This window comes from Peribacillus phoenicis (genome assembly GCF_047238085.1).
In the GTDB taxonomy this organism is placed as follows: domain Bacteria; phylum Bacillota; class Bacilli; order Bacillales; family DSM-1321; genus Peribacillus.
In genome coordinates, this window is the sequence record NZ_JBDFMF010000001.1 from 5,062,231 (window position 1) to 5,119,901 (window position 57,671).

At 42.3% G+C, this 57,671-nt stretch carries 51 protein-coding genes and 1 pseudogene (2 of these 52 only partly in view); 19 read left to right on the forward strand and 33 right to left on the reverse strand.

What is annotated here, in order from left to right:
* Window positions 1–881: the 5' portion of a ParM/StbA family protein gene (locus ABC374_RS25105; RefSeq protein WP_048680510.1), read on the reverse strand. It extends 313 nt beyond the left edge of the window; the window shows 881 of its 1,194 coding nt (coding positions 1–881); the start codon lies at window positions 879–881; its stop codon lies off the left edge, out of view.
* A gap of 343 nt (window positions 882–1,224) precedes the next feature.
* On the opposite strand from ABC374_RS25105, the gene ABC374_RS25110 reads away from it, so the two are divergent.
* Entirely contained in the window at window positions 1,225–1,539 is a 315-nt protein-coding gene (locus tag ABC374_RS25110; RefSeq protein WP_413020075.1) for an FAD-dependent oxidoreductase, read from the forward strand.
* 94 nt (window positions 1,540–1,633) lie between these two features.
* Here the strand turns inward: ABC374_RS25110 and ABC374_RS25115 are convergent.
* Window positions 1,634–1,943 (reverse strand): annotated as a pseudogene (locus ABC374_RS25115) (ParM/StbA family protein); the annotation flags it as partial.
* A 365-nt stretch (window positions 1,944–2,308) separates the two neighbouring features.
* Here ABC374_RS25115 and ABC374_RS25120 point away from each other — a divergent pair.
* The 3 genes from ABC374_RS25120 to ABC374_RS25130 all read left to right on the forward strand — a co-directional run bounded on the left by ABC374_RS25120 (window position 2,309) and on the right by ABC374_RS25130 (window position 4,933).
* On the forward strand, window positions 2,309–3,829 hold the full coding sequence (locus ABC374_RS25120) for an FAD-dependent oxidoreductase (protein ID WP_413020076.1): 1,521 nt from the start codon (window positions 2,309–2,311) through the stop codon (window positions 3,827–3,829).
* 112 nt (window positions 3,830–3,941) lie between these two features.
* The gene (locus ABC374_RS25125; RefSeq protein WP_034316239.1) at window positions 3,942–4,136 is read left to right on the forward strand and encodes a YwbE family protein; all 195 of its coding nucleotides are present in this window, start codon (window positions 3,942–3,944) and stop codon (window positions 4,134–4,136) included.
* Window positions 4,137–4,273: 137 nt separating this feature from the next.
* Window positions 4,274–4,933, forward strand: coding sequence for an SIMPL domain-containing protein (locus ABC374_RS25130; RefSeq protein WP_350300766.1), 660 nt, complete (start codon window positions 4,274–4,276; stop codon window positions 4,931–4,933).
* A 383-nt stretch (window positions 4,934–5,316) separates the two neighbouring features.
* Here the strand turns inward: ABC374_RS25130 and purU are convergent, their stop codons facing one another.
* The 3 genes from purU to ABC374_RS25145 form a co-directional block, all read right to left on the reverse strand.
* Window positions 5,317–6,216: a formyltetrahydrofolate deformylase gene (purU, locus tag ABC374_RS25135; RefSeq protein ID WP_053537426.1), complete on the reverse strand. Its 900-nt coding sequence runs from the start codon at window positions 6,214–6,216 to the stop codon at window positions 5,317–5,319.
* A 185-nt stretch (window positions 6,217–6,401) separates the two neighbouring features.
* Window positions 6,402–6,731, reverse strand: coding sequence for a hypothetical protein (locus ABC374_RS25140; RefSeq protein WP_350300767.1), 330 nt, complete (start codon window positions 6,729–6,731; stop codon window positions 6,402–6,404).
* A gap of 46 nt (window positions 6,732–6,777) precedes the next feature.
* Window positions 6,778–6,969: a DUF2599 domain-containing protein gene (locus ABC374_RS25145; protein ID WP_413020077.1), complete on the reverse strand. Its 192-nt coding sequence runs from the start codon at window positions 6,967–6,969 to the stop codon at window positions 6,778–6,780.
* Window positions 6,970–7,543: 574 nt separating this feature from the next.
* Here ABC374_RS25145 and ABC374_RS25150 point away from each other — a divergent pair.
* The 4 genes from ABC374_RS25150 to ABC374_RS25165 all read left to right on the forward strand — a co-directional run bounded on the left by ABC374_RS25150 (window position 7,544) and on the right by ABC374_RS25165 (window position 11,719).
* The gene (locus tag ABC374_RS25150; RefSeq protein WP_127777595.1) at window positions 7,544–8,323 is read left to right on the forward strand and encodes a transporter substrate-binding domain-containing protein; all 780 of its coding nucleotides are present in this window, start codon (window positions 7,544–7,546) and stop codon (window positions 8,321–8,323) included.
* Window positions 8,324–8,349: 26 nt separating this feature from the next.
* Entirely contained in the window at window positions 8,350–9,015 is a 666-nt protein-coding gene (locus ABC374_RS25155; RefSeq protein WP_264639941.1) for an amino acid ABC transporter permease, read from the forward strand.
* Between the two features lie 11 nt (window positions 9,016–9,026).
* Entirely contained in the window at window positions 9,027–9,767 is a 741-nt protein-coding gene (locus tag ABC374_RS25160; RefSeq protein ID WP_054398510.1) for an amino acid ABC transporter ATP-binding protein, read from the forward strand.
* Between the two features lie 299 nt (window positions 9,768–10,066).
* Window positions 10,067–11,719: a glutamine--tRNA ligase/YqeY domain fusion protein gene (locus ABC374_RS25165; RefSeq protein WP_350300769.1), complete on the forward strand. Its 1,653-nt coding sequence runs from the start codon at window positions 10,067–10,069 to the stop codon at window positions 11,717–11,719.
* Between the two features lie 64 nt (window positions 11,720–11,783).
* Here ABC374_RS25165 and ABC374_RS25170 read toward each other — a convergent pair whose 3' ends face one another.
* The 9 genes from ABC374_RS25170 to ABC374_RS25210 all read right to left on the reverse strand — a co-directional run bounded on the left by ABC374_RS25170 (window position 11,784) and on the right by ABC374_RS25210 (window position 20,640).
* Window positions 11,784–12,638 carry an STAS domain-containing protein gene (locus tag ABC374_RS25170; protein ID WP_413020078.1) on the reverse strand — a complete coding sequence of 285 codons (855 nt, stop codon included), beginning with the start codon at window positions 12,636–12,638 and terminating at the stop codon, window positions 11,784–11,786.
* Between the two features lie 22 nt (window positions 12,639–12,660).
* Complete coding sequence (gene msrB, locus ABC374_RS25175; RefSeq protein WP_413020079.1) at window positions 12,661–13,620, reverse strand: peptide-methionine (R)-S-oxide reductase MsrB; 960 nt, start codon at window positions 13,618–13,620, stop codon at window positions 12,661–12,663.
* Window positions 13,621–13,770: 150 nt separating this feature from the next.
* The gene (locus tag ABC374_RS25180) at window positions 13,771–14,955 is read right to left on the reverse strand and encodes a NupC/NupG family nucleoside CNT transporter (RefSeq protein ID WP_413020080.1); all 1,185 of its coding nucleotides are present in this window, start codon (window positions 14,953–14,955) and stop codon (window positions 13,771–13,773) included.
* Window positions 14,956–15,216: 261 nt separating this feature from the next.
* Window positions 15,217–15,666 carry a hypothetical protein gene (locus ABC374_RS25185; RefSeq protein WP_413020081.1) on the reverse strand — a complete coding sequence of 150 codons (450 nt, stop codon included), beginning with the start codon at window positions 15,664–15,666 and terminating at the stop codon, window positions 15,217–15,219.
* Window positions 15,667–15,781: 115 nt separating this feature from the next.
* A complete protein-coding gene (locus ABC374_RS25190) occupies window positions 15,782–17,020 on the reverse strand; it encodes a sensor histidine kinase (protein ID WP_413020082.1) in 1,239 nt (412 codons plus the stop codon).
* A 10-nt stretch (window positions 17,021–17,030) separates the two neighbouring features.
* Window positions 17,031–17,702, reverse strand: coding sequence for a response regulator transcription factor (locus ABC374_RS25195; RefSeq protein WP_034316054.1), 672 nt, complete (start codon window positions 17,700–17,702; stop codon window positions 17,031–17,033).
* A 110-nt stretch (window positions 17,703–17,812) separates the two neighbouring features.
* Entirely contained in the window at window positions 17,813–19,003 is a 1,191-nt protein-coding gene (locus ABC374_RS25200; protein WP_413020083.1) for an ABC transporter permease, read from the reverse strand.
* Window positions 18,930–19,670: an ABC transporter ATP-binding protein gene (locus tag ABC374_RS25205; protein ID WP_350300776.1), complete on the reverse strand. Its 741-nt coding sequence runs from the start codon at window positions 19,668–19,670 to the stop codon at window positions 18,930–18,932. Before ABC374_RS25205 ends, ABC374_RS25200 begins: the two co-directional genes overlap by 74 nt.
* 1 nt (window position 19,671) lies before the next feature.
* On the reverse strand, window positions 19,672–20,640 hold the full coding sequence (locus ABC374_RS25210) for an efflux RND transporter periplasmic adaptor subunit (protein WP_413020084.1): 969 nt from the start codon (window positions 20,638–20,640) through the stop codon (window positions 19,672–19,674).
* Between the two features lie 370 nt (window positions 20,641–21,010).
* Between ABC374_RS25210 and ABC374_RS25215 the strand changes: the two genes are divergently transcribed.
* Both ABC374_RS25215 and ABC374_RS25220 read left to right on the forward strand, forming a co-directional pair.
* Window positions 21,011–21,349, forward strand: a complete 339-nt coding sequence (locus ABC374_RS25215; RefSeq protein ID WP_350300778.1) for a DUF485 domain-containing protein — start codon at window positions 21,011–21,013, stop codon at window positions 21,347–21,349.
* Between the two features lie 14 nt (window positions 21,350–21,363).
* Window positions 21,364–22,902, forward strand: a complete 1,539-nt coding sequence (locus ABC374_RS25220) for a solute symporter family protein (protein ID WP_350300779.1) — start codon at window positions 21,364–21,366, stop codon at window positions 22,900–22,902.
* A 106-nt stretch (window positions 22,903–23,008) separates the two neighbouring features.
* Here ABC374_RS25220 and ABC374_RS25225 read toward each other — a convergent pair whose 3' ends face one another.
* The 3 genes from ABC374_RS25225 to ABC374_RS25235 all read right to left on the reverse strand — a co-directional run bounded on the left by ABC374_RS25225 (window position 23,009) and on the right by ABC374_RS25235 (window position 25,319).
* A complete protein-coding gene (locus ABC374_RS25225) occupies window positions 23,009–23,458 on the reverse strand; it encodes a threonine/serine exporter family protein (protein ID WP_350300780.1) in 450 nt (149 codons plus the stop codon).
* Between the two features lie 16 nt (window positions 23,459–23,474).
* Complete coding sequence (locus tag ABC374_RS25230; protein ID WP_350300781.1) at window positions 23,475–24,230, reverse strand: threonine/serine exporter family protein; 756 nt, start codon at window positions 24,228–24,230, stop codon at window positions 23,475–23,477.
* A gap of 282 nt (window positions 24,231–24,512) precedes the next feature.
* A complete protein-coding gene (locus ABC374_RS25235) occupies window positions 24,513–25,319 on the reverse strand; it encodes an alpha/beta fold hydrolase (protein WP_413020085.1) in 807 nt (268 codons plus the stop codon).
* A gap of 166 nt (window positions 25,320–25,485) precedes the next feature.
* Between ABC374_RS25235 and ABC374_RS25240 the strand changes: the two genes are divergently transcribed.
* Both ABC374_RS25240 and ABC374_RS25245 read left to right on the forward strand, forming a co-directional pair.
* Complete coding sequence (locus tag ABC374_RS25240) at window positions 25,486–26,754, forward strand: dicarboxylate/amino acid:cation symporter (RefSeq protein WP_137017762.1); 1,269 nt, start codon at window positions 25,486–25,488, stop codon at window positions 26,752–26,754.
* Between the two features lie 135 nt (window positions 26,755–26,889).
* Window positions 26,890–27,561, forward strand: coding sequence for a lysoplasmalogenase (locus tag ABC374_RS25245; RefSeq protein WP_413020086.1), 672 nt, complete (start codon window positions 26,890–26,892; stop codon window positions 27,559–27,561).
* A gap of 84 nt (window positions 27,562–27,645) precedes the next feature.
* Here the strand turns inward: ABC374_RS25245 and ABC374_RS25250 are convergent, their stop codons facing one another.
* The 3 genes from ABC374_RS25250 to gltC form a co-directional block, all read right to left on the reverse strand.
* Complete coding sequence (locus ABC374_RS25250) at window positions 27,646–28,845, reverse strand: class I SAM-dependent rRNA methyltransferase (RefSeq protein ID WP_413020087.1); 1,200 nt, start codon at window positions 28,843–28,845, stop codon at window positions 27,646–27,648.
* A 110-nt stretch (window positions 28,846–28,955) separates the two neighbouring features.
* The gene (locus ABC374_RS25255; RefSeq protein WP_413020436.1) at window positions 28,956–29,948 is read right to left on the reverse strand and encodes a PTS sugar transporter subunit IIC; all 993 of its coding nucleotides are present in this window, start codon (window positions 29,946–29,948) and stop codon (window positions 28,956–28,958) included.
* 408 nt (window positions 29,949–30,356) lie between these two features.
* Window positions 30,357–31,262 carry a glutamate biosynthesis transcriptional regulator GltC gene (gene gltC, locus ABC374_RS25260; protein WP_413020089.1) on the reverse strand — a complete coding sequence of 302 codons (906 nt, stop codon included), beginning with the start codon at window positions 31,260–31,262 and terminating at the stop codon, window positions 30,357–30,359.
* Between the two features lie 155 nt (window positions 31,263–31,417).
* Here gltC and gdhA point away from each other — a divergent pair, with 155 nt between their 5' ends.
* On the forward strand, window positions 31,418–32,800 hold the full coding sequence (gene gdhA, locus ABC374_RS25265) for an NADP-specific glutamate dehydrogenase (RefSeq protein WP_413020090.1): 1,383 nt from the start codon (window positions 31,418–31,420) through the stop codon (window positions 32,798–32,800).
* A gap of 182 nt (window positions 32,801–32,982) precedes the next feature.
* Here gdhA and rbsB read toward each other — a convergent pair whose 3' ends face one another.
* The 12 genes from rbsB to ABC374_RS25325 all read right to left on the reverse strand — a co-directional run bounded on the left by rbsB (window position 32,983) and on the right by ABC374_RS25325 (window position 47,429).
* The gene (gene rbsB, locus ABC374_RS25270) at window positions 32,983–33,903 is read right to left on the reverse strand and encodes a ribose ABC transporter substrate-binding protein RbsB (RefSeq protein ID WP_350300788.1); all 921 of its coding nucleotides are present in this window, start codon (window positions 33,901–33,903) and stop codon (window positions 32,983–32,985) included.
* A gap of 15 nt (window positions 33,904–33,918) precedes the next feature.
* Window positions 33,919–34,863, reverse strand: coding sequence for an ABC transporter permease (locus tag ABC374_RS25275; RefSeq protein WP_101223945.1), 945 nt, complete (start codon window positions 34,861–34,863; stop codon window positions 33,919–33,921).
* Between the two features lies 1 nt (window position 34,864).
* Window positions 34,865–36,346: a sugar ABC transporter ATP-binding protein gene (locus ABC374_RS25280; RefSeq protein WP_350300789.1), complete on the reverse strand. Its 1,482-nt coding sequence runs from the start codon at window positions 36,344–36,346 to the stop codon at window positions 34,865–34,867.
* A gap of 18 nt (window positions 36,347–36,364) precedes the next feature.
* A complete protein-coding gene (rbsD, locus tag ABC374_RS25285; RefSeq protein WP_034316088.1) occupies window positions 36,365–36,757 on the reverse strand; it encodes a D-ribose pyranase in 393 nt (130 codons plus the stop codon).
* The gene (rbsK, locus tag ABC374_RS25290) at window positions 36,754–37,638 is read right to left on the reverse strand and encodes a ribokinase (protein ID WP_350300790.1); all 885 of its coding nucleotides are present in this window, start codon (window positions 37,636–37,638) and stop codon (window positions 36,754–36,756) included. The genes rbsD and rbsK overlap by 4 nt, the downstream gene beginning before the upstream one ends.
* Entirely contained in the window at window positions 37,635–38,621 is a 987-nt protein-coding gene (locus ABC374_RS25295) for a LacI family DNA-binding transcriptional regulator (protein WP_413020092.1), read from the reverse strand. Before ABC374_RS25295 ends, rbsK begins: the two co-directional genes overlap by 4 nt.
* Window positions 38,622–39,045: 424 nt before the next feature.
* Window positions 39,046–40,857: an IucA/IucC family protein gene (locus ABC374_RS25300; RefSeq protein WP_413020093.1), complete on the reverse strand. Its 1,812-nt coding sequence runs from the start codon at window positions 40,855–40,857 to the stop codon at window positions 39,046–39,048.
* Between the two features lie 21 nt (window positions 40,858–40,878).
* The gene (locus tag ABC374_RS25305; RefSeq protein ID WP_413020094.1) at window positions 40,879–42,207 is read right to left on the reverse strand and encodes a lysine N(6)-hydroxylase/L-ornithine N(5)-oxygenase family protein; all 1,329 of its coding nucleotides are present in this window, start codon (window positions 42,205–42,207) and stop codon (window positions 40,879–40,881) included.
* Window positions 42,182–42,766, reverse strand: coding sequence for a GNAT family N-acetyltransferase (locus ABC374_RS25310; protein WP_413020095.1), 585 nt, complete (start codon window positions 42,764–42,766; stop codon window positions 42,182–42,184). Before ABC374_RS25310 ends, ABC374_RS25305 begins: the two co-directional genes overlap by 26 nt.
* On the reverse strand, window positions 42,756–44,558 hold the full coding sequence (locus ABC374_RS25315; protein ID WP_413020097.1) for an IucA/IucC family protein: 1,803 nt from the start codon (window positions 44,556–44,558) through the stop codon (window positions 42,756–42,758). The genes ABC374_RS25310 and ABC374_RS25315 overlap by 11 nt, the downstream gene beginning before the upstream one ends.
* Before the next feature lie 2 nt (window positions 44,559–44,560).
* Window positions 44,561–46,069 carry a pyridoxal phosphate-dependent decarboxylase family protein gene (locus tag ABC374_RS25320; protein WP_413020098.1) on the reverse strand — a complete coding sequence of 503 codons (1,509 nt, stop codon included), beginning with the start codon at window positions 46,067–46,069 and terminating at the stop codon, window positions 44,561–44,563.
* 7 nt (window positions 46,070–46,076) lie between these two features.
* Window positions 46,077–47,429, reverse strand: coding sequence for an aspartate aminotransferase family protein (locus ABC374_RS25325; protein ID WP_413020099.1), 1,353 nt, complete (start codon window positions 47,427–47,429; stop codon window positions 46,077–46,079).
* Window positions 47,430–47,687: 258 nt separating this feature from the next.
* Here ABC374_RS25325 and ABC374_RS25330 point away from each other — a divergent pair, with 258 nt between their 5' ends.
* The 5 genes from ABC374_RS25330 (at window position 47,688) to pepT (ending at window position 54,292) form a co-directional block, all read left to right on the forward strand.
* Entirely contained in the window at window positions 47,688–48,371 is a 684-nt protein-coding gene (locus ABC374_RS25330; protein WP_413020100.1) for a polyphosphate polymerase domain-containing protein, read from the forward strand.
* A gap of 35 nt (window positions 48,372–48,406) precedes the next feature.
* Window positions 48,407–49,102: a DUF4956 domain-containing protein gene (locus tag ABC374_RS25335; protein ID WP_133350739.1), complete on the forward strand. Its 696-nt coding sequence runs from the start codon at window positions 48,407–48,409 to the stop codon at window positions 49,100–49,102.
* 69 nt (window positions 49,103–49,171) lie between these two features.
* Window positions 49,172–50,893 (forward strand): CotH kinase family protein, encoded by a 1,722-nt coding sequence (locus tag ABC374_RS25340; protein WP_413020101.1) that lies wholly within the window; start codon window positions 49,172–49,174, stop codon window positions 50,891–50,893.
* A 558-nt stretch (window positions 50,894–51,451) separates the two neighbouring features.
* Window positions 51,452–52,915 carry an alpha-amylase gene (locus tag ABC374_RS25345; protein WP_057278262.1) on the forward strand — a complete coding sequence of 488 codons (1,464 nt, stop codon included), beginning with the start codon at window positions 51,452–51,454 and terminating at the stop codon, window positions 52,913–52,915.
* Between the two features lie 141 nt (window positions 52,916–53,056).
* Window positions 53,057–54,292, forward strand: a complete 1,236-nt coding sequence (gene pepT, locus ABC374_RS25350) for a peptidase T (protein ID WP_413020437.1) — start codon at window positions 53,057–53,059, stop codon at window positions 54,290–54,292.
* 59 nt (window positions 54,293–54,351) lie between these two features.
* Here pepT and ABC374_RS25355 read toward each other — a convergent pair whose 3' ends face one another.
* On the reverse strand, window positions 54,352–56,421 hold the full coding sequence (locus ABC374_RS25355) for a catalase (RefSeq protein WP_413020102.1): 2,070 nt from the start codon (window positions 56,419–56,421) through the stop codon (window positions 54,352–54,354).
* 575 nt (window positions 56,422–56,996) lie between these two features.
* On the opposite strand from ABC374_RS25355, the gene ABC374_RS25360 reads away from it, so the two are divergent.
* Window positions 56,997–57,671, forward strand: the 5' portion of a protein-coding gene (locus ABC374_RS25360; RefSeq protein ID WP_413020103.1) for a hypothetical protein. Its footprint extends 219 nt past the window's final position; the window shows 675 of its 894 coding nt (coding positions 1–675); it begins with the start codon at window positions 56,997–56,999; the stop codon falls past the right edge of the window.

The window sequence follows — 57,671 nt, forward strand, 5'->3', positions numbered from 1 at the left end:
ATATCATGGACGCTTGTCCGGCTTCCGCGAACCATAATATGGTTACGATCGTTTTTCTTCGTGATGATTTCAACGACATCTCGTCTGCTATCCAGCTCGACACCGTGTTTTTTTCTGATTTCTTCACGAATAGATTCAAGAGCCTCAGCTACTCCTAGATTGAATCCTTGCGCCTTATCATCGTCAACTTTACGGTTTTTAATGACCGCGATATCTGTCGATAGTCCGCCAATATCTTGAATGAGAATTCTTCTATCTATCAATTCACGGTTAATGATATTCAGATCATTGTCCATGACTAAATTAATGTATGCGGCGAAGCCCTCTGGATAGACTTTCACTTCATCAAATTTGATATTAACCTTAATACCTTGGTATTTAGGTGTAATTAAAAATTCTACTTGGTGAACGGATCCCAGTAGCTTCGAACGGTACCCAACATCTTTCCCTTCCTTAACTTCCCGAAGAGGTAGACCTGTGCCCAGCGTATAATTCGCTTCGACAACGTTATTTACTTTTTTGAACTTATCATTATTCCCTTGCTTGGCAGCATCCAATGCAATAGCCGCAAAAAGCATTACTAATGTTTGGTCTTCCTCTGATTTACTGCTCCCCAAATCTAGTTCTGTTGGGTTATCACTTTTTGTCGCTAAATTTCCGACACGATAAATGGCATTATTGTCTTGCAATGCTGGTGAATGGACTCTAATATGTAACCCTTCCAATGGGTTTTTTTCATCGAGTTCTTCGATTCCTATGACCGGACGATCTTCAATGTCTTTTGCAATGACATTTGGTATATATAGTTCAGACTCTAGCTTTCCAAAAATAGCTTTAATTGCATCATTTCCTACGTCTATTGCTGCGATTCTAGAACTCATCTAAAAACATCCCCTTTTTCATAAAAAAAATTTAGGTGGAGCACTCTATTAAGCATAGAAAAGGTTTCTATATTAGTCAATGCTTCATAAGTTGTAGCTTTATTTGTCGAATTGTATTCATTTGTGTACACATTAGGAACAAATATGTACACACGTTATATATAGCCATGTGTATTTGTTTGTAAACTTGTTTACTTTTTTTGTGTACAAACCAACTATTTTCGTTTACATGTATACAATATTGCAAACAATCAAAAAAACTAACTTTTAATAATCTTATTCATATAAAAGAAAGCGTAAAAAAGGAGAATTTGGTCATGGTAATAAATTGGACAAACCACTAATGAAACGTATGAAGATATTAAAATCACTGAAAAAATACAGAACTTCCTCAATACCCGTAGCCATATTGGAGCAGCACTTTATCCTTCCTTCGTTTTCTAAGCTAGAAACAGATATAACAACTGATGTCTTAATCGTTGGTGGCGGAATTACGGGTATCACTTTAGCTTATCTATTAGCCAAGCAAGGTGTGAAAGCCACATTCATTGAGGCAGATGAGACCCTTAATGGAACAACAGGCCACACAACCGTAAAAATCACGGTCCAGCACGGCTTGATTTACGACCAATTTATTACTGATCACAGTGAGGAATAGGCCAGACTATACTATATGAGGACAACACTGAAGGAACGGAGCTATCAAAGGATTGATAGAAGAACATTCTATTGAATGTACAAGATGCTTATGTATACGCAAATACTAATGTTTGTTCCTCCTCTGATTTACTGCTCCCCAAATCTAGTTCTGTTGGGTTTTCACTTTTTGTCGCTAAATTTCCGACACGATAAATGGCATTATTGTCTTGCAAGGCTGGTGAATGGACTCTAATATGTATCCCTTCCAAGGTTTTTTACATCGAGTTCTTCGATTCCTATGACTGGCCGATCTTCATGTCTTTTGCAATGACATTTGGTATATATAGTTTTAGGCTCTAGCTTTCCAAAAATAGTTTTAATTGCATCATTTCCTACGTCTACTGCTGCGATTCTAGAACTCATCTAAAAACATCCCCTTTTTCATAGAAAAAATTAGGTGGAGCACTCTCGATAGAAGAGATTTCTATATTAGTCGATACTTCATAAGCTGTAGCTTTATTTTCATTTGTCGAATTGTATTCATTTGTGTATACATTAGGAACAAACATGTATACACCTTATATACAGACATGTGTACGGGTTTGTAAACATATATACATATTTGTGTACAAAACATCTATTTTTGTTTACATGTATACATATTTGTAAACAAACCAAATAATGTATTTTTTTATTCTTTCTTCTTACAAAAATAAGCGTATAAATAACGGATTTGGGTATGGTAATAAATGGACAATTCAACTAATGAACTGTATGGAGGTATTAAAATGATTGAAAAAAATACAGACCTTCCCCGATTTCCGGAACCCTATTGGCGCAGTGAGTTAACTTTCCCTTCTTTTTCTAAACTAGATACAGACATAACCACTGATGTCTTAATAGTGGGCGGCGGAATTACCGGAATCACATCTGCGTATCTACTAGCTAAACAAGGTGTTAAAGTCACTCTGATTGAAGCAGGCGAAATCCTTACTGGAACGACAGGACACACTACAGCAAAAATCACGGCCCAGCATGGCCTGATTTACGACCAGCTGATCACTGACCATGGTGAAGAGAATGCCAAACTTTATTATGAAGCCAATACAGATGGAATGAAGCTTATCAAAGACTTGGTAGAAGAACATTCCATAGAATGTAATTTGACTGCACAGGATGCCTATGTGTACGCAAATACTGAGGAATATAAAAGCAAAATTCAAAATGAATTGAAAGCCTATCAAAAACTCGGCATTCGGGGGGATTATGCGGAGAATATCCCTTTCTCCATTCCTTGTAAAGCTGCTGTGATAATGAAAGACCAAGCACAGTTTCACCCGTTAAAATACTTAACTGCCCTCATTTCGACAATTCTCGAAAGCGGAGGCACCATTTATGAACGGACCACGGCAATGAAGATTGAAGACGGCGATCCACCGACCGTTCTGACGGATACGGGACAAACAATCAAAAGCAATCAGGTCATTGTTGCTTCCCACTTCCCCTTTAATGATGAAATGGGCTTATACTTTGCCCGTGTTCATGTAAAAAGATCCTATGTACTTGGAATCAGGACTGAACAGGAATATCCCGGTGGGATGTATTACAGTGCCGACAGCCCTACCCGCTCCCTTCGCTATACGGAGTTGGACAATGGGGAAAAACTTATACTTGTTGGCGGAGATGGCCATAAAACAGGACAGGGAATCTCGACGATCGAGCATTATGAAGCACTGAAGGAATTCAGTTCCCAGTATTTCGATGTGAAAGACATTCCCTACCGCTGGTCGGCACAGGATATTGTGACACCGGATAATATCCCCTTCGTCGGGCCGGTGACACCCAATCATCAAAACGTCCTGATAGCTACCGGCTATGCGAAATGGGGAATGACGAACGGATCGATTGCCGCCAGGATTTTAACTGACCGGATTTTGCAAAGAGATAACCGGTATGCGGAATTGTATGATCCTGCCCGTTTAAAAGGTGTGAAGAATATTCTCCAAGATAATGCTGATGTGGCGAAGCATCTCATCAAAGGCAAATTGGCCTTCAATCATAAAACGCCGGAAGACATAGGAATTGATGAAGGAGCAATCGTGAAGGTGAATGGGGACAAAGCTGGGTGTTATCGTGATCATGATGGCCAGCTCCATATTGTTGATTCCACCTGTACACATATGGGGTGTGAAGTTGCCTGGAATAGCGGCGACCGTACTTGGGATTGCCCATGTCATGGCTCCCGCTACTCTATCGCTGGTGAAGTGTTAAATGGCCCTGCTGTCGAACCATTGAAGAAAATTCGCTAAGTGCCAATTTGTGATTTTATCTAATAGTCGACTGGGCCCGCCGTTTTCCTTATACTGAAGTTACTGCATGATTGAATGGTTGCAAATAACTGTGAAAAGGATTGAATTGAACATGAACGGTAAAAACCGGAAAGATATTACCCCAGGTGCCTCTGTGGACATTGTACTTAAAGCAGATCAACGCACCGGAAAACTGACAAGCGGCACTGTAAAGGATATTTTAACCAACTCCAGCACTCACCCTCATGGAATTAAAGTAAGATTGACTGATGGCCAGGTGGGCAGGGTTCAAGTCATTCATAAGTAATGTGCACTCGGTCAAGGCCGAGTGTTTTTTTGTGATTGTTCGATGAATTAATGACAAAGGGAATATTTCAATCATGTTTTCCATTCATAATTCGTACAATAGGGGTGAGATTACCTCTTAAAAAGGCTGGTGTCAAAATGAATCAAGAATACAATGCCCCCGATAGGGATTATTACCGCAACGATGAACATATATTGAAAGTTTCCGGCTCAGAGACGCTATCTGCTGCTCCGGATCAAGCTACGATCACCCTTGGAGTCATAACAGAGGATGAGGACCCGCAAAAGGCCCAGCAAGCCAATTCCCAAGCAATCGCAAATGTCATCGCATCACTTAAATCCGCAGGCATTCCCGAAGAGCAATTGAAAACGAGTGATTACAGAATCGATCCACAATATGATTATATTGACGGAAAGGAATTGTTCAAGAACTACAAAGTCCAGCACATCATACAAGCCCAAACGTCCGACATCGAGAAAATAGGCAGCATAATCGACACGGCCGTCAAAAGCGGCGCCAATTCAATCACCAGCATCCGCTTCTCTTTATCCAATCCAGAAGCATACTATAACCAGGCACTTTCTCTCGCTTTAAAAAATGCATATGAAAAAGCACTCTCCATGGCTCGAACGCTAGGAATCTCATTGAACCCAGTCCCTAATCAGGTTGAAGAGCTATCCGAAACGGCAACCCCCATGCTTTACCAAACAAGTACCTTTTCAAAAATGGCGACTACTCCGATTCAGCCTGGTGAATTGAACATCACTGCCTCAGTAAGGGTGGAGTACACGTACTAGCAACTCACTAAATTCCATCCTAAAAACCCCCCTTGGCAACCCAAAGGGGGGTTCAGACTGTAGACAAATTAGAGAAGAACTAGTTTAATTTCAATTCGTTTAAAAAAGTTCCAGCTGATTTCAGAAATCCGCTCCCTTTCCGCCGACTGTCTGCCAAGCCTCCTCGCCGGCAAGCGTCTCCGGGGTCTCGGCTAGCCAGTTATTCAGCAGGAGTGTCGCAAATTTCTTCAATCTAGTAAGGGTATCATTCCTATAATCAAGTAAAAAAACATGACTGATAATTCAGTATTGTACTAAAATCATGGTTCTAGGATGGGAGCAATCCGAACCTCCTTTTGTCGCAAACGGAACCCCCCTCGGCATTCAAAGGGGGGTTTTTCATTTTAAAAGACTACCGTTTTATTTTCATGAACAATGACGCGGTCCTCCAAATGCCATTTAACGGCACGTGCCAGCACCCTGCGTTCAGCTGAACGACCGATTTTCTTCATATCCCCGGCAGAATCACGATGGTCCACCCGTTCGATATCCTGCTCGATGATTGGACCTTCATCCAAATCATTCGTCACATAATGGGAAGTCGCCCCAATCAGCTTAACACCTCTGTCATAAGCTCGTTCATAAGGCCGGGCTCCAATGAAGGCAGGTAAAAATGAATGATGGATATTGATGATCCTGTTCGGATGGGCCGCTACGAAATCCGGCGTCAATATCTGCATATACCTGGCTAAAACAATAAGGTCCACTTTGAATTCTTCCAGAAGTCCAAGCTGTTTAGTCTCCACTTCCTTACGTATATCCTTATTGGCAGGAATGTAATAAAACGGGATGCCCATCGATTCGACAATTTCCCTCGTATCTTCATGATTGCTGATGACTAGCGCAATGTCAGCCAATAAATCTCCGCTTTGCCACTCCCATAGCAATTCCAGAAGGCAATGGGGTTCCTTCGAAACGAAGATTGCCGTCCTCTTCAGATCACTCACATGATTAAATGTCCATTGCATCGAGAATGCTGTCGAAACTTCCTGGAATGCCAGTTGCATATCCGCTGCCTTGTCATTCAATCCTGGACAATCGAACTCGATCCTGGTGAAAAAGGTACCGCCCTCAGGATTCATCGAATACTGACTCAATTCAACAATATTTGCATCATATTCTTTAAGAAAAGCCGTAACTGTCGAAACAATTCCCGGCTGGTCAGGACATTTTATAATTAAACGGCCTCTATCTTGATTTCTTTCGCGAAATTCCTGTAACTGCTCTTGCACAAAGTTGCTCACCATTTTCCCAACTGCCCTTCTTCTATTTTGCTATATTATACTTCAACTCATGGCCAAAATTAAAGTCAGTCAATCAATTCAGGATTGAATGCAAAGACCCCCCTTCTTTAACAGGGGGGCAGTAATCGCAAAAATGACTAATATTGAAACGAGGTGTCTCTGTTTAGAGAAGCTTTTTTATTTTATTATTTATTTTGTTTTTTTTCACCTAGACTTGCCGCTAGAGATAAAAAGATATAAGGGAACGCCAATAAAATTAAATCCGGGAATCCGTATTTCTCAAATACTAGGTTGTTCGGGGTTTCCTCATCAATATAAAAGCCAAAGCCTGCCATATAAAATCCCACTAGTAAATAAGTAAGAAGGGAAATAGCAAGGGTACTTATAGCTAATGTATCTAATTTGATTTTAACGATAGTTAATCCGAAGTAGATCACATAAACAATTCCTAAAAGCAGTAACAGTAGAGAAATATAATCTGGCTCATATATTGCTTGATTGGTACTATCAAACATGTGAATTCATCCTCTTACTTAAAATTTATACTTGTTGTAAAAATCATTACGGATTGCATCTATTGTAATAAGTTGATGATAGCGATAAATCTGGACGCCAAGGTTCTAAGTTCCAAGGTGACTTGTAAATTGTTAATGGATTTACAGCATGACAAATGAATTGATCTTTAATTCTTCCTTCTTTTGAACTTGATACATGGGATTTAAATGAAGCATCAGCTTTTAATTCAGCCCACATATCTTTGATTAATGAAGATTGAATTGTAATAATTTAATCGTATATAAAAGTAAATTATTTAACGTTCCTACTTTGGAACAATGGGTTTCATTTTTGAGTAAATAAAGAGAAAGTGATGATATGAAATAAGGGTATTTTATTCCAAGAGTCACTAGTTCTACTCTTGTAACACTTGCAAAATCAAATGGAGTTTCCTTTTTATAAAGCTATCCTCTATTCATATTTCATAGGTTTTAATCCCGGAAAAGTCGGCCTGATCACGGTCGACTTTTTTATATTGAAATAGAAGTGACCTAGATATGAGGATGAAAAGATACCATTAGTTCGCATCCTCTATTAATAGGCACTATCATTCTTCCAATAAATAACTGGTGTATTTAAAGGAAATGAAGGCAAAGGCCGAGAACCTTTATGAAATGCATAGTGAAGGGGGATTCTTGAATGAAATGTCGGCATGATCTGGACAACCTTTTTTATTTGAGTTTTATTTTCCCTAGTTAATAAGGTTATCCACTGCTTCATAAGGGTATAGACCAATCTATTAGTTTTTTTCAAAGGGGGAAATGAAATTATCATGAAATCATCAGTTACATTCATTGTATCCATTCTGGCTGTTCTTGGTCTTCTGTCCGGCTGTGCTGAAAAGGACCAGCTGGAGGACGGGAGTAAGCTGATCAATGAGGACCAGTTTGTTTTCGCTGCCTCAGGTGAATTCAAGCCATTCAGTTATGTCAATGATGACATGACCGTAACCGGGTTCGATATTGAAGTTGGCGATGCAATTGCAAAGGAACTCGACCTAGAACCAGTGCCTAAACGGATAAAGTTCAAAGGTATCGTGGAAGGTGTTAAAACCGGTCGGGCAGATGCCGCGGTTGCCAGTCATACAATCAATGAACAACGAAGTAAACATGTTGCCTTCTCGACCCCTTATTACTACTCAGGTCCTCAAATTTTCGTCCGTTCGGATAGTGATATTAAAACGGTTGAAGATTTAAAGGGTAAGGAAGTTGCGGCTTCTAAAGGCTCTACGTACGCAACCACAGCAGAAAAATATACAACCAATGTAAAAACCTATGACAGTGATATCACCGCCCTGAAAGCATTGAGCGGAGGACGTCATGATGCCGTCATCACCGACTTCGTAACCGGCAAGGAAGCGACCAAGGAAGGTTTCGACATCGAAGGAAGGCAATTGATTGAACGAAGCGAGCAGGCCATCGTACTGCCTAACGACAACCCTCAGCTGCTTGCACGCATCAACGAAGCACTTGAAAACCTCCGGGAAGATGGAACTCTTGCGGAAATCAGCAAAAAATACTTTGGTGAGGACATCACAACTAAGCCTGAATAAAGATTGATAGAAAGGGAGTCATTACATTGCCTAGTTTTTCACATTTTTTTGATACATTATTTAGCTCCTCGGACGTATTCATCCGAGCCATGCTCCTCACATTGGAACTGACGGTAGTCTCCATATTGGTAGGTATCCTCATCGGTTTGCTATTTGCACTTTTAAAAATATCCAATATAAAAATTCTTGCATGGATTTCAGATACATATGTATTCCTGGTACGTGGAACACCTTTAATCGTACAGATATTCATACTCTATTTCGGTATCAGCAATCTCTTCTTACTGCCGGACTTCTGGGCGGCGTCACTTGCCCTGGCCTTCCATAATGGAGCTTATATCTCAGAGATTTTACGTGGTACGATCCAATCCATCGACAAAGGTCAAATGGAGGCCGGACGCTCCCTTGGCATGAGCAATTCGCTCACCTTAAGGAGAATCATCTTGCCTCAAGCCTTCCGCCGCGCATTGCCGCCGCTTGGCAACCAATTCATCATCGGGCTCAAGGATTCATCACTGGCAGCCTTCATATCCATGAATGAGCTGTTTAATGTGGCGACTACGTTAGGCTCGAATAATTTTGATGAAATGACTTATTTATTGATTGTAGCGGTCTACTACTTGATTCTAGTGGCTTTCCTGACCATTATCGTCAATTTATTCGAAAAGAAACTGTCCATCAGTGATCGATAGGGGGAATTGAAATGGAACAAAAAGAAATGATTCGGATAAGGAATTTAAATAAATCGTATGGAAACCTGCATGTACTTAAAGATATTGATATGAAGGTGCTCGATAGCGATGTTGTCTGTTTGATCGGACCGAGTGGTTCGGGAAAAAGCACCCTGCTCCGCTGTTTGAATTATTTAGAGAAGAAAGACAGCGGCCAAATCCTCATTGAAGGAACGGAAATCAATCCAGGTACCCATGATATTAATAAAATTCGAGAGAAAGTCGGAATGGTATTTCAGCATTTCTACCTCTTTCCTCATATGACAGTGCTGGAAAATGTCATCGAAGCACCGACACACGTCAAAAAGATCCCTAAGGCCCAAGCGATTGAAGAAGCAAAGGCATTGCTTGCCAAAGTCGGTTTATCAGATAAAGCGGATGTCTATCCAAGCAAGCTCTCAGGCGGGCAGAAACAGCGTGTTGCCATAGCCCGCGCCCTTGCCATGAAACCTGATATCCTGCTCTTTGATGAGCCCACCTCGGCTCTGGATCCCGAACTTGTCGGGGAAGTTCTTGCCACGATGAAGGAACTTGCCTTGGAAGGGATGACAATGGTAGTCGTTACACATGAAATGAGCTTTGCACGTGAAGTCGGGGATTGGATTGTCTTCATGCATAATGGGAGGGTTGTCGAAAGCGGACCGCCAAAAGAATTCTTTACCAATCCAAAAGAAGAGCGTACAAAAGAATTTTTGCAAACGACAGTCTTTTGATTTTAATTCTAAAATCTGTCTGCTAGCGAGATTAAAAGCAATACAGGCGTGAATTCCTGTATTGCTTTTTTTGAATGAAAAAGGATTTATTGGTTTCTTTAATATCCAGTTAGGTAGTCCCCTAAATTCCATGATTAAAGTTTCAGGGATATTTCCGCCCTGATTGTACAAACTAAATACTTGATGAATTGTTTCAGATAAACCCTGATTCCGGCTCGAACATGGAAAAATATCTGTATTTATGGTATATATACAAGTAAAATTAAAAGAAGTATATAAATGAAAGAGGTCGAATTCAGTTGGAAAATAACTCTTCGAATTTTATTAAAAATATTATAAAAGATGATCTAGAGTCCGGAAAACATGATCATGTCATCACCCGCTTCCCTCCTGAACCAAATGGATATTTACATATCGGGCATGCCAAATCAATCATTTTGAATTTTGGGGTGGCTGATGATTTCAATGGGAAAACTAACCTTCGTTTCGATGATACGAATCCATTGAAAGAGGATATTGAGTTTGTCAACTCCATAAAGGAAGATGTAAAGTGGCTCGGTTACGACTGGGATAACCTTTTCTTCGCTTCCGACTATTTTGATGAAATGTATAAAAGAGCTGTGCTGCTCATCAATAAAGGACTGGCATATGTGGACGACCTTAATGCCGACCAAATCCGTGAATATCGCGGAACGCTGACTGAGCCAGGGAAGGATAGCCCCTACCGAAATAGAACCGTCGAGGAAAATCTTGAACTATTTGAAAAGATGCGCAGCGGCGAATTCGAAAACGGCGCAAAAGTCTTACGTGCAAAAATCGATATGAGCTCACCTAACATTAATTTGCGTGATCCCGTCATATACCGTATCTCCCATACTGAACACCATAATACCGGCAACAAATGGTGCATCTACCCAATGTATGCCTTTGCCCACCCAATTGAAGATGCCATCGAGGGAGTCACACACTCCATTTGTACGCTTGAGTTCGAAGATCAACGCCCTCTTTATGACTGGATCGTTGAGAATTGTGAAATGGAAAGCAAACCAAAACAATATGAATTTGGCCGTCTTAACCTGACCAATACAGTAATGAGCAAGCGAAAACTGAAGCAGCTTGTCGATGAGGGCTTCGTGGACGGCTGGGACGACCCGCGGATGCCTACTGTTTCAGGCTTGCGGAGACGCGGGTATACACCCGAAGCGATTCGTGCATTCTGCCAAGAGATAGGTGTCGCAAAAACAAGCGGTGTCGTGGACTCTCAAATGCTTGATCATTTCGTGCGGGAAGACTTAAAGCTCAAGGCTCCACGGACTATGGCAATCCTGAACCCGCTTAAAGTGGTCATCACCAACTATCCGGAAGGCGAGATAGAATGGCTGGATGCCGAGGTCAATCCGGAAGTTCCGGAAATGGGCACACGCCAAATCCCGTTTTCACGTGAAATATATATCGAACAGGACGATTTCATGGAGAACCCGCCGAAAAAGTATTTCCGACTTTTCCCGGGCAATGAAGTTCGTTTGAAACATGCTTATTTCATTAAATGTGAAGAAGTGATAAAAGATGATGCCGGTAACGTCATTGAACTTCGCTGCACATACGACATTGAAACGAAAAGCGGATCTGGCTTCACTGGCCGTAAAGTAAAAGGTACATTGCACTGGGTCGAAGCTTCACAAGCCGTTTCAGCGGAATTCCGCAACTATCAGCCTTTAATCCTGGATAAGGAAAATGATGAAGAGGAAGAAAAATCATTCCTGGACCGGGTAAACCCTGATTCTATAGAAATTTTACAAGGATTTGTCGAGCCTAACATGAAAGATGTTAAGCCTCAGGATAAATTCCAATTCTTCAGGCATGGCTATTATAATGTTGATTCAAAACTCACTGCGGCCGATCACTTGGTCTTCAACCAAATTGTCGGGTTGAAAAGTTCATTCAAGTTATAGAATCACGAAAAAGAACCAGATTCCTAGTGGGATCTGGTTCTTTTTCATTTTTTGCACCTTTATATCATTTTTTCTCGTAAAGTTTGATCCCTTGCTTGGAAAGGGCCTGTTTAAGAGTACTATGTGTCGAAACCTGACTAAAATCAAAACCTAACTGAATCGATGTCTGGGCCACTTCAGGACGAATCCCGGAAATGGTCGATTGAATGCCTAACAGGTTCAGGGTACTTATCAATTGATAGATCTGTTGGGCAACCATCGTATCCAAAAGGGATACTCCCGATAAATCGATGAATAAGTGTGTGATATTTTTGCTAATGCATTTGCTTGGAGTCCCATTCAAAATTTCCTTTGCCCGATAGGTATCGATTTCACCGATTAACGGCAAAACCGCAATGGCATCAACAATAGGAATGACAGGTGCGCCCAGTTCATTAATCAGCTCCTGTTGAGCAAGGAGTCGTTCTTTTGTCAAAAGGTAATACTGCTCAGTGAACTCACGGTTCAATTGATCGAAGGCACGATTAATAATCCGGCTCCACCGGATGATTGTATCCTTCGTTATCCCAGTATCCTTTAGCATATAATCAGTGATGAAGGCCCAATATGTTTCGCGAACCTTATTAAGCGCTTCCAACACTTCGTAAATGGGGGTGTCCGATTCAACCCTGCTCTTCGCGACAAGTGTGGCCCACTGCTCCATCGTTTCAATAAAAGCAGTTTTATCTTCAAGTAAAGCACTGGTCACTGTCTTGATCGTCAATGTATTCTGTTCCCTAAGCAGCTTTTCGATTTCCTCATTAGAATCTATTGAATAGATGGATCCAGACTGCTTTTCCCTTAAAGCCAGCCAGTTTTCCGTAATCTTGGATGAGTTATCAAGGATATATCGATATAATCTTTCATCTATTTTATCCATTTGTGTTCCCCTATCTCACTAGTTATTTCATTTTAAATAGTATTAATAAATCTCCATATCCCGCTTTCTCCATTTCATTTCTAGGAATGAATCGAAGGGCCGCAGAGTTTATGCAATATCTCATGCCTTTAGGACTTGGGCCATCAGGAAAAACATGTCCAAGGTGTGAATCGGCATCCCTGCTGCGCACCTCGGTCCGGGTCATTCGGTGGCTGAGATCCATTTTTTCATTGACACTTGCCGACATGATGGGCTTCGTGAAGCTTGGCCACCCACAGCCGCTATCATATTTATCCCGCGAACTGAATAGGGGCTCCCCAGAAACAACATCCACATAAATGCCTTCTTCAAAGTGATCCCAATAGGCATTATCGAAAGGCGGCTCCGTGCCATTTTCCTGGGTGACATGAAACTGATTCTCCGTTAAGGTCTTTCTAAGGTGTGCATTATCCTTAGGCCAATTTTCTTTAATGAAAGCATCCCGTCCTGAGCCTTTACGATACAATGCATAGCGAAATTGATTTTTCCGATAGAATTCTTGATGATATTCCTCAGCGGCGTAAAATTCCCCCGAGGGTAGAATACCCGTAACAATAGGTTTCTTAAACCGCCCGCTCATCATTAAATCTTCCTTCGATTGTTCTGCCTCCTGTTTCTGACGTTCATTAAGATAGAAAATGGCAGCCTTGTATTGCTTTCCCCTATCCGAGAACTGTCCATCGTCATCCGTAGGATCGATTTGCTGCCAGAATATCTCTAATAAAGTTTTATAGGAAATGATTGATGGATCGAATACCACTTGAACCGCTTCAACATGATCAGTCGCACCGGTAATCACTTGTTTATAACTAGGAGCGGCAAATTTACCGCCTGTATAACCTGATGTCACTGAAATGATACCATCACTTTCATCAAAGGGAGCAACCATGCACCAAAAGCAGCCTCCTGCAAAGATAGCCGTTTCTTTTCCATCCATCGTCATCCTAAAACTCCCCTTTCACACCTGTCATTTTATGTATTATATACCAGCAAGCCAAACACCTTCAAATTCAAAATTCTACCTTTGCGTAACAAATATAAAAGAGGCACTTAGGAGTAAACCCAAGTGCCTTTTTTGTGTTAGAACCGTTATTTAAAGTATCACACTTACAATGATCGCTGATAGGATGCTGACAAGAGTCGCACCGTAAAGCAGCTTCAAGCCGAAACGTGCTACAACATTACCCTGTTTTTCATGAAGTCCTTTGACTGCACCGGCAATGATTCCAATTGATGAGAAATTGGCGAATGAAACCAAGAAAACCGAAACGATCCCTATCGTCCTTTCGCTCAAGGCAGCTGATGCGTCCCCTAAGCTCAGCATGGCAACGAATTCATTGGTTACCAGTTTCGTTGCCATGATTCCTCCAGCAGTCACGGTTTCTGAAATCGGTATACCCATGATAAAGGCAAACGGTGCAAAGATATATCCCATGATGTCTTGGAAGCTGATGCCGAAGATCATGTCGAATACGCTGTTGATCCCTGCGATTAAAGCAACGAAACCAATTAACATCGCTGCTACAGTGATAGCAACCTTAAACCCATCCATGATATATTCCCCAAGCATTTCGAAGAAAGACTGCTTCTCTGCCCCTTCTTCAACAGGGAGAATATCCTCTTCATCCGTTACGGTATAAGGATTGATAATGGATGCGATGATAAATCCACCAAACATGTTAATAACAATTGCAGTCACAACGTACTTTGGTTCAATCATCGTCATATAAGCGCCAACGATCGACATCGATACAGTTGACATGGCTGATGCACAAAGCGTATACATGCGAGATGGCGGAATGGCACCGAGTTGTTTTTTCAAGGTTATGAAAACTTCGGATTGGCCCACTATTGCTGATGCGACAGCATTGTAAGATTCCAATTTACCCATCCCATTCACCTTACTTAGAAGGAATCCAATCCACTTCATGATGAACGGGAGGATCTTGAAGTGCTGTAATATCCCGATTAATGCTGAGATGAATACGATTGGAAGAAGGACATTTAAAAAGAAGGGCGACGCTCCTTCGTTTACAATCCCGCCAAATACAAAAGTGATCCCTTCATTTGCCCATTCTAAAAGTTTTCCGAAACCATCGGCAATCGAATTGATAATCACTAAACCAAACTTCGTATTTAATAATAAATAAGTTAAAATAAGCTGAATGATCAGCATGAGGATGATCGGTTTAATTTTAACTTTCTTCCGGTCACTGCTGGCTAATAAAGCTAGTCCAAAAACAATAACCAGTCCTAAAATTGCAATCAGAAATTTCATATATTCTGCCTCCACTAAGGGTGAATTTAATGTTCGTGCATTAATAGTAGGTTACCCTCAAAAAATTTATGCAAACGTTTTCTCTTTCATCCAAAATACATGTACGTACCTCTCCAGAAGTCTATATTAAACTAATATTTTTTTAAGTGCAATTATTATTTTCCTTTTTAAAATAACAATTAGTGACAATAATGGGTTTCGTGAATTAAAAAAGAAGGCTCCCCTTCGAAAGAAACCTTCTCTTGCCTCAAATAATATCGACTATTCAGCAGCTGTTTTTCTGGATATCACCGTTGTCGCTAATCCAGCGCCTCCAATTACAAAGATGATGATGGAAACGGTCAAGCCACCTGCCCCTTGATAAAAGTCGATGAATTTCCCAGCAAAAGAGTCTCTGCCTTGGAAACCGCCACCACTTGGCATCTCCCCTGGAGTCCCGGAACCATTAGGCCCCCCTTGTGGAGTGCCCTGCGTATCATTAGTTGCCGTTTCCGTAGATGATTCATCTGTCACCGTACTGCTATTAGCCGATTCTTCCGTATCCGATTCTGTTGTGGTGCGTTCGGCAGGCTGGCCCATCACCGCCTGTCGATTCATGGGTTCATTGCCGCTGCCATCCACATACATCATGATCCCGGTGACTGCTTGGACCATTAAAAGGACCGAAGCCAATATTCCAACCAAAAAGTGTAACCTACCAAGTCTTTTCATCAATGATTCCCCTCCGAAAATAAATGTATTTATAAGATGATTATCTAAAAAGACCCTTAATATTTCCTTAAGCAGCAAGGAAGAAAGTAAGGGTCTTTTTCGTATTGGATGGCATCTAATTTTTCCTTTGATTTCTCGGAAAAGTGATTTCAAAACGGGTCCGTTCATTCTGTTCACTTGTAACCTTGATGTTCCCTTGATGTGTGTTTACAATCCATTTGGCAATGGATAGACCTAAGCCAGAGCCTTCATTAGCCGAGCGGGATTGCTCCACTTGATAAAAACGGTTAAAAATCAAGGGGAGTTCTTCCTGTGGAATGCCTATTCCATTATCTTCTACAGTAAGAATGATGGATGAAGCATTCTTGATGCAGGATAGGGAAATTTCCCCGCCTTCCTCGGTGAATTTCATGGCATTATCCACCAAGATCACCAATAGCTGATGAATTCTCTCTTTATCACCATGAAACACTACCTGTTCGGGAGCATGGCTAATGATTGATTTTCCTTGAAAAGAAGCTATATCCGCATACTGTTCCACGATATCCATAAGTAAGTCATCAAGGAAAAAGTTCGATTTCTTAACCTCCATTTGATTCGAATCCGTTCTGGTCAAGGTCAAAAGTCCGTTAACAAGCTTATTCAATCTCCGGACTTCTTTCGAAATGATGGATATATCAACGGCTTTTTCCTCGATTGTCGCGTTCGGTGATTGAAATAGCAAATCAGCCCGCGATTGAATGACAGCAAGCGGCGTTCGAATTTCATGTGAAGCATCCGAGACAAACTGCTGCTGCTGATCCCAGGATTTCTTGACCGGGATCAGGGCCCGTCCTGCCAGAAGATAGCCTGCGCCTACCGCCACTAGACTTCCAATTCCTCCGCCAACAAACAATATGAGCAGCAAACGATCGAGCATTTCTTTTTCTGTATCGACATTCTTGATGAATTGTACGGCCATCTCACCATACCCCGTATCGACCTTGGTCGAAAGGGCCCGATACGTGTATCCATTCACCGATATTTCTTCAATCTCATCAAAATTTTTAGGGAAAAATTGTTGTTCATTGACCTTAAAAAAATGGTCTACACTCAGTCTTGGCTCAATGATCGTATCATCCGGTCCCCAAACGATGACGCTCGGTCCCGGTCCTAAGAGAAATTCACCTTGCGGACGTCCGCCTGGCATGCCGCCATTATTGAAATCCCTGTAATCCTTTATAAGTGAATCATTGACATCCTTATAGATCTGATTTTCCGTATAGAAATAAATCGTTCTGCTTAATATGGCTATTAAGACAATAAAGACGATAGAATTCAATAATGTTAGTTGAAGTCGTGTTTTTTGGAACATGATGATCCCCTTATGGTTGTTTTAGCATATAACCAATACCCCGAACGGTTTGAATATCTTTATGATAATTGAAAGGTTCCAATTTTTTTCTAAGGTGATGGATGAACACTTCCACAATGGCAATTGTCGTATCTGAATCAAACCCCCAAATGCGGTCGAAAATCTGCTCACGGGTCAATATTTTCCCATTATTTTGAATTAGGTATTCCAGTAATTCAAACTGTTTCAAGGTCATTTTAATGACCTTTCCATCAACCAAAATATCCTTTTCTTTTTCCAACAGTTCAATATTACGGTATTTCACATGCTGCTCAAGCGATATTATGCCGCTCCTTCGAAGGAGGGCACGAATCCTTGCCTTAAGTTCCGGTGCCTGGAACGGCTTGACTAAATAATCATCGCCACCCATTTCCAATCCTCTGACACGATCCTCAAGTGCATCTTTTGCTGTCAAAAACAAGACACTTGTATCGATTTTTGCTTCCCTGATTTTCCGTACGATTTCAAACCCATCGATTCCCGGAAGCATTACATCCAAAATGATGATATCGTATATACTTTGCTGAGCCATGAATAGCCCATCTTCCCCATTATCCGCTGTATCGACTTCATATTCATCCGTCAGAATCTGTCGGATCGATTCTAATAATGAAACATTATCTTCTACCACCAAAACCTTCATTCAGGGTACCTCCCAACCGCTTCAATTGTGATATATATGTTGATTTTATCCTTTTTCATATGCAAAAGAAAGCGGGCTTTTATTCGCCTGCTTTCTCTCAAATTGTATGTTCATTCGTGACGCAATGCTTGAATTGGATTTAATTTGGATGCCTTATTGGCTGGAAATACGCCAAACATTATCCCGATTAAAATGGAGAATAAGAAGGCAAACAATGTCACCGACCATGAATAACTGATCGTTAAACTTGAAAAAGCTGAAATCAATTTTGCGATTCCCAAGCCAATTCCAACCCCCAACAATCCCCCGAAGCAGCTCAGGACCATCGCTTCAATTAAAAACTGAAGAAGAATCGATTTCCGATTTGCCCCAATTGCTTTTCTGATCCCGATTTCCTTCGTCCTCTCTGAGACGGAAACCAACATGATATTCATGATCCCGATTCCGCCTACCAGTAACGAAATACTGGCAATACCGCCAAGCATGAGTGTGAACGTATCCGATACAGAGCTCATTGTATCCATCAGATCTTCTTGATTGGACACCGAATAGTTATCACTCTGTTCTGGGAATGATGTGGTCATTGCACCTTGTACCTGGTACATCGTCCTATCCATGATATTCTCGTTCTCCGCTTTTAAATAAACGGTTCCGATTGTCGTGCTGCCTGTAGCCCTTTCGGCAGTGGTGATCGGTGCAATGATTACATCATCCCCGCTCGATCCCATTGAGGTGCCCACCGATTTCAGGACACCGATCACGCGATAGGAAACACCGCCGATAAGCACGTTCTGGTCCAGGGGTTTTTGATTTTCAAAAAGCGTGGTGGCTGTATCTGACCCCAGGACAACGACCTTGGAGCGTAATTCCGTTTCCATATCCGTCAAAAACCGGCCTTGACTGAGCTCCAAATCCCTGACTGATAAGTAGGATGAAGTTGCACCGGTCATTGAAACCTGTGCCGTAGCTTCTCCGTTCTTAGCATAAACGCGTCCAGTGACCACAGGCGCCACTTCCGATATCCCGCTCAGCTCTTTAAACTGTTCAATTGTATCATCCGTCAGCTCCACGGAGTCGGTATCCGTGACACTTACCGTTATCAGGTTCGTTCCCAGGCTATTGATCTCATCCTGAACGGACTGTGAGGAACCCTGCCCAATCGAAACCAGGACGATTACGGAAGCAACTCCAATTATGATTCCAAGCATGGTTAAAAATGCTCTGACTTTATTGGTTTTGATACTGCGTATAGCCATCTTCATTGATTCGCTCAGGTTCAATCCAATCACCTCCGTTTTCAAATAGCTGACCATCCTGTATCCGGACGACACGGGTCGCTTCTTTAGCAACTTCCAAGTCATGGGTTATAAGAATGATTGTTTGTCCCTTTTCATTCAATTCCTTCAGCATCTGCAGCACTTCTTTACTCGTTTTACTATCCAGCGCCCCCGTCGGCTCATCCGCCAATAAAACGGGGGGATTACCGGCAAGTGCCCTTGCAATCGCAACTCTTTGCTGCTGTCCACCCGACAGTTGGGTCGGCAGATGATTCTTCCGGTCAACAAGGCCCACCATATCAAGGCACGCATTGGCCACTTCCCTTCTTTCCTTCACGCTTGCCCCTCTATAAACCAGGGGAAGTTCGACATTCTCCAACGCTGTCAGTTTTGCCAACAGGTTGAAATTTTGAAAGATAAATCCTATTTTAATATTACGAATGGCAGCCAGCTCATTATCCTTCATCTTTTCCACTTCTTTACCATCAAGAAGATATTCACCTATGTCAGGCTTGTCAAGACAGCCAATCATATTCATGAACGTCGATTTCCCTGATCCAGAAGGTCCGATGATCGAAATGAAATCGCCTTTCTCGATTGTAAGACAGACATCTTGAAGGGCCTTAACCGTTTCACCGCCTAATTCATATGATTTAGACATGTTCTTAATTTTTATGATGGGTTTCGCCATTTTACTGACCTCCCTTGCCACTCGGCATTCCGCCACCGCTTGGCATCCCGCCGCTCGGCATTCCGCTGCCGCTCTGCATTCTTATCTCGCCTCCTTGGCCTCCCCTCATTCCTTCGCCGTCACTGCCAGTGGAGCTTTCATTGATGGTAATGGGCAAGGAAACAAACTGGCCCTCTTCAAGACCCGAAGTTATTTCAATATACCTATCATTGCTGATTCCAGTCTCAACCACTTTTTTTGTACTGGCTGTTCCTTCAGTTGTACCGGATTGTTGTATATTCACATATTTCTCTTCACCGTCCATTTGGACTGCTTCAATCGGAACATATAAAGCATCTTTTACACTATTCGTCAAAATGCTCACTTCAGTCGACATCCCAATTTTTATATCGCCGGGTTTGTCAATTTTGATAGTGACATCGAACGAAGAAACTCCATTCTCATATGTACCTTCCTTTGCTACACTGGTCACTTCCCCCGTAAACGTTTCATCTTCAAAAGCACTGGCTTTAATTTCAACCGTTTGTCCTTTTTTAACGCTCGGAACATCCAATTCATCAACGCTGATCGTGGTTTTCAATTTTTTATAATCCGTAACATGTGCCACCACTTCACTGCTTGATACACGATCTCCTTCTTCTACATCCAATGTTGTCACGGTGCCATCGAATGGTGCCGTTATCGGGTCACTTCCATCCGTGAAGGTAATGAGTTCATCACCTTTCTCAACCAATTCATTCTTCGCTACAAGGACTTCATCCACTTCATCCGTTACCGAGGAAGTGATGTCCTCACTATTGATTGCGGCGACCGATCCGGAACCGCTTATTTGAACTTCAAGATCTCCCTTTTCAACTGTAGCCGTCACCGACTTTGCTATTACAGGCTCAGCATTGTCCTTCATGAAAAACCAAACGCATCCCCCAATCGCCAGCACTAAAACCGTACCTATCATTATCAACTTTTTCATCACTTTTCTCCTTTCAGATTTCCTTCATTGAAACCAGTATCGTGAAAGAAGCTTAACTTTTCCTTAATGGCTCGTTAAGTTGTAAACCCTTTGCCTTTGCCGCGGATAATTCGGCCTTTCGCTTAATTATTCGGCCTTCGTCGTGGATTATTCGACCTTCGTCGCGGATAATCCGACCTTCCGTGTCATTATTCGGCCTTCGTTGCGGATAATCCGGCCTTCCGCTTAATTACTCGTCCTTTGGTGTCGAACGAAAAATGCTTTATTTTCAGCATTTAAATTTACAATATATTCTGAAAAATATATACTGATACTGTTATCGGAAATTGGTAATGAAAACCAAATCAATGATGATGAAGGGGGAACCAACTTGGCATCAAACGATTCAATCGCTAAGGAAACCGAGGCAAGCGCTTCCACGGACTACACCAAGATCGTCCAATCACAATCTTTTCAAGAGCTCTTAAGGAAAAAACGCAATTTCATCGTCCCGCTATCCATTTTTTTCATGGTTTTTTATTTCACCCTACCCATACTAACTTCCTATTCTAAAGTTCTTAACTCAATTGCTTTTGGGGCAATCAGCTGGGCCTGGATCTTTGCCTTCGCTCAATTTATCATGACGTGGACATTATGCATCCTCTATTCCAAAAAAGCTGCGACATTTGACCAATTAGTAGAAAAAATCGTTAAAGAAGCGAAAGGATAAAAGGTGAATTCACAATGAATATACTTGCTTTTATATTATTTCTAATCATTGTCGGACTAACATTGGTCATTACCTATTTTGCTTCACGGCGCACCAAAACGACCGCGGACTTTTATACGGCTGACAGCAGCCTTACTGGCTGGCAGAATGGCTGGGCCATTGCGGGAGATTATATGTCCGCCGCCTCATTTTTGGGGATAGCCGGCATGGTCGCACTCTCTGGATTTGATGGTTTTTTCTATAGCATAGGTTTTCTGGTTGCGTATCTGGTCGTTCTTTATATCGTGGCCGAACCGCTCCGTAACCTTGGCAAGTATACATTGGCGGACATGATCGCTGCCCGTTTCAATGAAAAGAAAGTACGCGGGGTTGCTGCTCTTAACACCATTTCCATTTCAACCTTTTATATGATCGCCCAATTAGTCGGTGCAGGTGCCCTTATAAAACTCTTACTTGGAATTGATTATCTTTACTCCGTCATCATTGTAGGTATTTTAATGACCGTATATGTCGTATTTGGCGGTATGACGGCCACCAGTTGGGTCCAAATCGTTAAAGCTGTTTTATTGATGGCAGGTACATTCATCATCTCCATCATCGTGTTGGCGAAATTCGACTTTAGCGTGATCGAGATGTTCAAGCAAATGAAAACAGCCACTCCTTTGGGCGCGGATTTCCTCAACCCCGGTAACAAATTCAAGGATCCTTTGGATACTTTATCCCTTAATTTAGCGCTTGTACTCGGTACAGCTGGACTACCTCACATTCTCATCCGTTTCTTTACGGTAAAAGACGCCATCACAGCCCGTAAGTCCGTAGTATATGCCACGTGGATCATTGGCATCTTTTATATAATGACCATTTTCCTCGGCTTTGGGGCGGCAGCTTTTGTTGGATACGACAAAATCATAGCCGCGAATGCAGCCGGCAATATGGCCGCTCCGCTCCTTGCCGAAGCCATTGGGGGTGACTTCCTTTTCGCCTTCGTCTCTGCTGTTGCTTTCGCAACCATTTTAGCGGTTGTAGCAGGTCTCGTCCTATCGGCAGCATCTGCCTTTGCCCATGACTTCTATGGCCACATCATCCGGAAAGGCCAAGCCACTGACAAGGAACAAGTCGTTGCAGCTCGTTGGGCATCCATCGGAGTATCCGTCCTCTCCATCATCCTTGCCTTATTTGCCCAAAACATGAATGTCGCCTTTCTTGTTTCACTCGCCTTTGCCGTCGCTGCCAGTGCCAATCTGCCAATCATTGTCTTCACGGTATTCTGGAAACGTTTTAACACTGCTGGGGCTGTCACGGGCATGATAGTTGGACTGGTCAGTTCTTTATTGCTTGTGTTCCTAAGTCCCAATGTCTGGTCACCGGTAGAGGGAGCGGCAATATTCGTTGGGGAGCCATTATTCCCGCTTGCCAATCCAGGCATCATCTCCATCCCGATTGGGTTTATCGCAGCCATCGCCGGAACACTCCTGTCAAGCAAGAAAGCTGATGCCAAAAAATACGACGAAATCTTGGTCACGGCTAACACTGGGATGAAAGATCCTATATAAGCTAGATTTATTATTATTTTAAAATATCAAAAGAGAAAGGAGATCAGGGTGTTCGACCTGCTCTCCTTTCTCTTTATTCAGAACATATTCATCAGGAAGATTCCCGCTAACTTCTCAATCTTAACTTCCTTCTATTGTACTTAGTTACTAACTGGTTCATGACTTCTGCAAAGATCAGCCCCATCGCAATGGCACCAGCGAGCATGAAGACCTTGGCCGCCAGCTGAACGGCGACATAGAAATCATTTCCGACAAAATGCTTCATCGCATCATATGACAAACCTCCAGGCACGAGGGGAATGATTCCCGATACATTGAAAATCGTGATCGGAGTTTTATACCTTTTAGCAAAATACTGGCTGATAACCGCAACGATAAATGCAGCCGCTAAAGTTGCAATGATGCTGTTTATCTCATTTTCAACCAAAGCAAAGTATAAGACCCACCCCAACATCCCTACGAAACCACATTGAAACAATGAATTTTTTGGTACATTGAAGATGACTCCAAAGGCGGCTGAGGCAATGAAACTTGTAATAAGCTGTGCAATCATCATTCTTCCTCCCCTAAAATCATAAGAAAACAAACGCAGCCGATATTCCTGCCCCAATGGCTAAAGCAGTCAAACCTGCATCCGCACCCTTGGATAGACCCGAAACCAAATGACCTGCAATTAAATCCCTGGCCGCATTCGTAATTAACAGCCCTGGCACAAGCGGCATCACCGCTCCAATGATTATCGTGTCCAAATGACTTCCAACTCCAATCTGGACAAAGAATATAGCTACTAACCCTACGACTAAAGAGGCGATGAATTCAGCAAAAAAACGAACTTCCAGTAACCAGTGCAAATAAAGCAGGCATGAGAATCCCATTGCTCCAGCTATACAGGACCAGATGAAATCATTCCACTGTCCTTGAAACATGATTAAAAAGCAGCCGCTCGCTATAAATGCAGCAAAGACCTGTACCCACATGGGATAGCCCATCCCGGCCTTTTCGATTTGTTTTAACCGTAGATATGCTTCCTCCGGTGTCATTTCCTTGCTGGAAATGCTTCGGGATATACTATTAACCAGCGTCACTTTATGTAAATCTGTAGATCGTTGGGAAACTCTGATTAATTTTGAAGCCGGGTGCATACCATCCAGCGAAAAAATAATTCCTGTAGGGGTCGAAAAACTGTGTGATTCACCGCACCCAAAGGCTGCAGCGATCCTAACCATCGTATCTTCCACCCTTGATGTTTCCGCTCCGTTCTGAAGCATGATTTTTCCCGCAAGTAAACATACATCTATAATTTCATTGTATGGTAAACGATCATCCATTTTATCCTCTCCATCACTTCCTGCATGAGTTTCTCTAAATAACAGATAACGATCACACCAATTTAAATCCACCTCATAATAGCCCAATTCCTGTGAAAAGGATATAAAAATATTAGCTATTTAATTTATCAATTCCATTAACCTTCACTACTATCTTCCTTAGTACCAGTATTCCCTTTATTTCCTGCCGAAACCGTTTAGTTGAAAGAAAATTCAATTATATCCATAATTAAAAGGAGTGCAGGAACGGTCACTGCATCCCCCTTTTCCTATCCTGTACGACTATACTCCCTTTTGAATGAAGCAATCCACTGTTTCATTAAACAAGTCGCTTTCTTCCATAAATGGACAATGGCAGCTATCTTCAAAGATTACTAGTTTGGAATTCGGAATGTTTTTATGCAAATGTTCCCCTGCAGCTACAGGAATGACTTTTTCATGCCTTCCAAAACAGAGAAGTGTCGGAATATTGATTTCTGGCAAGAATTCACGATAGTCCACTATCGATTGGTCAAATAGAATGCTACTGGCGATGGATTCCGGCATTTTGGTCACTTCTCCAAGCATCCAGCTTGCATCCTCTGCCGATAATTCATTGTTGAACATGGAAGCAAGGAAGCTTTGCAAAAATGGGGAACGATTCGTTTGAATTTCAGTCATGAAGGCAATCAACGTGTCCATATCAAATGCGCCGATATTAAAATCGGGCCACTTGAAATCAGATGCCAATTCATCCACAATCACGGTTGAATGAATATTTTCCTCACCGAATTGCTTAAGATACTCCCAGACGACAAATGCCCCCATCGACCAGCCTACAAGTATGACATCCTTTAATCCCAGTTCACCTATGAACGCATGAAGATCTTTTGCATAAACGGAGACCGTATTTCCGTAATGTACATGATTTGACTGGCCATGGCTTCTTAAATCAAGTAAGATCGTTCTATATTTTTCTGAAAAGTACGGAAGCTGCCTTTTAAAAAACCGGCTGCTCATCCACACACCATGGATAAAGTTAATCGGTTTCCCCTGGCCCTTTTCTTCATAAAATAAGCGAACGCCTTCTTCCACCTCAATAAATGCCATTCTATCCCTCCTTCTTGATATTTTCATCATCCATTCACCATTATTATTTATTGCATTTCTTCTTTTAACATTCCTTCCTATAAAAATATATTGTCAAACCTGATTTTAGAGTTGATAATGAAGTATATTTTTATTGATATCTTCATCCTGAAAGGACGGAATTTTAATGAAGAGTTTTATCAAAAACTATCGATCCTCTTTAATACTGCTCACTGCCATTATTATCGGCGGGATAGCGGGTGTGGTTTTCGGGGATAAAACCTCGGTCATACAGCCTCTAGGGGACTTATTCTTAAATCTGATGTTCACGATCATCGTGCCATTGGTATTTTTCAGCATTGCTTCAGCGATTGCCAATATGAGCGGAATGAAGCGTCTCGGAAAAATCATGGGAAGTATCGTTCTCGTATTCCTGACAACAGCCGCTTTGGCCGCCGTCATTGGATTTATTGGGACAACCATTGTCAATCCGTTGGAAGGCACAGATACGACAGCCATTAAAGAACTGATGGAAAACAGTTCCCCTGAAGAGACCATCGAAGAAGTATCTTTCTTCAGTCAACTGGTCAACACTGTAACCGTTTCCGATTTCCCAGAACTGTTCTCCAGAAGCAATATGCTTCAGCTTATCGTTTTCTCAGTACTAATCGGACTTTCCACTGCACTGGTCGGTGAGAAAGCAAGACCAATTACTGAGTTTTTGACAGCGGGTACAGCTGTCATGATGAAGGTCGTCAAAATCGTGATGTACTATGCTCCAATTGGACTTGGTGCTTATTTTGCGGCGATTATCGGGCAGCTTGGGCCGCAGATTTTAGAAGGCTATGCCCGCACTTTCATTCTTTATCTAGTCTTGGCCTTGATTTATTATTTCGGCTTTTTCACTTTGTATGCCTTTATCGCAGGCGGGAAAGATGGAGTTAAACTATTTTGGAAAAATGCCCTGACACCATCCATTACAGCGATCGCCACTTGTTCAAGTGCCGCGTCCATTCCAGTCAATCTGGAATCAGTCAAGAAAATGGGCGTGCCTAAGGATATAGCAGAGACTGTCATCCCACTCGGAGCCAACACCCATAAAGATGGTTCGGTATTCGGCGGGGTATTGAAAATCGTTTTCCTATTCAGCTTATTTGGAAAGGATATGACAAGCATTTCAAGCATTTTAAGTATACTAGCTGTTGCCTTTTTGGTTGGAGCTGTTATGGGTGCCATTCCTGGGGGCGGCATGATTGGGGAAATGCTGATTCTTAGTGTATTCGGCTTCCCTGTGGAAGTCCTGCCGATCATTGCCGTTATATCCACGATCATCGATGCTCCCGCTACACTGCTTAACTCAACAGGAAACACGGTTTGTGCCATGCTTGTCACAAGGCTTGTTGAGGGGAAAAACTGGTTAAAACAAGCTTTTGTTAAAGAAAACTCAGCCGTATGATTCTTATGACTGACTGGCTCCTGGTTAAAACAGGGGTCAGTTTTTTCATTTTCACGACTTTCTTTCAAACAGTTCTTTCATTGACAAGGGGTTCCATCCCCTTGCATAGAATTAAAGATTGAAGGAGGGAATGGAATGTTAATGAAATGCTTACCTGGGGCAATCCTTATCACGGGACTATCCTATATTTTTCTTATACCGGAAGAGCCTTTGATCATCAAAATACTGTTCAAGGTACTCCCCATGTTATTGATTTTGCTCTACGTCCGCACTAATGTGGGAAGACGGGGTCGTTACCAATTCTTAATCCTTCTTGGTTTATTCTTTTGCATGCTTGGAGATGGTTTGTTGATTTGGTTCGTCATCGGGCTTTCCGCCTTCTTGATCGGCCACCTTTTCTATATTTCGGCATTCTTTGGACGATGGAACTTTTCATGGCTCCGATTTGCGACGATTCTTCCGATTAGCATTTACTCCACTTGGATTAGCCGTGAAATTGTACATTCGTTAATCGAAAAAGGTGAACATAACCTCATCATACCTGTGATTTGTTATGTAACGGTCATCTCCCTTATGGGCTGGGCGGCATTTATGACCGGAAATGCGGCCGCAATCATCGGCGGGCTCCTCTTCATGATTTCCGACTCCATTTTATCTTGGAACAAGTTTATCGATGATGTTGCCTTTTCAGGTCCACTGATCATGCTTACCTACTATGCAGCCCAGTTTTGCATTGCTAACAGCATTCGAAGGAAACCTTCCTTTCATGTATCGAAAGGTTTGAAAAGTGAACGGCCTATCCAGTGAATCTAATGTCCAATCGTTCCACATGAAACATTTTCATTATAAAAAAGGCATTCACAGTTCTGCTTGAACTGTGGACGCCTTTTCTTATCCTTTAATTTTCTTAATGAAGACTACTTTTAAATAATTCCCTTCCTTATACTCAGGAATTGTTTTAAAATCAGCCGGCAATGAGAATTGTTCCATGATTTCATACTTTCCATTCATTTCCTTGAAAGCAACATCAATGAAGTTCTTGAATTTTTTCATGTCGAACGTACTGCAATTAGTTGAGGCGATAATGACCCCATTGTCTTCCGTAATGGAAATGGTATCCTTCAGTAGATTCGTATAGTCTTTTCCGGCACTGAAAGTAAACTTCTTCGATTTGGCAAAGCTGGGCGGATCGAGGATGACCATTTCGAATTTCAAAGCCTTCTTCACTGCATATTTAAAATATTTAAAAACATCCATCACCACGATATTGTGGGCTTCGGGATCTATTTCATTCACACTGAACTGCTCGATCGTCTTTGGTAAACTGCGATTCGCCAGGTCGACACTCGTTGTTTTAATAGCACCGCCTAAAGCGGCAAACACGGAGAATGCCCCCGTATAGGAGAACATATTCAACACGGTTTTCCCTTTGGCGTATTCATCGCGGATTTTCCTTCTGACATCGCGTTGATCAAGGAAGACACCGACCATTGCCCCATCATTCAGATAAACAGCGAAATGGACTCCATTCTCCTTTACAAGAAGCGGAAATGCCGGCTGTTCCCCCAAGACAAAATCATCTTCATCCACGTACTGCCCCTTTGTATCAAAGCGTTTCTTTTGATAAATCGATTTGACCTCGACCGTTTCCTGCAATGCCTTAATGATGTAGTCTCTAAAGGAATATATCCCTTTGCTATACCAGCTAATGACATAGTGACCATCATAATGATCAATGATTAAACCGCCAATTCCATCACCTTCCCCATTAAACAAGCGGAAAGCTGTAGTCTCCCCATCTTCAAAAAAAGACTTTCGGAATTCATAGGCTGCCTGGATTTTGCCGTTAAAGAAGGATTGATCGATCTTTTCATTTTCTCTTCGGGTCAATACCCAGCCATAGCCCTTATTCTGTTTACCATAATAACCTTTTGCCAGAAAGCGGTTGTTTTCATCCACCAAACGCACCAAGGCCCCCTCTTCCTGAAGGTCATTAAGGTTGGCTATCGATTCTTTAACAATCAAGGGAAAACCCTTGCCGATTTTACTCACGTACTTAGCTTTCACTTTTATATCTATTTCTTTTCCCATCTATATCATCCTATCTATGCAAATGCTTTCCTCCCCATTTTACCCTAATCCCTTTATAAATAAAAACCAGCCCGGTTCCTTAACCAGGCTGGTTTCCAAGAAAACTTTGATTATGAAACTTCTAAATGAAGATCTCCTGGCTTAACTTTACCCATCATCTTCAATACCCGATGCAATGCCAGTGTGATCACAGCTGGCAATACCATACCCACTGCCACATAAATCAAAAACGTGTACAGCCCCTGACCAGTTATGATGGCAATCGGGGCAATCATTGAACTTAACCCCATGCCTCCAAGCTCATATGGCACTTGAAAGTCGAATGCCAAGGTTGCGATAGGCGCACAGATGATTGCCGCCACAAAAGGAGGAATTACATATAATGGCTTTTTGATCAAGTTAGGAAATTGGACTTTTGGCGTAACGACCATCTGTGCCAGGAACCCGCCCATATCATTATCTTTATAAGACATGACAGTGAACCCGACAAACTGAACCGTACATCCGATTAGGGCTGCAGCACTGGAAACGGGATCTAATTGCAGGGCGATCGCCAGTGCTGCGGAAGACGCCGGTGTCATCAATAAAATGCTCCATACCAAGGCTATGACCATGGAACCGATTAAGGGAGAACCCTCGACCGCAGCGGTGGTTTGACTGCTTATCCATGTTAGGAGCGGAGTGGTGACAAGAGCCAGGCCATATCCCGAAACTCCACCGACAAGAACTGCTCCCATTGGGATGGCCATGATGTCCAACTTCGTTTTGCCGATTAGGCGCTTACCTATATATGTTGCAATTACCGCTGCCAAGACAGCACTTAGTGGCTGACCCGTAACAATCGTGAAGGCACCCTCAGCAGTTCTGTGAATGGCAGCACCCCCAACAGCACTTGAAGCCATGGCGCTAAAGATAATTAATGAATTTCCTCCTAGCTGATATGCGATACCTGCTCCTAAAGCTGGCGCTAGCAAGACCTTTGCGGCCCCGCCTATTGCCAGGAAGACCTCCCAGCCTAAATATCCCCCTATTGATTCAAACAATAACCCGATCCCTAATGTAACCAAAACAGCGTTAGCTATCCCTGTTGATGCCTTGTACATTCGATCGCTGATGTATTCTTTCCTGCTCACTTTATCTCCACTCCTTATTAATTATCAGAATATTCAATTTAGTAAAATCGAAAAAAAAATAAAGGTCTTCATTTAAAAAACCTATTAAGTATATCGTACCGCTACCTAAATGTCTGTTAATGTCTGTTCGTATAATAACATGAATTTTCTGATAATGTAAGTGATATTTTTATTCTAATAAAATAAAAGCGCTTTCAAAATATAAAGGTTTAACACATTACGATCAAATAAAAGCTAATAATTTATTATTTTAAAATAAGTTATCCCCTTTTAAGAATGTCTACATGGAGCTATTTCGGTACATTTTCGACAAAAAAAAGAACCCTTAAGGATTCTCTCAACTAGCTGGATTTATGACTTTTCTAATAAATACCCATCCTATTTTTGAAAACCTTCCAATTTTGCAAAAGTGTCCTTCAAATATTGGTAAAACAATTTCTCTGTTGGCATCAGTTCCCTATCAGTCGGAACGATGACCCCTACAGCCCTGGTTACAGATGGATCCTCCAGCGGCAATTTAACCGTAAAACGCGGCAAGCTATCAATCAAGGAAATCTCAGGTATCAAGGTTATACCCAGACCTGCTGCCACCAGTCCTTTTATGGCATCAGTATCCTTCCCTTCAAATGCCACTTCCGGTTCAAAGCCATGCAATTTGCAAGCTTTCATAACGAGATCCCTTAAAACATAACCCTTTGGAGATAAGATGAACGGATTTCCTTGAAGCTCATTCAAGGATAATGATTTCTTTAGGGCCAAAGGATGGCTTTCTGGTAAAAGGGCAACTAAGTTCTCAATAAACAGCGTTTCACCTTTGATTTTCTTTTCATTCACCGGCAGCGGACCGATCAATGCCATGTTAATGTTACCTTTAATCACAGAATCTATCAGGTAGCGATATGAACCTTGTTTCAATGTGAATTTCGCCTGCGGGTAACTTTCCCTGAAGTCGGAAATGGCCCTTGGCAATATATAAGAAGCTAAACTGCTGGGAAAGCCGATGCGGATTGTCCCTTTTTCCGGATCCAGACACTCAGCCATCTCACGCTTGGCACGATCGATAATATCCATAGCTTGTTCCATATGAGCTAAAAATGTATGTCCTATTGGCGTTAATCTAATCTTTCGGCCTTCCCTGATAAATAAGGGCACACCCAGCTCTTCTTCTAAATTGTATATTTGGCGACTGACAGCAGACTGGGCAACATGCAAATCCACTGCTGCTTCCGTCATATGTTCACGCTTTGCCACTTCAATGAAATACTCGATTTGTCTTAATTCCAATCTAAGCTCCCTCTTTCATATCAAAACAGCATGTTATTTATCTAATATTCAGATTGTTTATTTCTTTTTAAAATTATACCATGAAAGTATCATATAAAAACCGATAGACTTACCCTATTTAATATTTTATGTATTTATCTAAAGGAGAGAGAACAATGACCACTTCACAGGAAGTTGAGCATGAGGAATTGCAAGTTGCCAAAGAGTTCGTAAGTCAAGTATACGCACAGGTAAAGGAGCGTAACCCTCACGAAAATGAGTTCCATCAAGCTGTAAAGGAGATATTCCTTTCACTGATCCCCGTTTTTGCAAAACATCCTGAATATATGAAAAGCGGGATATTGGAGAGGCTGGTTGAACCCGAAAGAATGATCACCTTCCGTGTTTCTTGGGTTGATGACCTGGGCAATGTTCAAGTAAACCGTGGTTTTCGTGTGCAATTCAACAGTGCAATCGGACCATTCAAAGGCGGTCTCCGATTCCACCCCACTGTCAATTCCAGCATCATAAAGTTTCTTGGTTTCGAGCAAATCTTTAAAAACTCTCTTACTGGCCAGCCGATCGGTGGGGGAAAAGGCGGGTCGGACTTCGATCCAAAAGGAAAATCGGATGCAGAAATCATGCGTTTTTGCCAAAGCTTCATGTCGGAACTATCTCGCTATATCGGACCTGATACAGACGTACCAGCTGGCGACATCGGAGTCGGTGCAAGAGAGATCGGTTACCTGTTCGGTCAGTATAAAAAGATGCAGGGCAGCTACCATGCCGGTGTTCTAACCGGTAAAGGCATAAGTTATGGCGGAAGCTTGGCCCGTAAAGAAGCGACTGGATATGGAACGGTTTACTTTGTTGAAGAAATGCTAAAAGACAAAGGGTTACAATTCCATGGCAGCACCGTCGTTATCTCCGGATCTGGCAATGTATCCATTTATGCCATTGAAAAAGCTACACAGCTAGGCGCAAAAGTTGTTGCATGCAGCGACTCCAATGGCTACATATATGATGAAAATGGTCTGAACCTGGATACAGTACGACGCCTAAAAGAAGTGGAACGAAAACGCATGAGCGAGTATGTCGATGCGCACCCGGAAGCTGTATATCATGAAGGGAGCTACGGCATTTGGTCTGTACCATGTGACATCGCATTGCCTTGTGCCACACAAAATGAAATCGATGAAGAAGCAGCAAAATTACTGATCAAAAATAATGTGAAGGCAGTCGGTGAGGGTGCTAATATGCCTTCAACCCTTGAGGCCATTGATGTTTTCCTTAATAACGGCATCCTTTTTGGACCAGCAAAAGCGGCCAATGCAGGCGGCGTAGCCGTGTCGGCACTCGAAATGGCCCAAAACAGTGCCAGGATGCCTTGGACTTTCGAAGAAGTCGATGCCAAGCTGCATGAAATCATGAAGAACATCTATAAAAACAGTGTAGAGGCTGCAGAAGCATATGGTGAGCCTGGCAACTTAGTTGTTGGGGCCAATATTGCCGGATTCCTTAAAGTGGCGGATGCGATGCTGACTCAAGGTATACTCTAGCAATCAGTTGATTTAGGAGGCGGTCCGACATGGGCCGCCTTACTTTTGTAAAAGAATGATCTCACTTTCTCACCTCTCTCATTCATATCAATTCAAGCTGAATATCCACAATCAGATAACATCAACGGAATTAAAAAAGGAGTGCCGGAAAAGTTCCGGCACCCTCATTGTTTGTATGACAATCATTCTTTGGTGACCAATTTCAATGGAACGGATATTGTGTCATCCACTTTGTCGCCTTTTAAGATTTTTTCAGCCGCATTAACCGCTTCTTCACCGATAAGTGCCGGTTGTTGGGCGATTGTAGCATTTAGTTCACCATTTTCAACTGCTTTCAATGCATCATCATTTCCGTCAAAACCAACTACGATGATGTCTTTTCCAGCTGCCTTGATTGCTTCAATGGCTCCTAGTGCCATTTCATCATTATGGGCGAATACCGCTTGGATGTCTTTATCGCCTTGCAGGATATTTTCCATGACGTTAAGCCCTTTTGTCCGGTCGAATTCCGCCGTTTGGCTTGTCAGGACATCTAACTGCTTGTCCGCAATATTGTGGAAACCTTTCCCGCGTTCACGAGTTGCAGATGCACCAGATACCCCTTCAAGTTCCACTACTTTCGCTTTTTCGCCAAGCTCTTTAACTAGATATTCTGCAGCCATTTCCCCGCCAGCCACATTATCGGAAGCGATGAACGTTTCAATGTCTCCTTCGTCTGAAGATCGGTCAATCGTGATAACGGGAATGCCCGCTTCATTAGCTGATTGAACGGCTGAAGATATTGCCGCAGAGTCAGTAGGATTCACAAGAAGGACATCAACCTTTTGAAGGATTAGATCTTCAATTCCGCTGATTTGTTTTGCCGTATCATCTTGGGCGTCAACAACTGTGACTTTCATGCCTTTTTCTTTTGCTTCTTTTTCAATACCATCTTTTAAGGAAACGAAGAATGGATTGTTTAAAGTAGAGATGCTGACTCCGACTTTCACGTCTTTCATGGAGTCTTTCTTTTCTTTTTTATCATCTGTTAGACCAGAATCCATTGAACAGGCAGCCAAGACCATTAAAGAAAGAACCATGATGATCGATACTATTTTTTTCATTGATTACACCTCTTCTTATGATTTTTTACGGTCAAGTAAGACCGCGATTAATATAACTGCACCTTTTACCACTTGCTGGTAAAAAGAGGATACACCAAGTAAATTCATGCCGTTATTCAAGGTACCGATGATCAGGACACCGACCAGCGTACCGAACAAGCGCCCTTTACCGCCTGAAAGGCTCGTTCCGCCCAGCACTACGGCTGCGATGGCATCCATTTCATAGGATTGGCCTGCCGTCGGCTGTGCCGAATTCAGACGGGATGTCAAAATGGCACCGGCAATGGCCGCCATCGTACCGGCCAGACCATAGATGGCCACCTTGACCCGGTCAACTTTAATCCCCGAAATACGGGAAGCCCTTTCATTTCCTCCAATGGCATAAGTTTTACGGCCAAAGGATGTTTTATGAAGCAGGAACCATAGGATTAAGAAAGCGATGACCATCACAACGGCCGGTACTGGCACTCCAAGGAAGTAACCTCTCCCAAGCATCTGGAACATAACGGAATCGCCAATTCCTGTAATCGGCTTTCCATCCGTATACACAAGCGTTAATCCCCGGAAAATCGTCATGGTGGCCAGTGTCACGATGAAAGGGGCCATTTTTCCCTTTGAGACGAGTATCCCATTGATTACACCCATTATTGCACCTAGTAGAATGCCTACTAATATTGCTAAAATCGGATCTAATCCCGAGACCATCATACCAGCCATAAGTGCGCTGGATAGAGCTAAAATGGAACCGACGGACAAGTCGATGCCGCCTGTCAATATGATAAAGGTCATTCCAAATGCAATAAGTGCATTAATGGAGGTTTGACGCAATAAATTCAAAATATTATTCGGTTCCATGAATGATGGATTTAAAACGGTTATTACGATAAATAAAAGTACCAGGGCGAGTAACGGACCGAATTTCTGCCAAATCCCGCTTTTCCCTGTAGCCTCAAGTTTCATCCTAGTTCCCTCCTGTCGCCAATGCCATAATTTTTTCTTGCGTCGCTTCCTGCTTTAACAATTCCCCAGCAATCTCACCTTCGTGAACGACAAGGATTCTATCACTCATTCCAATGATTTCCGGAAGCTCTGACGAAACCATGATGATGGCGATGCCTCGCTCCGTCAATTCATTCATCAACTCGTAAATTTCACGTTTTGCGCCAACATCTATGCCTCTGGTCGGTTCATCCATAATTAAAACTTTAGGGGAAGTGCCGATCCATTTGGCTATTACCACCTTCTGTTGATTTCCTCCGGATAGATTGCCGATGACCGTTTCAGCAGAAGATGTCTTTACATGAAGTCGCTTAATCATCATTTCGGCAAAGTTCATCTCATCTTCCGTTTTTACGATTCCGTTAGGAGCAAAACTTTTGAGATTCGGCAAGCCGATATTTTCCCTTACAGAAAAGTCCAGGATCAACCCCTCTTCTTTCCGATTTTCCGTAATGAAAGCCAGGCCGTGTCGAACTGCATCCGTTGGTTTTCGTATGGAAACCTTCTTGCCTTCAATGGTGATTTCACCCCTGTCTATTTGGTCGACACCAAAAAGGGCGCGCATTATTTCTGTTCTTCCTGCTCCCATCAATCCGGCGACACCGACAATCTCACCTTGGCGAACCGCGAAATGGATATCTTCAAAAAGCCCCTTTTTAGTTAAACCTTTTACATCAAGGACTATGTCGCCAGGATTCGCTTCACGATGAGGAAAACGGTCCTCCAGCTCCCGCCCTACCATTTTTTGAACGACTTCATCGAAATTTGTATCTGCAATTCTTTTCGTATCGACGGTTTTTCCGTCACGCATTACAGTGATCCGGTCACAAATGGCGAATATTTCTTCCATCCGATGAGAAATATAAACAAGCGAAACACCCTTTTTGGTAAGTCCCTTCATCACTTCAAAGAGCTTCTCTATTTCTCTATCAGTTAAAGCTGCTGTGGGCTCGTCCATGATGATGACTTCGGCATCCGTCATGAGCGCCTTGGCAATTTCAATCATTTGCTGTTCCCCGACAGAACACAATCCGGCTTCCTTATCAAAAGGAAGGGAAATATTAAGTGTTTTAAAAATCTCGTTTGCACGCGCTTTCATTTGTTTCGTCTTCAGGACGCCGAAGGCATTCACCATTTCCCTGCCGATAAATAGATTCTCCAGCACGGTCATTTCTGGCCAAATATTCAATTCCTGACGAATAAAGGCCATTCCTGCCTCTTCCGCTTCCTTTGAATCCTTGAATGAGGTTTCTTTACCGTTAATCTCAATCGTCCCTTGATCTTGTTTATGCAGCCCGGTCAAAATGTTCATCAAGGTTGATTTCCCCGCACCATTTTCCCCCATTAGTGCATGTACTTCCCCAGCCTCTAAAGAAAAATGAACACCTTCCAATACCTTGTTTTGACCAAATGCTTTATAAATATTGTGCATTTCGATTTGCATGCTCATCATCTCATTTCTTTAAAAGAATACTCCAGACTGCAATATGCAATTTGAATATGGCGTCGTCTCCCCGGTCCGGATTATTGCTTTCGCGTTACTTGTCAGCCTTTTAAAATCCTCATGGGAAACATATTCAATCGCTGCTCCGAATTGCTGCTCCATGTATTGATGCTGTTCCGGGTTTTTAACCTTCACTTCTGTGGCAGCGATAACTTTTTCAACAACCATATCTTCGTGAACCGCCCGGACGACATCTTGAAATGATGGTGTTCCAGGCGTCAATGCTAAATCTATCTTGCATACTCCGGGTGGCACCGGCAGCCCAGCATCACCTACGACAATATAATCGGTATGACCAAGGTCAACCAGGACCTTGGCTATTGAACTATTGATGATTCCTTGACGTTTCATGCTTCAAAGCCCCTCTCGACCTCTAACCTTTGCGGCATGCCGCCTTGTGCGCCTAATTTCGTCACGGAAATGGAGGCTGCCCGGTTCGCGAACAACAAACATTCGTCAAAACTTTTTCCTTCTGCAACAGCCACCGCAAAGGCAGCATTGAAAGTATCCCCTGCCCCTGTCGTATCCACCGCTTCCACTTCAAAACTTGGAACAACCTTTTCTTCATGTCCGTCAAAATAACGGACGCCATTTTTCCCTTCGGTAATGAATAATTTATTTGGATACTCAGTCAAGACTTCCGTTCTATCTCTCCCATTGAATAGTATCTCGAATTCATGTTCATTCGGAGTAAGGAATGATGCCTGTTGAATGACTGCCTCGCTTAGCTTGCGGGCGGGAGCTGGGTTCAATAGTAATCTCTTTTGAAGCGTGTTGCACAAGTCAGCCAGAAACTCCACCGTTTCCTCAGGTATTTCCTGCTGAACCAACACGATATCCGAATCTTCTATTACCTTTTTCGCCTTTTGTACATATTCAGGAGTAATGAAATCATTCGCACCTTTTACGACAATAATGCTGTTATCACCTTCCGAAAGGGTAATGTGTGCTGTCCCGGAAGCAGACCCTGTAACCGGTTCCACATACTCCGTGTTTACATGATTTTTTTTCAGGTTTTCTAAGATGATCTCTCCATAGACATCATCTCCTACACATCCAACCATCGACACTTCTGCACCAAGACGTGCCGCTGCAACAGCCTGGTTGGCTCCCTTTCCTCCAGGAACCGTGATAAAGGACTCCCCTAAAACCGTTTCCCCCGCCATTGGCCGTTTGGCTGATGTCACCACTAAGTCCATTGACGAACTTCCGACTACTGCAATTCTAATCATGTCTTCTCCGCCTTCCTTCTCGTTGTTTGTCTCTCCACAAAAGAAACAGGGAGCTTTTTATGTGTTACTTCCATTTTTTCTTGATTGATCCTTTTAATTAGCATTTCCGCCGCTTGTGCCCCCATCTCATAGGCTGGCTGCCGAATTGTCGATAAAGGCGGGTGCAATAACGCTGTGAAGGCGATATCATCATAGCCGATCAATTGTATGTCTTCCGGTATCCGTATTCCCCGTTTTAGTATCTCTTGAAGTGCGGCGGCTGCAACAATATCATTACAAGCAATAATTCCATCGGTTTCCGGATATTGCTCGAAAAGCTGCTTCACGCATGTTTGGCCGCCCTGAAGAGTTAGGGATGAATCCATGACTTGCACGTTCACTTTTGCTTGTTTCAATTCTTCCAATGCTGCCATGTACCGTTCATATACAGGCTTTATTTCGACTGGCCCCCTAATGAGGACGATATTCGTACTGCCTCTATCCAGCAATACGCGTGCTGCCAGCTTACCGCCTGTCTTTTGATCGGAATAAACAGCTGGTAACTTGTCAGCTGTACGGTCGAGAAGGACAACTGGAATATCCAGATTATCGAAATTTTCATTGGCTTCTTCACTAGTTGAAGCAATCATGCCCACTACATTATTTTGCAGGAATGTGTCGATATATTCTATTTCTTTATCTCTCTTTTCATCACTATTTCCAAAAATTAACCGATAACCAAATTGCTGCAGATAATCCTCGACACCTCTTGCCATTTCTGGGAAGAAGGGATTCGTAATGTCCGGCAAAATCAATCCAACCAATTTGGATTTACGTTTGTAGAGGGATCTTGCCACTTCATTCGGTTTATAATTCAATTTTTCAACAGCTGCCATGACCACCTTTTTTGTGTCCTCATGTGCATAACCACTGCCATTCATAACTCTGGAAACCGTTGCCACAGAAACTCCAGCTTCCTTTGCCACATCCCGAATAGTTGCCAATATATCACCCTCAATAATTTTGTGTAACCGTTTACACATAGCTTATCACCAATTTAAATGAACGGCAAGCCCTATTCCAAAGATAATTTTTAGGGAATTTGACCCAAAGAGGATAACACAATCCTACTTTTATGCGTACATTTCGTCTCTTTGAGTTTCCCATATATAGGTTTAACATCCTCATTACTCAAGACTTAAGCTATTTAAATCATAAAAGACTGTAGACAACAGTAGTTCTACCTAACCGTTAAAACTAAGTTGATTGGAGCTGAAGGGAGGAGACTCCTACGGGGAAAGCTTGTCCAAGGGAGACCCCAGCACCGAGGGCGGAACGCCGTGGAAAGCCAGTACCTGGAGCGGAAATCAACGGTCAAATTGTTAAAACCATAAGAAAACTGGCTCAAAAGTCTGAGCCAGTTTAACTTTAAAGCGATTTTGCAGGTAACTTTTCATAAAGGGCATTATTCACATGCCCAAACTCAGATGCATGCGGACGGTCTTCACCATCGCTATATCCATATTGAAGCATCCGATTTCTATTCAGGCAAAGTTTTGTTAATTTTGGCGCAAAGAAATTGAATGTATCGAAACGATCCTGTAACATAGGGAATTTTTTCTGATGTGTCAGGATTGTTCGGGCGACGCCTTCCCAGAAAGCATTCTCATCCAAAAGGGACCTCTTCATGAGAAGTGTTGACAAGTATCGGAAATGACAGATGAACAGTCCCGTGAAAATGAATTGAACCAGCCCCTCTGGAGTCTCACTTCTTAGTACTTTCCTTAAATCATCAGGAAGGCTGCTTAATTCAGGAAGCGGCTGATCACTTACGTTTACATCATCTACAAAATCCTTGATGGCCAAACGGTGAGGCTTGTAATCCTTCAAAACTAAAATGGTATTTTGACCATGCGGCGAGAAGACCAATCCATATTGATAGATAAAATGCAGTAATGGGGATAGGATGACGTCGAATAATTGAGCTGTCCAGGCTTCTGCAGTCAATCCCGATTTTTCAATAAGGCTTTCCACATATGGTTTACCTTTGCTGTCTACATGTAAAAGGGACGCAAGCGTAATGGGCTTTTCGCCTTCTTCCATATAACTGTAAATACTTTCTCTCCAAATCCCCCCCAGCATCTCTAAATATTGATACGGTACATTCTCTAGCTTGGAATAATACGGGTGATCAACATTTAAACTGGCCACTTCACCAGGAAGCACTACTTTGCATTGTTCTTTCAAGAATGAATCATTTTCATAAATGTTCTTTATATACGTTGTGATTTTTGGGGCAATGACCGTGCGTTCAGCTGGCAATCCACGGTAGACTAGCGTATTTAAAATGCTCATCGGCAGCTTGACGTGGTGTTTATCCTTATTCGATACATTAACAAATGTCCGGATGGATTGTTGCGGCAGATACTTATCAGGACCATTTCCCAAAGCTACGATCAGCCCTTTAGCCAGGTCATCGGTAAAGTTCTGGATGATTACATTCTTCCACTGCCATTCATGAACTGGGAGGTAGTAATAGTTTTCTGCGTTCAGCCCTTTTTCTGTCAATATCTTTGCAAATGATTTTTGGGTTTCCCCATCCAGTTCATTCTCCATCAGTTGCTTATAGGATAACGTTTCGACTGAATTGAACTCACCCCTCGTTTTATGGACGGCAATCCAGGATAACTGAACTTCCTTCTGGTTTTCTGGGGCGAACTGCAAATAATCATCATAACCGAAACCGATTCTTCCCTTGTTATAAGCAATCCAAGGGTGACCGCTCATTTCTCCTTCAAGTAATGCATAATCCAGTTCAACTAAATCATCCGCATCTTGTTCAGGTTTGGATAGCAATTGGAGATCCGCAAGCAGCGTATGATGGAATTCCTTGATTAAATGTCCTGTTGTTTCTGCAGTCATCCCAATTAACGGCTGGATGTCCAAAATGAATTGAATGGCATCCTTGGCCTGTGTAAAACCTTCCGTTTCACATTCCTGGATCGACTCGGCCTGTACCTCATAGCTGTCAAAAAGACGGGGCGACGCCAAAAATCGATAAGATTTCCCCTCATTTATCTTTAACTCATATAGATTCCCTGCTGCGTTTTCGTTCAGGACAGCTGGATGGATCATATCTTCATACATATACTCAGAAATCATCTTTGCCAGCAGGTTTTGGTTTACTATCGACCAATTTTTTTCTGAAACTGCCTGTTCCACTTCATTTATGAACTGCATATAATTCTCCCCTTCCTTCTCTTAGTAAGCCATGACGGGTGTTTTTACACGGAATGACTGAAATGCACCCTTTGGCTTCGATGGATAAACTTCTTTACCTGCCAATTGATTGATGATAATCGAATTTCGGAATGCTCCTAAGCCTAGATCCGGAGCACCCACACCATGTGTATGTATCTCGCCATTTTGAATAAAAAGGTGATTCGGTGTAGAGATGGCCGTTCCTACCCGATAGTCTTTCGTTATTGCAAGACGACCCAAGTCATCGCGGACTAAATGGTCCTCCATGGTTTCAAGGAATGCCGGAAGGGTTGATTTATAGCCCGTCCCAAAAACGATCGCCTCTGTATCCACATCAAATTCGCTATCTTCTACCCACTGTCGGCATTTCAATTCCCAGCCCTTATCAGCAGGGTTAACCGCCGTAACTTCCGTCATTGCCCGAAGTTCAATGGACAGTTCGGCATTTCCAATCGATTTTTCATACATCTTGTCAAAAATTGCTGCGATTGTAGTGGCGCTGATGCCTTTATACAATAAATCCTGTTTCGGCAGGATTTCATCCTTCTTTTCCTGCGGCAGCCGATAAAAGAAATCAAGGTAATCCGGCGTGAAGTATTCCAACCCGAGTTTTGAATATTCCATAGGGAAAAATCCCTTTGATCTTGTATACCAGTTTAGCTGGTAGCCATTTTCCTCCTGCTCATTAAGCAGATCCAGAAAGACCTCGGCTGCACTTTGTCCAGATCCGACAACCGTTACGGATTTTTTCTTTAAGATATTTTCTTTATTCCGTAAATAATCGGCCGAATGCAGGATGCTCTCTCCCATATATGGATGAAAGGCCGATGGAACAGTCGGGGCGCTGCCAATTCCCATGACTACATGACGGCTATAATAGACTTCGATCTTTTGTGATTGTGCATCCCTAACACTGATTTGATAGCAGGGTTCATCTTGATCCCCTATATATTCAACCGCCTCCACCGCTTTTCCAAAACGGCAGCTATCAAGTTGACGGGCAGCCCAGCGGCAATAATCGTTATATTCTTTTCGCGGAATCAAGAATTTTTCAAGGAAGTAGAAATGATAAAGCCGATCATGCTGCTGTAAATAATTCAGGTAACTATATGGGCTTGTCACATCTGCCATGCTAACCAAATCGGCAAAGAACGGTACTTGCAGAGTTGTCCCTTCCAACAGCATCCCTTCATGCCAATTAAATTCCCGCTTTTTCTCAAAAAAGACGGCATTCAACTCCGGGGTTTTCTCCAAAAGGGCCGCAAGTCCAAGATTAAATGGACCTATCCCTATCCCTACCAGGTCATAGATAGATTGTTGCTTCTCCATAGTTCCACTTCCTCTCGAAATTCTCCCGTGTACATGACATTAGCAATGCTGTTTTGTCTGGGAGCTCAATCTCTTTAATTGGGGTAAACCCGCACTTTTCAAATAAATGAATCATCTTTGCATTCCTGATATCCGGTTCTGCCATCACTTTGTTTGTTGTTGAAGTCAGTAGTTGGAATTTCACCATTGCACGTAAAAACGGCAAAGCCAGTCCTTTTCCTAGATAATCCGGATCACCAATGAGTAAATGAATGCCTTGATCTCCCTCTTCGGATTCATAATAATCTTCGATGATATCGCCTTTTACCCAATACGATTCCCAATAGCTCATGGGAATGGATTCCAGACAGCCTAAATAGAGTGTTTGGTGTGTATCAGCCAATGCCTTTTTTAAATGAACAGCGAATTTTTCTTTTGTGAAATTCAAATTCCAGTAGGGTATCACATGATCTTCATGCATCCATTTATGCAATGTATCCAAATCCCTCTCAAATTCAACTTTGACAAATGAAAGCTGCTGATTACAGTCCTTAAGCATTTCTTCATAACTATTTTTCATGGACGGTCATAACCCCCTGCGCAAACGGATTATCAATCGTTGTATAAACGGATTGTGTCTCAAGTGAACCGACAAGCTCATCCATATCATGAAATCGTGTCAGTAAATTAGCCTTACAAGATAATTCCCTGGCATGAAGCAATTTTGAAACAACTCGATTCAAACCTTCATCTCCGCTTTCCGTGCTGCATGTTTCCAGTTGTTCCTGAACGAGCTGTAACAGTGTTTTTTCTGATACTAATCCTTCCGTACCGAAATTATTGATTAAGCCTAATAAGTGATTAAAAAAGAAATAGTATTGCAGTCTTTCTTCAGCGACTTCATCAGAACAAATCGTGAAGCTTTTTTCACTTAGTTCAGGCAAGATCTTCAGCAGCCTGTCCACTTTGGACTCACAATAGTAATACCCTTGATTATCACGATAATAAAAAGTGGCTGGATACCCATCTTGAAGTTGAATGATGGAATTTTGTTGATGGGCCTCCAAAACAATTCCATACTCTTCAAATAGCCAAAGCATCGGTTTCAATGTCATTGACAGATAGGTTTTGAACCAATCCTTACTCACTTCTTCGGTACTGCGGTTTTCATCAGCTGATAATTTGCGGATGATCGCTCCAAGTCTTGATGGGGCACCATATGCATTATCCTGACATAAGCCGGCAATCAGGCTTGCTTGTTTAGCGTTTTCATAAAAAGGATTTTCCCGAATATCAACATCGAATCCTGATTCTTGCTCGGTCGTTTTGATCGTTAGGTAAGCAGGGTCCTTGATGATACGGAATGAGGGGTGCCGTTCTTTTAGATCGTCGCCCACTTTAGAATCTATTAATTTTGCAATTTCCACACCACGATCCAATTCTTTTTGCAGATTTGCACGTAAGGAATTCGTAATTTTAACCGGAACGGAAAATTTGTACATATATCTCGATGTGGCACTATATACCGTTCTAAATGAAGAGGTGGCCGTGAATTTTTTCCCGAGCGGTCCTGCATAAACTAGTGTCCCTTGCTCGAGTAGCCTCTTGACCTCTTCTTTTTCGATAAGCACTTTTGCCTGGAGAGGGTGTGCCGGGATGATGATATATCGGCTTTCCTTTTGGCAATACGTTCTTCGGAATTCACTGGAAATCTCCAAGTCACCGGCTAATTCCTGTTTAATGATCTCACTTGCCGATGTGACTTCACTGGAATCCTGGATGACAATTGAAGGTTCTGCCAGGAAGTAGTGCAGCTGAAACTCCCCTTTTAATTCTGGTGAATAGATCCATTCATCTTTTTCTGAAATTCCCTGCTTGCTTTTCGGTGTCGGGTGGAACAGGTGCCCGAATAATAGAGACTGCTCTGCTTCGATGTAGGTGAATTCAGGACTTTGAAGTGCATCAACGTCTTCAGTCCTGGCTTCAACATACCGTTGAATATTTTGGCTGCTTAGGATTACGCGCAGCATCAACTCATCTTCACTATCCGTCCGGCCCTGCTCATTCAATAATTCTTTAGAAACAATCGAGACCATTGTCACGTAATCTAATTCATGCACTTGTTTGGATGCAGTTTGATAGTAAATCGGGAAGTTAAAAATATGACGCCCCGTTTCCGACCAATATTTAAGCGGAACAAGCAATTCAATATCTTGGGATATGAGCTTACTGACCATTAATGAATCCGAAATGGATCCCTCCAAATTCGGCCAGTTTTTCGTTTCTTCTAAACTGCAATTTCCGGTTTCCCGGAAATAACAATTCAGAAAGCTTTGCATCGTCGCCCTTTCAGCTATTTGCTTACCATTCATATTCATTCCTCCATCATCTTGAACATTTCACCTAATACTCGAATTTCGTCTAAAATTTCCTCTATGTGTTCAAGCCTTGTCATTGGATTCAATAGTGTCATTTTTAAATATACCTGGCCTTCAAAACGAGTTTTTGCTAAAAATGCACGTCCGCTTATCAGTAATTCTTGCTGAATATGTTTATTTAATAGATTTACTAACTGATCACTTTCTCCTTCGGGATTATAACGGAATACAACCGCATTCAATTCAGGGTCTTTATTCAATACTGTGAATCCTTCCTCTTTATCGATCTTCACAGCCGCTTCACGTGCAAGGTGACAAGTATAATCGATCATTTCGGCAAAGGCATCCAGTCCAACGACCTTCAATGACATCCAGAGTTTCAGTGCGTCGAACCTTCTCGTCGTTTGAACCGATTTATTGACTAAGTGAACCATGCCCTCCGCTTCATCTTCCTGTGGATTCAAATAATCTGCGTGATGCTGGATATATTGAAATGAGTTGCTGTCAGAGACAAGAAAAGCACCACAGCTGATGGGTTGATAGAATAATTTGTGAAAATCGACCGTAATCGAGTCGGCCCGTTCAATTCCGCTGATCAACTCTTTGTAATCCTTACTTAAAATCATCGCGCCTCCATATGCGGCATCCACATGCAGCCATATCCCATTCTTCCTTGCAGCTTCGGACAATTCGTGTAACGGATCGATTGAACCAAAATCCGTGGTTCCACAAGTTGCAACGATGGCAAAGGGAAGTAAACCCTGTTCCTCTAATTGCAGCAGTTGTTGATTTAATTCAGCTACGGACAGACGATGATTTGAATCCGTTTTAATCGTGATTACAGCCTGTTCACCAAGCCCCAGCTGTGCCGCTGATTTACGAACCGTAAAGTGGGCAGCCTCGGAGCATAAGATCCGTAATTTTTTCGCCTCGACCGGCAAGCCATGCTGTTGAACGTCAACACCCCAGACACGCTTACAATAAGCGTCCCTAGCCAATAGCAGGCCCATATAATTAGATTGGGTTCCACCGCTTGTGAAAATCCCATCTGCTTGTTCCGGCAACCCTACCTGACTGCACAGCCAATCTATTAAACGCTCTTCAACGAAGGTTGCAGCCGAGCTTTGGTCCCATGAATCCATGGATTGATTCAACGTACCGATAATCATTTCGGCAGCCACCGCAGGGATTAATGTCGGGCAATGCAAATGTCCGATACAAGCAGGGCTGTGTACATTGATGCTGTCATTAATAACAAACTCTGCCAGCTCATCCGCTACCGCTTCCATTGTCTTTCCTTTTGGAGAAGCGAGGGTCAGCTCGCTTAATCTTGCTTCGATTTCATACGGTTTTTTCCCAGAGTATGGTGAATTATTACCTTTTAAAAAGCTGGTCAGCTTTTTTTCAATGATGTTTAATGACTGGCTGTAGTTATTGAAGCCTTCTTCGTTATTCAAGAACAATCGAGAATAAGCAAAATCCGTTTTATTTATCATTTCGATCATTGGTCATTCACCCTCTTGCAACAGCTGCACGAACAGCTTGTTCGAAAATTGCAGTGGCCTCGCGAAGCTGGGATTCCGTTACGATCAATGGAGGCAAGAACCTCACTACACTTCCATGTCTGCCGCCAACTTCCAGAATCAACCCTCTTTTAAAACATTCCTGTTGAATGGCACTGGCAAGTTGCGAATCAGCAGGATGGCTCCCATTCGCATTTTGCGGTTCTTCATGATTGATCATTTCCACACCGACCATTAATCCCCTGCCCCTGACATCCCCGATCTGCTGAATATCTTTTTGCAAATCTTTAAGAATATCCTTTAAGATTTCTCCCATTTTAGCGGCATGGTCCACAAGATTCGTCTCTTTCATGTATTTTAAAGTAGCTGTTCCTGCTGCCATCGCCAATTGATTTCCGCGGAACGTCCCGATATGTGCACCTGGTGACCATAGGTCCAGCTCTTTGTTATAAATCACTACCGATAATGGAAGACTTCCGCCTATTGCTTTGGATAGTACAAGAACATCCGGAACGATTCCTGCATGTTCAAAGGCAAACATTTTCCCTGTACGGCCGATACCTGATTGAACTTCGTCGATAATTAACGGAATGCCCTTCTCTTTTGTTATTCTTCTGATTTCCTTAAGCCATGGAATTGGTGCTGGAATGGAACCTCCCTCGCCTTGTACTGCCTCCAAAATCATTCCTGCAGGTGCCAATAATCCTGATTCGGGATCATTCAATAGATTTTCGATATACTGGCTGCTGATTTTATGGCTTTCTTCTCCGCCTATTCCGAAGGGACAGCGATATTGATAGGGATACGGCAGAAATTGTACATCTGGCATTAACCCTTGTACTTTTTCCTTTGGTTTTGTATTGCCGCTGATTGACATCGTTGCATGCGTTGCCCCGTGGTAAGCTCCTTGGAAGGATAAAATGCTTCTATTGCCTGTAGCTGTTTTAACAAGTTTAAGAGCTGCCTCAATGGCATCTCCGCCAGTTGGACCGCAGAATTGAATTTTTGCATTTTTCCTGAATTCCTCAGGCAGACATTCAAAAATTTCATCGATGAACTGCTCTTTGATCGGCGTCGTAAAGTCCAATGTATGTAAAGGACGTTTATCTTTAAGAACTTTTTCCATTGCTTCAAGCACGGCCGGATGATTGTGTCCGAGCGCTAATGTTCCAGCCCCGGCAAGAAAATCAATATATCGTTTTCCATCCATGTCTGTTAGGTAAATTCCCTCTGCTTGATCGATCGCTATGGGTAATCTTCTAGGATAAGATCGGGCATTTGATTCCCTTGTATTTTGTTGTTCCAGTAGTTGATCATTTTTTGTAAGCGTATTCGTTACCATAGTGAACCTCCAGTATTGAATTAATTGAGAATAATTATCATTATCATGGACCTTATTTTACTGATAATGATAATTATTCTCAATGAGTAAATTCACTCATTTTTCTTCTATTAATTTCCAATAAAATTAAGAAAAGGTTAAAACTGGGGACTATTCTCTATTTATCTATTGAATATAAAAATGTTCTTAAGGTTTTATTAAGATTCTGTTAATAAGCTGAATGCAGTCAAAAACCAAGGAAAAGGAGGAACAACAACGATGAATGGTTTAAAGGGAAGGCGTGAACTCAAACATGCAATCACCAAGGCGGATTGTCATTTATTAAGAAAAAATCTACAAAACTTCATGAGGCTTGATCCCCATGGTCTGGATGGGAAATATTTAATTCGAAGTGTCTATTTCGATAACTTTGACAATAAAATCCTGCGGCAAAAAACAGAGGGATTCTATCACAGGGATAAGTTCAGGGCTAGACTTTATAATCATAATGCCGATTACATCAATCTAGAAAAAAAGAGTAAGCGGAATAACCTTACCTATAAACAGAAGTGCAGGCTTTCTGCCGAGGAATACGAACGGATTCGTTCAGGGGATATAGATTGGATGTCCGAGGATTCAAGGGCTATTCTCAGGGACTTATACGTTCAAATGACCCTTTTCCAAATCAAGCCGACGACCGTCGTTGACTATGAAAGGGAGGTATTCATCTATGAGTACGGAAATGTGCGGGTCACCTTTGACAGTAATGTGAAAACGAGCTATCGGGATACGGACTTCCTGAATCCCGAATTAATCGTGGTTGATGCTTTAGACCCAAATTGTGTCATCCTGGAAATAAAGTTTGATGAATTTCTTCCGGATATCATCAAACAATTGTTATCCATCATCGATACTAGAAAAACAGCTTTTTCAAAATACCAACTAAGCAGAAGATACGGCTGATTGCAGCAAACACATAATATTTGGAGGAATAGCAAATGGATACGACGACAACTAGCACCACTTTTAATGATATTTTCAAATCCAGCTTTTTGGACAAGACCGAGAGCTTTTCAATCATTGACTCCCTAATCGGATTACTGTTGGCATTTGCCATCGGATTGTTCATTTACGTCATTTATAAGAAGACCTTTTCCGGTGTGATGTACTCACACAACTTCAATATATCCCTCATCATCATGACAATGGCCACGGCTTTGATCATCATGGGCATATCAACGAATATCGTTATCTCCCTTGGTATGGTCGGTGCACTCTCCATCGTACGATTCAGAACGCCTATCAAAGATCCCATGGACTTGGTCTTCCTATTCTGGGCAGCGGCCTCCGGGATTTTATGCGGGGCAGGACTAATTCCGCTGGTTATCATCGGTGCCATCTTAATAGGTATCGTCATGCTCATATTTGCCAATCGGATCACTGTTGAAAACCCATTTTTATTAATCGTTAAATATTCAGATGCGTCAATTGAAAAAACGTTGGAAGAAATGATATCCAACAAGGTGAAAAAGCATTCCGTCAAATCGAAATCCGTCATGGCGGATAATAACCTCGAAGTGACATATGAAATTCGATTAAAAGATAATAATGCGGAATTCATTAATCAAGTCAAGGACATGAACAGCGTTCACTCTGCCATCATGTTAAGTTATGATGGCAACTTCACAGCTTAAGATAGATGGCGGACATAAAACTCCATGCCCACCCCTCTATATAAGACTACAGGAGGAAGGAGCCAAGGCGTGTTAAAAACAAGATATGTAGTAGCGACCATTGGATTATTGATAATGATTTTTATAGCAGTGATGTTCTTCCTTCCCAATCTTCAAGTTGAAAAAGCCACTAAAGGAAATACTTATACAACATCTGTATTTGACCAAAGTAAGGTGACAACCGTTGATATAACATTGGCTGAAGAGGACTTGGATTCCATCCTGGATAACCCCACTGAAAAGGAGATCGTAAATGCCGATGTAACGATAGATGGGGAGACGGTTAAAAACGTGGGATTTCGCACCAAGGGAAACCTGTCCTTGAATTCCGTTGTTCAAATGGGAGATTCCGATCGTTATAGCTGGAAGATAGATTTTGATTATTATCAGGAAGATCAAGATTTACACGGCCTGAAGAAGTTGGCCCTCAACAATAATTACAGCGATCCAACCTATATGAGAGAATACCTTTCCTATGAATTAATGGATAAGATGGGCATAGCGACTCCAGGACATTCCTATATGTACGTGACCATCAATGGAAAGGAATGGGGCCTTTATCTAGGGGTGGAGGCTATAGAGGAAACCTTTCTAAACACCAACTTCACTGATGGCACAGGTGATCTCTATTATCCGGATGGTACGGGAAGCGATTTAAAGTGGATCAGCGAAGACATTGATGACTACTCAGGATTAAACTTGAAAACAAACGATAATTCGGACCAATCCGCCATGATCAAAATGCTTGATAGCATCAATAATGGTGGGAATCTGGAGGAAGTCCTGGATGTCGATGAGATGCTGCGCTATTTCGCAGCCAATACTGCCCTTGTCAACCTCGATCACTATCAAGGAGATAAAAAGCACAATTACTACCTGTATGAAGAAAACGGGGTCTTTTCGATATTGCCTTGGGACTATAATATGTCATTTGGCGGTTATTCCGGAGGCGGCGGGCGACTGGCAGGCGCCTCTGATCAAGAAACCGCTGACCAAAAAGATGGAACGGCTGCTGAGGGTAACGCCGATGGCACTAAGCAGGATGACAAGGAACTCCTTGGAGGGGCACCGAATATGAACGGTGGCGGAATGATGGATATGAGTTCAAATTTCATGAATGAAAGTAATATCAACTTCAGCATTACCGAGCCTGTTTCAGGTACGACCCTTGAAGAGCGCCCTTTATTGAATGCCCTGCTTTCCAACGACGAGTACCGTGAAAAATATTATGATTATCTAAATGACATTGCCACAGATTTTTTCTCTGAAGAAAATATGACAGCAATGACGACTGAAATTTCTACTTTGATCACACCATATGTGAAAAAGGACCCGACCAAGTTTTATACAATGGACGAGTATACAGAAGCAACGTCAGGCGAGGAAACCCTGGTTGACTTCGCTGTCATACGTGCTGAATCAATCTTGGCACAGCTTTCAGGAGACCTGGTCGTGGAAGCCGAGACAGAAAGCAGTATGGGCGGCGGAGCTCCTAATATCGCCGATGACGCAAATGCAGGTCAGCAACCACCAAACATGGGCGGCGAGAATGGGGCGGCGATGCAGCCTCCTGACATGGACCGGGGCGGGAATGGTGCACCTCCTGGTATAACAGGGAACATGGCCCAAAAGGGGGCAGGTAACAGCAGTTCCTCAAAAGATACGATCATTCTATCTTCCGTGCTTCTAATCTTATTATTAGGTGCAATTGCTTTCGCCCACTTCTTTAAACGAAGAGGTAAAAAAGGATGATAGACTATCCCCCTCCAATACGAAAAAGGTATTTCAAAATATTCGGGATACCTTGCAAAAGAGGTTCTATCTAAATTTTATAACAAAGTTGATTGGAGTGTAAGGTGCGAGACTCCTGCGGGAAAAGCGCGTCTAGGGGAGACCCCGCAGGCTTAAGCCGAGGAGGCTCCCGGACCGCCCGCGGAAAGCGAGTACCTGGAGGGGAAATCAACGGTCAAATCGTAAAAGCCATAAAAAAACTGTGGGCAAACTTTATTTTCATCGAGTTTATCTACAGTCTGAGGTATCCCAATTTATTCGGGATGCCTTTTTTATTGATGTAGCCTATGCCTTTTCCGGGCTATTCCTACACATTTGAATTATTTTTAGCTGCTAATCAATATAAAATACCCTTATTTGGTATAAAATAGTAAAATAGAGAGGTAGATGAACCTCTATCCTGAGGATTGTTCACTTGTTTATCATTTGATTTTAGTGGGTAAAGATTTCCATTATTACTTTATCCGATCGCATTAGTTTCACTTTTGTTAAAACAGGTCGGTGTCAGGGGGGGAACGGATGAAAAGAAATCATACGATGATGCAATTTTTTGAGTGGCATCTTGAGGCAGATGGTTCTCATTGGGAAAGATTGAAATATGCAGCCTCCAAGTTGAAGGATATAGGAATTGACTGCGTTTGGCTTCCGCCAGTCACCAAAGGGCAATCCGTTGGGGATAATGGATATGGAATATATGACGGTTACGATTTGGGGGAATTTGACCAAAAAGGAACCGTTCGTACCAAATACGGAACCAAAGATGAATTGCTGCAAGCAATAGCCACCTGTCATAACTACGGACTTTGCGTTTATATCGATTTAGTCATGAACCATAAGGCAGGAGCTGACGGAACCGAAAAATTCGAGGTGATTGAAGTCAATCCAGACAACCGTATGGAAGATATTTCAGAACCATTCGAAATGGAAGGCTGGACCAAATTCGATTTTCCGGGACGTAAAAATAAATACTCTGACTTTAAGTGGAACCATACTCATTTCAATGGTACAGACTATGATGCCGAAAACGACAAAATGGGTGTATTTCGCATCACAGGCGAAAATAAGCACTGGAATAAGCATGTCATCGATGAATTCGGAAACTACGATTATTTAATGTTTGCCAACATCGATTACAGCCTGCCGGAAGTTCGTCAGGAAATGATTAGCTGGGGAAAATGGATGGTTGATACGTTAAAGTGTGATGGTTTTCGTTTGGACGCCGTTAAACATATCGATTATGAATTCATCAACGAATTTCTCCAAGAACTCATTCCTTATACAAAGGAACATTTTTTCATGGTCGGCGAATTTTGGAAGGCGGATGTTAAAGCCTGTCAAACTTACTTAGAGCAAACCAATCATGACCTCAACTTGTTCGATGTTTCCCTGCATTATAAATTTCATGAGGCCTCAAACGCAGGAACAGACTTCGACCTCTCAACCATCTTTGATGATACCCTCGTCCAAACCAATCCAGCAGAGGCTGTCACTTTTGTCGATAACCATGACTCCCAGCCTCATGAATCCCTGGAGTCTTGGGTAAAGGACTGGTTCAAGCCATCGGCATATGCACTTACCTTGCTTAGACTTTGCGGTTATCCGTGTGTCTTTTACGGAGACTATTATGGAATCGGCGGACCTTCTCCGGTGCCTGGGAAAAAGGATATCCTGGATCGCCTATTATTCGCTAGGTATGAAAAAGCTTACGGAGAACAAACCGATTACTTTGATGATCCAAATACGATAGGCTGGGTCCGGCACGGAGTTGAAGAGCTAGAAGGCTCGGGGTGTGCGGTCATTATCTCTAATGGAGATCACAACAGTGAAAAAAGGATGTTCGTCGGTGAACATCGGGCTGGTGAAATCTGGAGTGATTTAACCTATCATAGAGATGACCACATCACCATTGAAGAAGATGGGTTCGCGACATTCCCCGTTCATGGAAAAAGCGTATCCGTATGGGCCTTGAATAATCCACTCTAAAAAGAGATAGCAAGGAACGGCATGTCTTTTGCAGATATGCTGTTCTTTGCTGATTACACCACCCTAGAAGATTTGGAAAAAGATAATTTTTCCATTCCGGTCAATCATGGTAAGATAAGGGAAAAAGGAGTTGAAGGAAAAGTGAAAAATGAAATCATTGAAAGATTCACTTCTTATGTGAAAGTGGATACCCAATCGAATGAGGAAAATCCCTCATGCCCTTCTACACCCGGACAGCTGACCTTGGCAAATGCATTGGTCAAGGAACTTCAATCCATTGGGATGAAGGATGTGACAATTGATGGGAACGGCTATGTCATGGCAACCTTGCCAGCCAATTCAAATAAGGATGTCCCGACAATCGGTTTCTTGGCCCATGTCGATACAGCAACGGATTTCACTGGAAAAGATGTAAAACCGCAAATCGTTGACAACTATGATGGCAAAGTTCTTACTTTACATGAAAAATTGGATGTCATTCTTTCACCTGATGATTTTCCTTCGCTTAAGAACTATAAAGGGCATACCTTGATTACGACGGATGGGACAACCCTGTTGGGAGCAGATAATAAGGCTGGAATTGCCGAAATCATGACTGCCATGGATTACTTGATTCAGCATCCGGAAATCAAGCATGGAAAAATCCGTGTTGCTTTTACTCCCGATGAGGAAATCGGAAGGGGACCCCATAAGTTTGATGTAGATGCTTTTGGTGCCCAATTTGCCTACACCGTGGACGGCGGCCCACTTGGAGAACTTGAATATGAAAGCTTTAATGCAGCATCGGCCAAAATCCTGATCAAAGGGACGAATATTCACCCTGGTACGGCTAAAGGAAAAATGGTCAATTCAGCCAAAATCGCAATGGAATTCCATAATAGGCTCCCAGTGGCGGAAGCACCGGAATATACGGAGGGTTACGAAGGATTTTATCATCTGCTTTCATTTCACGGTGATGTGGAAGAGACCAAGCTTTCTTACATCATCAGGGATTTCGACCGCCAAAAATTTAATGACCGCAAGGAATATATAACAAAAGTAAGCGAGGATTTAAAAGAAAAATATGGGCAAAACCGGATCCAGCTTGAATTACACGACCAATACTTCAACATGAAGGAAAAAATTGAGCCCGTTAAGGAAATCGTGGATATTGCCCATGAAGCAATGGAGAAACTCGATATAAAACCGAAAATCTCACCAATACGCGGTGGTACGGACGGTTCTCAATTATCTTATATGGGACTGCCAACACCCAACATCTTTACGGGCGGGGAGAACTTTCATGGCAAATATGAATTTATTTCCGTCGATAATATGATACTGGCCACTAAGGTTATCGTTGGCATTGCATCGCTTTTTGAAGAAAAGGCAAAGTAGCATGATACCTGTTTATTGAAAAACCCCCAGACTCCAAGTCTGGGGGTTTTGATTCAATATTAAGCGCGTGTCCAGTGACGGTGCTTGGCAATTGCCTCGATAAAGGCATAACCACTATTTTTATCCGTAATAGCTACAATGCCTCCGGCTGGATCATTGGAAACGATGCCTGCCTTCGATAAGATCTCGGCTCCTTCTTTTCCCGCTCCAATCGCTTTGAAATGATTGTAGGCTTCATCAACAAAGTGAATGGGTTCCTTGGACGCCTTTAAGAAATCGACACTCTCCTGGCCTCCTGCCACATATACAGCATCGAAAAGTACCGAATCGGCTGTCAGGAATGTCTGATTCACCTCGACCTGCTGTCCTTCAGAACTTGTAATCACTCCACGATTATGACTGATGATTTCAGCCGTTATACCTGCCGATTTAAATGATTCCAAGATTTGATTAACCTCTGACCCGTTGAAACCATCTGCAGCCAAGATTGCCACTTTTCTTGTTGCCGCCGTGTTCACTTTCATTTGCTCCTGGCTTAAAGCCGGAGATGCCAATTCCATTTTAACCTCACTTTTGTTGGCTGGAGGATTCACGCCCACTCCAGTAGCGATTGTTTTGGCCAGTTCAACATCTACATTGCTGAACATCTCGACAATTTGCTGCTGAACGTCCTTATTTTTCACTTTTCCCACTTCAAAGTGGAAAGCCTGTATAATATGCTCCTTCTCCACTTCCGTCATGCTATTCCAAAATAGTTTAGCCTGGCTGTAATGATCCTTGAAGCTTTCACTGCGCTGCCGGACCTTCCTGCCATCGACTTTTTCCTGGTAATGTGCATAGCCGCCTTCCTCTTCCGAAGCAGGTTCAGGAGAGTTGCCTGCAAGAGAATTTTTGTGGTAGCTGACCGGCCCTGGATTTATTGACATTCTGTGCATGCCATCGCGCTGATTATTATGGACGGGGGCAACTGACCTATTAATCGGAAGCTCATGGAAGTTCGGTCCTCCCAACCTGGATAGCTGGGTATCGGTGTATGAGAATAAACGTCCCTGAAGCAGCGGATCATTTGAAAAATCAATACCAGGTACAACATGCCCCGGATGGAAAGCTATCTGTTCCGTCTCTGCAAAAAAGTTATCCGTATTTTGGTTCAAAACCATTTTTCCGATTATTTTAACCGGGATTTGTTCTTCCGGCCATAGTTTAGTAGGATCAAGGATATCAAAGTCGAATGTGAATTCATCTTCTTCCTTAATCATTTGGACGCCAAATTCAAATTCAGGATAATTTCCGGTATCTATCGCTTCCCACAGATCTTGGCGGTGAAAATCAGGATTCTTCCCTGCAATTTTCTGTGCCTCATCCCAGACAAGGGATTTAACTCCCAGTAGAGGCTTCCAATGAAATTTAACGAAATGGGCAACGCCTTGTTCATTTACAAAACGGAATGTGTGGACACCAAACCCTTCCATCATCCGGAAACTTCTCGGTATGGCCCTATCAGATAGATGCCACATGACCATATGTGCGGTTTCTTCATTGTTGGCGACGAAGTCCCAAAAAGTATCATGGGCAGACGCGGCCTGAGGTATTTCATTATGAGGCTCCGGTTTAACCGCATGGATTAAATCCGGGAACTTAATGGCATCCTGGATAAAAAATACCGGAATATTATTTCCGACCAAATCATAGTTTCCTTCCTCCGTATAAAACTTTGTAGAGAATCCCCTTACATCACGGACCGAGTCTGCCGATCCGCGGGAACCCGCCACAGTGGAGTAACGAACGAATACTGGTGTCTTGACTGAAGGGTCTTGAAGAAACTTGGCTTTTGTATATTCGGTCATCGGTTCATATACCTGAAAATATCCATGTGCTCCAGATCCACGCGCATGGACAATCCGCTCAGGAATACGCTCATGGTCAAAATGAGTCATTTTTTCACGAAAATGAAAATCCTCCATTAAAGTTGGACCACGGGTTCCAGCTTTCAAAGAATGCTCATCCTCAGAAACACGCAAACCTTGGTTAGTCGTCATCTTTTTCCCATTATCGTCCACTCGATATTGATCCAACTGCTGCTGCTTACTTTGCTCATCGATTCTTCCGCTTTCATTTGCTTTCGTCATCCCACTCATTCCCCTCCATGTCTAAGAATTCAGATTTAATCGTGTTGTTTATTGTCTACAGGATCGTTGACCTCCACTCCAGGCACTCGCTTTCCGCGGGCGGTCCGCGAGCCTCCTCGGCGCCTTTGCGCCTGCGGGGTCTCCCCTTGACTCGCTTTTCCCGCAGGAGTCTCGCACCTTACGTTCCAATCAACTTTGTTTTAAAATTAGATAAACCCCTTTTTTCTACAAACAGATGTATTTATTGTTTCGAAATAATTGCGTCATCCTTCCTCATATACCACTCTGTTTTAATGGATAAACAGAATTTGGAGAAAGAATCTTCACGGTGTAGGTCTGTCCTGGGGTAGCTCGAATTATTTCAGGATAGGTTATCAAAACGTATAAAAAGCTAAATCTATCTAATAGTTTTCCAATTAAATTATCACTAAAAAAGAGCAATAATATACAGACTAAATACCTAATATTAATAATTTTTCTTAATACTTTTATTGTAAATATAAAAATAGCTCCTTTTTATAGTACAAATGGATTATCATAGTTATTATAATTTATTAAAAGGAGGGTATTGTCATATGAGTAAACTCTTTGTACCAAAGGTTGTAATTTTTACTATTTTTATTTTATTATTTTCAACGGTTGGTGAAACATTTTTAGCCTTTGCTAATACAACTGATTCATTAGAAGATTTTAGAGAAAAATTTGAGAATGAATCATTATTAGAAGATTTAACTTATAATGAATTAGATAAGTTAAGTGATACAGAAATTGAAGATTTAGGAGTAAACACAGATAATGGTGCTGAGGAATTTAACCATGAAATACTAGATGAAAATTTTGATTTTGAAGCTTCGGTTGATAATTTAGATATATCAAAAATGAATGAAGTTGAAAAAAAAGAATTTATAAAAACAATTGAAGAAGCAGCAGCAATTTCTGGTACTGAGGAAGTAGAGTTATTAGAAGAAGCACTTATAGGTATTTTTGATGGAAATTCAGAGACATTTAATGATTTAAAGGCTGCTCAAGAACAATTAGAAGAAAACTATGTAGAAAAGTTAGAATATGAAGAATTAGCTTTATTCTCTAAGGCAAAAAACTTACTTTTTGGTTCAGAGAAAGTATATGCATCTAATAAACAAAAAGGAAAAGTAAGAGTTGGTGTTTACTTTGCAGGGTCTGTTTTCAATGTAGCAATAGGTGGAGTAGTTGGTGGGGGTGTAAGTGCAGTAAAAAGTTATATAAAGAAG

Excerpts from the sequence above, each read along its gene's own strand:
- rbsK (WP_350300790.1), bottom strand. The coding sequence starts at position 37,638 with ATGATTAGAATTGCAGTAGTCGGAAGTTCGTCAATGGACTTAGTGGTG.
- ABC374_RS25250 (WP_413020087.1), bottom strand. The coding sequence starts at position 28,845 with ATGGGAAAAGAAATAGATATAAAAGTGAAAGCTAAGTACGTGAGTAAA.
- ABC374_RS25150 (WP_127777595.1), top strand. The coding sequence starts at position 7,544 with ATGAAATCATCAGTTACATTCATTGTATCCATTCTGGCTGTTCTTGGT.
- ABC374_RS25185 (WP_413020081.1), bottom strand. The coding sequence starts at position 15,666 with ATGAAAAGACTTGGTAGGTTACACTTTTTGGTTGGAATATTGGCTTCG.
- ABC374_RS25300 (WP_413020093.1), bottom strand. The coding sequence starts at position 40,857 with ATGCAGTTCATAAATGAAGTGGAACAGGCAGTTTCAGAAAAAAATTGG.
- ABC374_RS25230 (WP_350300781.1), bottom strand. The coding sequence starts at position 24,230 with ATGGATGATCGTTTACCATACAATGAAATTATAGATGTATGTTTACTT.
- ABC374_RS25305 (WP_413020094.1), bottom strand. The coding sequence starts at position 42,207 with ATGGAGAAGCAACAATCTATCTATGACCTGGTAGGGATAGGGATAGGT.
- ABC374_RS25355 (WP_413020102.1), bottom strand. The coding sequence starts at position 56,421 with ATGACGAAAGCAAATGAAAGCGGAAGAATCGATGAGCAAAGTAAGCAG.
- rbsB (WP_350300788.1), bottom strand. The coding sequence starts at position 33,903 with ATGAAAAAAATAGTATCGATCATCATGGTTCTTTCTTTAATGGTCTTG.
- ABC374_RS25345 (WP_057278262.1), top strand. The coding sequence starts at position 51,452 with ATGAAAAGAAATCATACGATGATGCAATTTTTTGAGTGGCATCTTGAG.
- ABC374_RS25330 (WP_413020100.1), top strand. The coding sequence starts at position 47,688 with ATGAATGGTTTAAAGGGAAGGCGTGAACTCAAACATGCAATCACCAAG.
- ABC374_RS25145 (WP_413020077.1), bottom strand. The coding sequence starts at position 6,969 with ATGTGGGCTGAATTAAAAGCTGATGCTTCATTTAAATCCCATGTATCA.
- ABC374_RS25275 (WP_101223945.1), bottom strand. The coding sequence starts at position 34,863 with ATGAAACTTGAGGCTACAGGGAAAAGCGGGATTTGGCAGAAATTCGGT.
- ABC374_RS25220 (WP_350300779.1), top strand. The coding sequence starts at position 21,364 with ATGAATATACTTGCTTTTATATTATTTCTAATCATTGTCGGACTAACA.
- gdhA (WP_413020090.1), top strand. The coding sequence starts at position 31,418 with ATGACCACTTCACAGGAAGTTGAGCATGAGGAATTGCAAGTTGCCAAA.
- ABC374_RS25225 (WP_350300780.1), bottom strand. The coding sequence starts at position 23,458 with ATGATGATTGCACAGCTTATTACAAGTTTCATTGCCTCAGCCGCCTTT.
- ABC374_RS25140 (WP_350300767.1), bottom strand. The coding sequence starts at position 6,731 with ATGTTTGATAGTACCAATCAAGCAATATATGAGCCAGATTATATTTCT.
- ABC374_RS25110 (WP_413020075.1), top strand. The coding sequence starts at position 1,225 with ATGAAACGTATGAAGATATTAAAATCACTGAAAAAATACAGAACTTCC.
- ABC374_RS25235 (WP_413020085.1), bottom strand. The coding sequence starts at position 25,319 with ATGGCATTTATTGAGGTGGAAGAAGGCGTTCGCTTATTTTATGAAGAA.
- ABC374_RS25130 (WP_350300766.1), top strand. The coding sequence starts at position 4,274 with ATGAATCAAGAATACAATGCCCCCGATAGGGATTATTACCGCAACGAT.
- ABC374_RS25245 (WP_413020086.1), top strand. The coding sequence starts at position 26,890 with ATGTTAATGAAATGCTTACCTGGGGCAATCCTTATCACGGGACTATCC.
- ABC374_RS25160 (WP_054398510.1), top strand. The coding sequence starts at position 9,027 with ATGGAACAAAAAGAAATGATTCGGATAAGGAATTTAAATAAATCGTAT.
- ABC374_RS25210 (WP_413020084.1), bottom strand. The coding sequence starts at position 20,640 with ATGAAAAAGTTGATAATGATAGGTACGGTTTTAGTGCTGGCGATTGGG.
- ABC374_RS25170 (WP_413020078.1), bottom strand. The coding sequence starts at position 12,638 with ATGGATAAAATAGATGAAAGATTATATCGATATATCCTTGATAACTCA.
- ABC374_RS25190 (WP_413020082.1), bottom strand. The coding sequence starts at position 17,020 with ATGTTCCAAAAAACACGACTTCAACTAACATTATTGAATTCTATCGTC.
- ABC374_RS25240 (WP_137017762.1), top strand. The coding sequence starts at position 25,486 with ATGAAGAGTTTTATCAAAAACTATCGATCCTCTTTAATACTGCTCACT.
- msrB (WP_413020079.1), bottom strand. The coding sequence starts at position 13,620 with ATGACGATGGATGGAAAAGAAACGGCTATCTTTGCAGGAGGCTGCTTT.
- ABC374_RS25205 (WP_350300776.1), bottom strand. The coding sequence starts at position 19,670 with ATGGCGAAACCCATCATAAAAATTAAGAACATGTCTAAATCATATGAA.
- ABC374_RS25280 (WP_350300789.1), bottom strand. The coding sequence starts at position 36,346 with ATGCAAATCGAAATGCACAATATTTATAAAGCATTTGGTCAAAACAAG.
- ABC374_RS25120 (WP_413020076.1), top strand. The coding sequence starts at position 2,309 with ATGATTGAAAAAAATACAGACCTTCCCCGATTTCCGGAACCCTATTGG.
- ABC374_RS25180 (WP_413020080.1), bottom strand. The coding sequence starts at position 14,955 with ATGAAATTTCTGATTGCAATTTTAGGACTGGTTATTGTTTTTGGACTA.
- ABC374_RS25255 (WP_413020436.1), bottom strand. The coding sequence starts at position 29,948 with ATGTACAAGGCATCAACAGGGATAGCTAACGCTGTTTTGGTTACATTA.
- ABC374_RS25320 (WP_413020098.1), bottom strand. The coding sequence starts at position 46,069 with ATGATCGAAATGATAAATAAAACGGATTTTGCTTATTCTCGATTGTTC.
- ABC374_RS25310 (WP_413020095.1), bottom strand. The coding sequence starts at position 42,766 with ATGAAAAATAGTTATGAAGAAATGCTTAAGGACTGTAATCAGCAGCTT.
- ABC374_RS25125 (WP_034316239.1), top strand. The coding sequence starts at position 3,942 with ATGAACGGTAAAAACCGGAAAGATATTACCCCAGGTGCCTCTGTGGAC.
- ABC374_RS25315 (WP_413020097.1), bottom strand. The coding sequence starts at position 44,558 with ATGAATGGTAAGCAAATAGCTGAAAGGGCGACGATGCAAAGCTTTCTG.
- ABC374_RS25195 (WP_034316054.1), bottom strand. The coding sequence starts at position 17,702 with ATGAAGGTTTTGGTGGTAGAAGATAATGTTTCATTATTAGAATCGATC.
- rbsD (WP_034316088.1), bottom strand. The coding sequence starts at position 36,757 with ATGAAACGTCAAGGAATCATCAATAGTTCAATAGCCAAGGTCCTGGTT.
- ABC374_RS25335 (WP_133350739.1), top strand. The coding sequence starts at position 48,407 with ATGGATACGACGACAACTAGCACCACTTTTAATGATATTTTCAAATCC.
- ABC374_RS25325 (WP_413020099.1), bottom strand. The coding sequence starts at position 47,429 with ATGGTAACGAATACGCTTACAAAAAATGATCAACTACTGGAACAACAA.